The sequence below is a fragment of the Pedobacter sp. WC2501 genome (assembly GCF_052682415.1).
On the sequence record NZ_JBQZFI010000001.1, the window covers coordinates 5,014,848 to 5,072,518 of the forward strand.

Sequence of the window (57,671 nt, forward strand, 5' to 3'; positions counted from 1 at the left end):
GAGTGAAACGGTTTGAGATTTTAATTTTTAATTGCAGCAATCGCTTTCTGAATACCCTCTCCGGCAGATGTAAAAATATCGCCTTCAGTGTATTCAAAAACGCAGGCAATTTGCAAATCGCTTACTTGCGCAGATGGACCCTGAACTACACCTTCGATGGCGATTCCATCTACCGTACCCCAGGCTTTTGCCTTTCCTATTGCGGTGGTGCTTTGTGCAAATGCAGTTCCTGTAACAAATACAGAAAATAGGATAATGGCCAGCCTGAAGTTTTGGATAACAGCTTTTGATTGTTTAGTGAAGTTATTTCTCATTTTCTTATTGTTTAAAATTTGTATGATATCTGAGCATTAAAAAACTTTGAATTGTCCCAGAGTGGTACGATATCTTTTATAAAATCACCTACCTTGAAATATTGCCCTCCGCAACTAAATGAAAGGTTGTTATTGAATCTATAATCTGCACTGAGGAGATAAGTGGTACCGATAAACCGGTGACTGGAAAGGGAACCCGCAGTGTTAAAATTCCCACTCGGCCGATAGATGCCGTCGCTGGTGGAATACCTCCAGTTGAAAACAACATCTGCCTGAACACCTAAATTATCGGTTAAGCTTAGTGTTAAATAGGGATGCAGATCAATTAAATTTGATGGCCCGATGAGTGGGTTAAAGCCAAAATACCCGCCTTTCGGATATAGTGGATTAAAAGTTTGTAATTTCCCATCGCCTGCTTTCTCGTCTCCTGAGATATAGTCATTCCGAAGATTAATGGACGGCTTAAACCTGGTTTTTTCGAAAGTGTAACCAAGTTCAAAAGCCATTGTCCAGGCATTGATATTACCACTTCCAAATTCCCCAAACTGGTAGGCAGCTTCCAGATTGTAGATAAACCCTCCGCCACTTTTCCAATACCGGGTAGCCAGCGTATGACGTACTTCTTTTGCTATGCCTTCCTCAAATTCGGCATTATCGCGCCTGATACCTAAATAATAGAAATCGAAGTTGCCACTTTTCCGGATATTGAGATTGGAGTAAGCGCCCCAAAGATTGGCCTGATGGCTTGGACGATTGTCAAATACCCCAAAATTAACTTCATCAACTTCTAAAACAAACGCATCAAGCGAAAATCGCGGGGAGGCATACATCAGCTTGGCTCCTGTAAAGTATTGTCGCACTGTGGTGCCTTCCCGCACCGAAATTAACCTTCCAGAGCCGTAATTAATTTCCTGTCTACCGATACGAACAGCTAATTTATTTAATGAGTCTTTAAGTATCCTGTATTCCGCGAAAAGATTCTGAACCGCAAGCCGGTCTTCGTCAACAGGGGCTGGACCATACTTACTGCCATTTTCCAGGGCACTGTTTAACTGAGCAAAAAGCCTTAGTTTTTCTCCAATATTTAAATCGGCATAAAGCACGTAGCGTTGTAAAAAAGAATGATTAAAACCTTGATCTTTGATCCAATCTTCATTGATTTTGCCAGCATATTCTTCTCTAATTTCGCCACCAAAACTGAAGTAAACTTTTTTATTTCCCGAAAGCGGCAGAAACTTTAAGGTATTATAGAAGTTCTTAACCGAATCTTTCAGGCTACTATAATCCTCATCATAGCGCATAAGCTTAATTCCCTGACCGTATGCACCTGCTATAGAAAAGCAGATGCAAAAAGTCAAAAGAATTGCCAAACGGGGATATTTAATGCTCATTTGTGTTAAATGACAATTAGTGCTTTATCATTTTGTGTGCATACTGAATGCCGATACCATAACCTGCACCGTATTTTTTCATTAAAGTGGTTACAGGCTCATAAGTTTCTGTTCTGGCCCAGTCTCTTTGCAATTCGAGAAGATACTGTACAGAAGTTACTGGTTTTACACCCGCATGCACCATTCGTTGAACAGCCCGTTCGTGTGCCTCAGCACTTACATCACCGCAGGCGTCTGTGATAACGAAAACATCAAAGCCCTCTGATAAGGCCGATAAAGCCGGACCAACAATACATACGCCAGTCCATAGGCCTGCTAAAACAATTTTCTTTTTTCCTGTTGCTGTAATTGCTTTGTAAGCAGGTTCATCTTCCCAGGTATTCATTGAAGTTCTATCAATATAATTTGAAGTAGCCTGAGGATAAAATTCTTCAACTTCAGGGAAAACAGGACCAGAAAACGATTCTTCCGCAACTGTAGTTACAATGGTAGGCACGTTGAAGATTTTGGATGCGCCACAGATGATCGCCACATTGGTACGAAGTTCAGTAATGGAGATACTTTTAGTTGCAAAAGCCATTTGTCCTTCAAAATCGATTAATACTAAAGCATGGTTTTCCGGTGAAAGTAAGTCTGGTGATGGTTTCATAATTAAATATTTTTGTTTTACTCCATGTTCCAAGAAACATACCACCAAATAAACAACTAATTATCAACAACTTACATCAAACACAGAAAATTACGTTAACTATATATCGTTGATTTACGAATTTTAAGTTGGCATTTACCGCAAAGCGCGCAAGTCAGTTCATGCGTTTATTAACCACAAAGAATACAAAGAAGGGCACAAAGGACACAGAATTAGGCGGCTAGCTAATCTTCCTTAAACAGCTATTTTGGTATCATCATTCGATAGTATAGGAAGCGAGAAGGCTTTTTAAGCCGGGGAAGCAATCTTTATGGAAGAAATCGCAATCATGAAAGATTGCTTCTTCGTTCCTCCTCGCAATGACGACCTATTTTGGATTGTGATTCCGTGCATTGGATCGTCATCCTGACCCGTAGCACTGCGGAAAGCTACGCAGTAAACCGAGCCTTAAGCAAGTTCACCGAAGGGTAATTTATTTCAGGATCTCTTCAATCACATCGTCATTCCCAACAAATGTTTCAAACATTAAGATTCCCGACTGCGCGGGAAAGACGACATTTATATTGAATTGCCATTAATGGTTTATTTTAACATTCAATCAACCAAACCATTTGCCTCTGCCTCTGCGAAATCTCCTAAATCAGCGGGATAAGTTAATTAATCAACCAAATAATAACGAAATAATAAAAAACATATCAACATTACAAACCTACATAACCTATTAAAAACCAACGCAAAATTAAATCACTAACGAAATTTCGCTATCAATTTAACGCATCAAAAATCATTATTTAATTTTACAAACCCTATCTTAGCTACATGAAAAGCAAGGGTAATCTGTCTGTAGTTAGAAACATGGCGAATACTCACCTAAAAACTGATGCGATCTCCGATCTTGAAAACGAGCATGTTTTACTACTTGAAAAGCTTAAACAAAAAGAAATAGAAGCCGAGGTACTGTTATCTTTAAGTAACTCAATCGCCTCTATACGCAACAAACCTAATCTCTTCGATGTCATCGATCAAAAGCTGAAAAAACTATTTGATTTTGATGATTTCGTCATCTGTTTAATCAATGATGATCAGGAAACGCATAGTGCATTTATCTACAACCAAAAAGAGGATTTCCTTAAAACCACTGGCATAGCACCAGAATCAACTAAAAAATATACGCTTGACGATGGCATGTGCAGGGCGATGATCTTATCGGAAAAACCAATTGTTTTTAATGTTAAAGAAGTTTTAACGTGGGATGATGCACCGGCCTGGCTGGAATTTTGGCACAATAAAGGCATTAAAGAAATGATCGGCCTGAAAATGGTCGGCCGATCGGGCTGTATCGGTTTCTTTTACCTATATACTAAAAATACAAACTCCTTATCGAACATTTATTTTGATTTACTTCAAGGCATTTCGCTGCAAATTTCAATAGCGATCTCGAACATCTTGGCAAATGAAAAAATTGAACAGCAACTTACAGAAATCAATGAATACAAACAAAAACTAGAAGATGAGAAAAGTTACCTGCAAGAAGAGATCCAACATAAATACAACCATACGGAGATTATCGGACAAAGCGAGTCATTAAAAAGCATTTTTCATCTGGTTGACGCTGTTGCCGCCACTGATAGCACTGTATTGATTATTGGAGAAACCGGAACAGGAAAGGAACTCATAGCCAGGGCATTACACAATTCATCACTCCGCAACAATGAATTGTTGGTTAGAGTTAATTGCGCCGCAATTCCCGCTAGCCTTGCCGAAAGTGAACTTTTTGGTCATGAAAAAGGCAGTTTTACGGGCGCAACAGAGCGGCGGATTGGCAAATTTGAATTGGCCCATAACGGCACGCTTTTCTTAGATGAAATTGGGGAACTCTCAATCGACCTTCAGGTGAAGTTGCTAAGGGCACTACAGGAAAAAGAAATTGAGCGCATTGGCGGTAAAGGTCTAATTAAAACAAATGTTAGAATTATAGCCGCAACTAACCGGAATTTATTAAAAGAGGTAGAAAAAGGGAATTTCAGGAGTGATCTTTATTACCGGTTAAACGTATTTCCGATTTCAATGCCGCCTTTGAGGGATAGACTGGATGACATCCCCCATCTAACAACATTTTTCATTGAACGCATTTCTAAGAAAACCGGGCGACAGGTGAATGCCATTTCAAAAAGTGCATTGAACAAACTGATGCTCTACCCCTGGCCAGGAAACGTGAGGGAGTTGGAGCACCTGATTGAGCGAAGCATACTATTAACATCGGGCAGCATATTAAAAGAGATCCACCTGCCTAAAATAGATAGAAATGAAGCTATAAACAATTCAGAGGAGCAAAAAATAAAAAGTATCCACGAGAACGAGCGCGACCATATCCTGTCAATATTAAAACTCTGTAAAGGCAAAATTTCTGGTATTGGTGGGGCTGCTGAAGTTTTAAACATCCCAGCTACGACCCTCAATTCAAAAATTAAAAAATTTAAAATTAAACGGGAGCACATCCTGAATAAGTAAAATTAAATGATCGAATTAAACAGATTGCTCAAAAAAACTGCAACATTAAGCTACATTAATAAAATGCTGGTTTTCTTTGTTGTACTTATTGCTTTCATTTTAATTCTTGTTAAGAGCTATAGCAGTTCAGCCAGAAATCAGGTAGACAACTTAAATCCTAAAGATTCACTCCAAAAGCTAAATACGCTTCTTTCTGAATCAAGACCCGATACGAACCGGGTAAAATACATGATAAGCATCGCCAATCATTTCATCAATCAGCAGGAAAACCAACAGGCAAATTTGGCAAAGGCGGGGCCTTACCTGGAAAAAGCATACTCATTGAGCAAGCAACTTAAATCTTTAAACTGGGAATTCCACACGCTAATCGCATATGCCCATTTTTTGAATAAGAAAAATTTAAGAGTGCAACAGGCAAATATGTATGAAAAAGCAATTGCTATTGCAAAAAGAATCGGCGATAAACATCTTGAGGCCAGCGCCTGGGATTCCTATTTTATAAATGTCCCGGATACCGTTTCAGATTATACGAACAGGACATTTTATGAGCGGGCAGCCACTGCACATGCCTTATATAAAGAAATCGGCACCTCCTTCCATGAAAAATACAGGGAGGCTACACTCTTGAAAACGATGGCAGATTTCCATTTAGAAGAAGAAAAATTTGATTTATCGATAAAAGAGTTGTTTGAGGTTATTGCACTGGATAAAAAATTTAAACTCCCCGATCTTCCTAAGGCCTACGATTTACTTTCGGCGGTCTATGAAAGAACAGGAGAACTCAGTAAGGCGCTGAACTATGCTTTGCTTAGCGTAAAAACAGCGCAAAGCAGCAATGAGGAAGTGCTTGATACTTATTTAAACAGAGTAGGTTCTGCTTACGAGGCTATGGGTAAAGCTAAAGAGAGTATTACATGGTATGGTAAAACCCTAAACGGTCAAGACAAAAAAACGCCATTCCGTTTCATTACGGCTTACGCCATTACGAGCCAAATGATTAAACTGGGTGAAGCTAAAAAGGCACTACCCATTCTCCAAAAAACATGGAGCGAGGTTGGCAATTCATCAAGCGGGCACCGATATTTTATGTTTCTGGCATTTGGTGAGTGTTATGCTGCGTTAAAAAAGTACGATCTGGCTAAAAAATATTTTGATAAACTACTGGAAGATGCTAAATTAAAAACATATTCCAACCCTTTTCAAACTTCAGTTTTCTTTTCTGTAAGCGAGTTTTACTTCGCCCAAAACAAATATGAGCTCGCTTCACAATTCGCCGAAAAAGCCAGAGAAAACCAGATCAGCATGACTTTACCAAGGCAGATCCGGTTAAATGAAATTCTTTATAGAATAGATCTATCTACCCATCGCCCGGCTGAGGCCATTGTTCACCTGCAAACCTTTCATACGCTTAGAGATTCTATGCTGAGCCAGGAGAATTTAAATACCATCGAGCGATTGAAGATTGAATTCCAGGCTTCACAAAAGGAGAATGAAAATGAAATCCTCAGGAAGAAATCACAATTACAAAGTCAGGAACTTAACCGCATTCAATGGATCAAAAATGCCACTATCGCCGGGCTGGCTTTTCTAACCATTGTGCTTGTTTTAATCTATGGACGGTTTCGGTTAAAAAAGAAACTTCATGATATTTTGGTCAGGAAAAAAGCAGAAATAGACCGCGCTTATGCTGAACTTGAAGTTAATATTCAACAAAAAAACAAGTTAATCGAAGAAAAAGAAGGCCTGATTAAGGAAGTGCACCATAGGGTCAAAAATAACCTGCAGCTAACCATGAGCCTTTTAAACAGCCAGAGTTATTACCTGGAAGATTCATCTGCAATTGAGGCCATAAAAGAAAGTCAGCACCGTCTGAAAAGTATTGCATTAATCCATCAAAAGCTTTATCAGACAGAAAATCTGGCTACCATCAACATTAAGCCTTATATAATTGAACTGGTTGAATATTTAAAGGAAAGCCTTAACGATGATAAAATAATCAGCTTTGAATTGAATATATTGAATCTCGAACTCGATATTTCGAAAGCTGTTCCGCTTGGCCTAATTATTAACGAGGCAATTACTAATATTTTTAAATACGCTTTTCCCGATATCCATGGCGGAAAAGTAATCATTACCCTAAAAGAATGTCAGGAAGATCATTATCAACTGTTAATAAAGGATAATGGTATCGGATTACCCGCCGACTTTGATTATGAACAGAGTAACACATTAGGCATTATTTTAATGAAAGGACTGAGTGCCCAAATTGACGGTGTTTTTACGATGGAAAGTAAAGACGGTGTCTCCTTACACTTGATTTTTATGAATAAAAATGAAGACTTATTCCTGTTGACTGATTAACTAGAGATGAAGATTGAAAAAATTCTAATTGTTGAAGATGAATTTATCGTTGCGCACGACCTACAGATGATTTTGCAGCGCGCAGGCTATCAGGTTGTTGGCATCGCCGATTCTGTTAAAAATGCACAGACCCTATTGGAAAAACACCAGGTAGGCCTGGTACTTTTAGACATTTACCTTAAAGGCAGGCTAACCGGTATTGACCTGGCGCATGACTTGATGAAAAGAGAGATTCCTTTTATTTATATCTCGGCCAATTCGAATGAGAGAGTACTTGAGGCTGCAAAGTCCACCTGTCCCTACGGCTTTATTGTTAAGCCTTACCGTGAGCGCGATATTTTATTAAGCATTGACATTGCAAGGTACCGTAAGGAAAACAGCAATAACATGAAAATGAGTAGCGAGCGCTTTATGCAGGATTTCATTGTAGATATCTCGATGAAATCCTTAAGCTGGCAAAAGAAAATCTTAGCCATTTCAGCTGCCTTTCAGCCATATATTCCTTTTGATTTTATTGCACTTTCTGGTATCGCAAGAGATAAAAGACGATATGGCGAAATTGGAATTACCAGAAAAAACTTTGACCAGTACGACTTATTTACAGCAAATGAGTTCTTAAAATACATGGGTTTAAGCAGGGCAGATTATGACACCATCAATCAACTGGTACCCGAAACAACAGCCGATGCTATTTATATCGGTGATGATTTCGAGGGGGTAAAAAGGGCTGCTCCAATGAAAAACTTAATCGCGACCACCTACCATCTTTATTCCAATCTGGTTAAAACGTTCTACCTGGAAAATGGCGATCAGATCAGCTTCTCATTTTACAGCAGAACCGAAAATATTTACCAACCCGCCCATATGGAACTGCTTAACTTTCTATCAGGTACCTTAGAGAAAAAATTGGCGCATATTATCGAACTTGAAAAAGCCGGAATTAAATCAGTTTTACATCAGGAAAGCGACTATCCGTTAGCTAAAAAAGATTTTGAAAATATTATCGGCAAAAGCACGGCTTTGCTTAGTGTTTTAGATAAGATAAAAATTGTTGCACCGACTGATACATCAGTATTGATTACCGGAGAAAGCGGAACAGGAAAAGAGGAAATCGCTAAAAGCATTCACCGTTTATCACATCGAAACACAAAACCGATTGTAGCTGTAAATTGTGCTGCCTTGCCAGCCGATTTAATTGAATCCATTTTATTTGGTCACGAAAAAGGTGCGTTTACAGGTGCGATTAATAGCCGGGTTGGAAAATTTGAAGAAGCAAATGGCGGCACTATATTTCTCGATGAGATAGGCGAAATGCCTTTCGACCTTCAGGCAAAGCTCCTCCGCGTTTTACAGGAGAAAGAAATTGAAAGGATTGGTGGTAAACAGCCTGTCAAAGTAGATTTAAGAATAATCGCTGCAACAAACCTCAATCTGGAAAAAGAAATTGCAAAAGGCAGGTTCAGGCTGGACCTTTTCTATCGCCTTAATGTTTTTCCGATACACGTGCCTAAACTTTGCATGCGAAAAACGGACATTCCTCTCTTGGCTGAATATTTTCTTCAGAAACATGCAAAGGCTGTAGGCAAAAACATTGCTGAAATCCCCACTGATTTTATGGATCGGCTGATGTTGTATGACTGGCCCGGCAATATCAGAGAGCTGGAACATGTAATGCTGAGGAGCATACTGCTTTCATCGAATGGAGTGCTTAATCCCGATCATCTGGAGCTTGGGATAAAAAAAGAAGATCCTCTTACTCAAAATGGAATAAAAACAATTATTGACAACGAAAGAGACCATATCATCAGGGTTTTAGAACTTTGCAAAGGCAAGGTAGCTGGCAGCGGTGGCGCAGCTGAATTATTAGGTATCCCAGCGACAACGTTGAATTCTAAAATTAAAAAGCTGGGTATAAAACGTTAGTGACATTTAGTAAATTGACGATATATCATAAACACAAAAAAAATTACATCTATTAAAATACTGATTAACAAAAGCTTAACTAATGGTATTTTTCTTGAACAAAAGAGCGTATAATCTGCTCAAACCGTAATGATTATTATTTTTGTCGGTTTTTTATATTACGCTCGCCTGAATAGAAGATGAAACAGAAGATCTTAATTGTAGAAGATGAATTTATTGTAGCCAACGATCTTAGGATTATGCTTGAAAAAGCAGGCTATAAAGTATGCGGAATTGCACCATCAGTGGTTAAGGCCCTGGAGTTAATTGCAACTAAAGAACCTAACTGGATATTGTTGGATATTTTTTTACGGGGCGATAAAACAGGAATTGATTTAGCCAGTCAGCTTACAGAAATGGGGATTCCATTTATTTATATATCCGCAAATACCAATCAGGGCATCTTAGAAGCCGCAAAAGCGACCTTACCTTATGGTTTTTTAGTAAAGCCTTTCCGGGAAAGAGACCTCATGGTAATGCTTGATATTGCGCGCTACAGGCACGAGCAGAATTTAAAATACAATCAACATACAGAACCATCAATACACAAACAGATTGAGTATATTGCCGGAAAGCAGGAATTGGTTGCAGAACGACTGAAACAGATCAGTGCCGTACTGCATCCTGTTGTTCCTTTTGATTTCTTTTGGATTACCAAATCAAATCCATGGACAAGTACAAAAGATACCTATGTAGTCCGCATGGCAGATGGCAGATTCAGCAAGCTGAATACTGAAAATTTACTAAAAGAAGTAAATATCTCAAATCGTGATTTTAAAGCATGGAATTCAACCGCTGTTGCTTATAATGGAAAACCGTTCTTTAACGGATATGATTTTAGAAAACTGAGGATGGAAAGCCCATGGATACAGCTACTTTCGGATCATTATAAGTTTGAATCTGCCCTGGTTACCGAAATTGAAAGAAATGGTGAGGAATTCCAATTTGTTTTCTTTAATCATCTTTCTGATCTATATTCCAAAGTTCATACAGGAATTATCAATCAGCTTAAGAAAAGCATGGAACTGATTTTAGAGCAAGTTATTTATGGGAAGGATATCGCGCCTGAAATCCCTGTACCGGTTTTACGTACAGCTGAAGACCCCATCACTATAAGAGAGCACCTTCAGATTCCAAAAGATTTTAACGGCATTATAGGCGATAGTATCTTGCTACATGCTGCTTTCAAAAAAGTCGAACTGGTTGCGCCAGATAATACTTCGGTACTCATTTTAGGCGAAAGTGGTACTGGTAAAGAAAAAATTGCGCAAACAATTCATAAACTATCTCCCCGAAAAACCAAACCACTGATTACGGTTAATTGTGCAGTTTTACCTTTAACATTGATTGAGTCGGAACTTTTCGGCCATGAAAAGGGCTCGTTTACGGGAGCAAACGATAAGCGGATCGGCAAATTCGAACAAGCTGACGGTGGTACTATTTTTTTAGATGAGATAGGCGAACTTCCTCTGGAGGCACAGGTAAAATTATTAAGGGTGCTTCAGGAAAAAGAAATTGAGCGGCTAGGTGGCAACCATACAAAAAAAATAAATGTCAGGATTATCACCGCTACCAACCGGAATCTTGAAAAAGAAGTATCTGAAGGCAGGTTCAGGTTGGATTTGTACTATCGGTTAAATGTTTTCCCTATCGAATTGCCCGCGTTGAGACAACGTAAGGAAGATATTCCTCTTCTGGCCGCACATTTTATTGATAAATATGGCAGCAAAGGCTTGTCTGCGGTAAACGGAATTTCCGCAGAAGCACTAAATGAATTACAGCAATACGACTGGCCTGGAAATATTCGGGAATTGGAACATTTGATTGAAAGATCGATGTTGTTAACTGAAGGGGAAACGATAACCAAAATTGATCTTCCAGAACCGCTGAACACGATAGGATTTACTGGCGATGAGCATCCAAACATCAAAACGATGGAAGAAATGGAAAGAGAACATATATTGAGAATATTAAATATATGTAAAGGTAAAATATTCGGTCCTGGCGGTGCTGCAGAAGTACTCAATATACCATCAACTACATTAAATTCAAAGATCAAAAAACTCGGTATAAAATTCGAGTTTGTGAAATAGGTTTTATGTAATCAAATTATTAATTCGTGCTGAAATAAAATATACGCTGAATACACCAACTTCCTTAACGGCTACTCTTAATAAATCTTGTATTTTAATTGCTGTTATTCAGATTTTTTTCAACTGTAAACTGGTAAACAAATAATAAATGGATAGTCAACTTTCTTTAGCGAAACACCTCGAAATGAATCGGTCGAAAGCAATGATTTCAAAGGAGCTTGAAGTATTAAATAAGATTTTTTCCGGGGACTTATCATATGGGCATTCCAGTGGATTGATTGATAACAAAACAGAAATGCTGGATAAAATTTCCAATGGCGTATATGTTTACTACAATATCGAAACAAAAGTACTTTCTGCCATGCTTTCCGGAAATAACTTATTGATTATAATGGGAAATGTGGAGATCGATGTTAGTCTTAGCGGAAAGCATAGAATAATGGATTCTGTATATGTTGGTGTATACAAAAAAAACGAAGATAACTGGGAATTTATAGCTCATCAAACCGGACTTATAAAGGACAAAATCTAAATTTCGACTTGAAATTATCTTACCTGTTTTAATCCCGGAATCGTCTTAATTTAAAACTGACATTAACACTTAGCCTACCTAAATCTAATTCAAATTCGCCCCTCAAGCTGCTGGCTTGTTCCCTATATTGACGAACACAAGAGAATTAAATTTGTAAATATCATAATTATGAGGAAGTTCGGGGGGCCTCGTCACCAATAATTAACTTTCTTTTAGAACCGTAAATGTTCTCATGAAATGCCATAGATATCAGGTAAGATAATTACCCTGTTTCACCGACAGTTTTGGCCTGTTGAACGATTAGAAAATCAAAAAAGCAATCCTGATTGATAGTTTTAGGTCAAAGGGATAGTTCATGAGTTAAGATAAAAGAGTTATCCCAATGGGATTATTTGCATTGTGCAGCTTTATCAGCTCAAACTTATCTTAAAAACACATTTACCCATTTAAGACACGAAACTATGAAAGAATCAACTTCAGGCCATCATCAGGATGCGGTGCTCATCGGAGCAGGAATTATGTCAGCCACACTAGCCGTAATTTTAAATCAATTAGACCCAAATCTTAAAATAAGGATTTATGAGGTTCTGGATAAGCCGGCACAAGAAAGCTCAAACGCATGGAATAATGCAGGAACCGGCCATGCTGCCCTCTGCGAGTTAAACTACACCCCTGAACTTGAAGACGGTACTATAGACATTTCTAAAGCTTTGCAAGTAAATACTGAATTTGATCTTTCCAGACAATTATGGGCTTATCTGGTCAAAAATGGAATTATAAAAAATCCTCAGGATTTTATAAATTCAGTTCCGCATATGAGTTTTGTCAGAGGTGCGGAAAATGTTGCTTTTCTTAAAAAACGTTTCGAAGCATTAACGGCCAACCCATGTTATCACGGAATGGAGTTTACCGATGATAAAAAAATCATACAGAAATGGATTCCACTTGTTATGGAAGGACGGGATGAGGGTGAGCTGGTAGCAGCTACGAGAATGCAAACCGGTACAGATGTTGATTATGGTTCTTTGACTAGGATACTCCTGGATTCGCTGCATGGAAAAGAGAACGTAGTTATTCATTATAATCATCGCGTTCAGGATCTGCAGCGTGAAGGCAGTAATTGGGAAGCTAAGATTAGGAACGAAAGTACGGGCGAGCACCATCTCGTTAATTCAAAATTTGTATTTATCGGTGCAGGCGGCGGGTCTCTTCCCTTGTTACAGAAATCTGGGATACCGGAGGCTCATGGCTATGCAGGTTTTCCGGTTAGCGGAGTTTGGTTGCGTTGCGACAGAGAGGACTTAGCCAGTCGCCATAATGCCAAGGTTTATGGCAAAGCTTCAGTTGGGTCACCGCCTATGTCTGTTCCGCATTTAGATCAGCGCCATATCGACGGAAAAGTCTCCCTTTTATTCGGACCGTACGCAGGTTTTTCAACAAAATTTTTAAAGCATGGTTCTTACCTCGATCTTTTCGGTTCGATAGATGTCGACAATATACTTCCTTTACTGGCGGTAGGCAGGGATAACATGGCACTGACAAAGTATCTGATTGGTCAGGTGTTGGAATCCAGCGAAGAGAAGTTTGCTGCCTTAAGGGAATTTTTTCCAGAGGTAAAAGAAGAAGACTGGAGACTTGAAGTTGCCGGACAGCGCGTGCAAATCATCAAAAAAGACCCTGTACACGGAGGAATTCTACAATTTGGTACTGAGTTGGTGGGTGCATCAGATAAAAGCATAATCGCGATGCTTGGTGCATCTCCGGGAGCATCTACTGCAGTAGCGATCATGGTCGATGTACTAGAAAAATGTTTTGATGACAAAGTGAAAAACGGTATCTGGACGGCTAAGCTTAAAGAAATGATTCCATCCTATGGACAATCCCTGGTAGATAATCCATCATTATGTCTTGATATCAGAAAAAAAACTGCAGAAGTTCTAAACATTAAAAATGTAACGTCATGATCAGAGCATATCTTCTTTATACAGGCGCCGACGGGCACTCACATTTCAAACGTGGTCGCATTAGTGAGGGTGCATTGGTTCAGGCAGATCACACGCTCTTTAAAGAAACTGCTGCCAATTCCTCTTTCGACTGGCACAATGACCCGATTCCGCAATATGTAATTACCCTGACCGGTATCCTGGAATTTAGCACAAAGACTGGGGAAACATTTATTATTGAACCTGGGGATATCTTATTGGCCACCGATCATACCGGAAGCGGACATAAATGGAGATTATTAAATGACCAACCCTGGAAACGTATATATGTAATCTATAAAGAGAATGAGGATACGCACTTTATTGCCGATGAGGACCAATAATCTGGATTGGAATCATGGAAGATAATATTTCACAACCAATCGGAACCGGCCAAACCGGCAACCGAAATGAAAGCGATTCAATGGGAACAATCGAGGTTCCCGCAGAACATTACTGGGGCGCACAGACCCAGCGCAGTCTTATACATTTTTCTATTGGAAATGATAAAATGCCAAAAGAGGTTTACCATGCTTATGGCTATGTTAAGAAGGCCGCAGCTTTGGTCAATCAAAGCGATGGCAGATTATCTTCCGAAATTGCTAATGCTATAGCCGCTGTAGCAGATGAGGTTATCAATAAAAAACTGGATTCGGAATTCCCGCTATATGTATGGCAGACTGGTTCAGGCACCCAATCAAATATGAATGTAAATGAAGTCATTTCAAACAGGGCCATTCAATTACTCGGCGGGGAACTAGGCAGTAAAAAACCCGTTCACCCCAATGATCATGTGAACATGGGTCAATCTTCAAACGACAGTTTTCCGACTGCAATGCACATCGCGGCCATATTGTTTATAGATAATAAACTGGTTCCGGTAATAGAGAAACTCAAAGAGGCCATAGTTGCTAAATCAAACCAATGGAGGGATGTTGTTAAAATTGGCCGTACACATTTGCAGGATGCAGTACCACTTACAGTTGGTCAGGAATGGTCTGGATACGCTACTCAACTTGATGCTGCTCTCGAACGTGTTAAAGAAAGCAGAATAAAGCTTCTTGAAATTGCGGCAGGCGGAACGGCTGTTGGTACAGGACTTAATGCCCCGGCAGGATTTGCAGAAAAAATAGCAGGCCAAATTGCGATGCTAACAGGAAAGCCCTTTATAACGGCTCCGAATAAATTTGCTGCCCAGGGATCTCTGGATGCGATGGTAGCCGCGATGTCGGGATTAAGGGGTTTAGCGGTGGCATTGATGAAGATAGCTAACGATATGAGGTGGCTGGCCTCAGGCCCCCGGTGCGGCATAGGAGAACTTATTCTCCCCCCGAACGAACCTGGGTCTAGCATCATGCCCGGAAAAGTAAATCCTACTCAATGTGAGGCAATGGTTATGATATGCATTCAGGTTATAGGAGAAGATAATGCCGTTGCTTTTGCAGGCAGCCAGGGCAATTTCGAACTCAATGCCATGAGACCCATCGTCATCAATAATTTCTTGCATGCTGCCGGCATACTTGCAGACGGAGCTGAAAAATTCCGGATGTTTTCCGTCGAAGGAACAGAACTTAACTTGCCAAGAATTGAAGAATTTTTAAATAGGTCACTCATGTTAGTTACTGCACTTAGTCCGGAGATTGGCTACGATAAAGCTTCTGCAATTGCACACGCTGCGATGGACAAAAATCTTACACTTAAGGAAGCAGCCCTTGCAAGTGGCTATATAGATGAGAAAAATTTTGACAGGATTGTAGATCCTAAAAAGATGGTATGATGTTGAATGGCAAGCTGAAGAAAATGATTCATCAAAGCAAGATTCGGAACAGTAATATATATAACAGAACCTTTAATCCCGGAATACAGGGATTAAAGGTCAATGCAGAAATTAAATAGCTGTTATAATGCTGTTCAAAAAAAGATCAATTTTAGAGAACATTCATTCTCTGATGAAGAATTTTCCGGTAATTATCAGCAACCGGGATGAAACGCTCCCCTATAATAAGCCCGCCGTCCTGAACACTATCAAGCCTATTAAGGGCTATAATGAATGAGCGGTGTACGCGTAAAAATTTATGTGCAGGCAAGCGAAGTTCAGCAGACTTTAACGTACAATGAATGGTATAAATCTTTTTGTCAGTATGAAATTTAACGTAGTCACCCATTGCCTCTAAATACAATATATCAGCTGTATTTAGTCTCCTGATGACGCTGTTGTCCCGTATAAAAATGCAGTCGTTATTTGACGGATGTGGCAAAGCAGTGTGCGATGCTTCTAAATATTTGTTGTGGGGTGAGTGTCCATAATATTGGGGGGAGGCAGGCACTTGAAAGCCTTGTGGATATTTTTTAATAGTGCTCACCATTTGTTGAGGTGTTATAAAAACAAAGACTTTATCAACCCGATTAAGATGTTGGCCTCGCTCTGCCTGATTTAACAGAGTTGTATTTATACTTATTGAGGAACCAATAGTCTGCTCAATATGATTGTATGCTTCGTTTGGACTACAGTGTTTACAGATTATCTGCAAATCGCTGACTTCACTTGTCAGCCTGCTGATGAGTGCACTAGCCATTGTATTATCGTCAGTTATCAAAGCTGTCATATGGATAATTTAATTTAAAACCATCCGGGGCATGGTAGGTAAAGTACCCTGTAGGTATTGTAGCTTATGCGCCGGAAAGGATTGATTCTCTAGGTGATATAAATTATTGTAAACTGTTAGATATTGATACCAGGCAAGAATAAACTTGCCTGAGTATGCAATGTTAGTCCGGATTAAGGGTGTGAGCAGATTCAGAGGCACGGTAGGATTGCTCCAGTATGTCTTTATCTGCCTGAACATTATTCTCTTGTACCGGCTCATAACCATTTGAGTGAATATCTTTTTGGCTTTCCTGATCGTCTGCCTCAGAAATTTCTCTGTCATCAATATTCTGCTCTTCTTCTGGATTTTTCATAATAATTGATTTTATTGTTTTATTTTAAGGTTAAAGCAATCTCTCATCGGTTATACGTTGATGATATCATTGACAACTAGCATATTCAAAAAGCTATCCAAAACACAAAAATTTGATTTACAAACACTTAAGAAATTTAATAAATAATTATCTAACGAAATAAAGTTAATTTATGAGCCATCTCTTAGGAAATGGGAATTAATGTAAGTAATTGTTGGAGTTCAAAGCTGTTGAATAACTAATCTTCAGGCAGAATTAAGCGAAAGCGATAATAACCGAAAATACAGTTAAGGATACGGTATGATATGATTTACCATTAACATCGTAAATAAACGAAATGCGGCCAGTCAGACAGACTTAAAATAGACAAATAATACTGTTTATCAAACAGTTAATGTTTAGCAAACAAATAGCAGTAGTTTAGAAGTTGTAACCACCAGCGTTTAAAAACTACTAAATTAAAACCATGAAGATTTCAAAAAAAAGGCAAATGTATTATTTGTAATATTAGTCTCTATAGGAACAACTGCCATATTAAGTTTCGGAATTCTTTGTACACATCACAAGATAGACAGAGAATTTTTCACGCTTTGGAGACCTGATTTTATCTCGGGTTGCTTAATATCAATCCCTACAGGGTTCATATTAAACCCGCAGATTAAAAAAACTGATTGACCGTTTTACAGTTGAGGATGAGAATTGATAAAACAATCAATTAAGTTAGTCTCCATTTTAGTATAACACGAAAAAAAATCGAAATATCCATTAAAAATCCTTTAGCTGTTTTTTAAAAAAATTTCTAAAAAGCTTAAAGAAGGTTCAATAGCATCTGGCATGTAGCCTTTAGCATGTAATGTTCCGGAAACAAGCTGAACAGTGGTTGGTATCCCCGAATCAAGTAACATTTTTTGAAGTTTTAATGCACCTTCCGCCGGAACAAACTCATCCATAGAATTTGCCATATAAATGGGGCCGCTTTTTGAACTTACCCTGTTTAGCGGAGTTGCCTCTTTCAATAAAGTTCTGTCATTACCAATCAACTCATAAATACACCACCTTAGAAATGCATCATTTCTTCCACCCTGGTTTATATTAGCACTTGGAATACTTCCAAAATCCAAATCATCTTTCTTCTCCGCTGCATTTCCATCTGTTTCCAATATAAACCCTTCCAAATCAATTATTCCTGACCAGCTTATTGCCGGGATTCCGGCGACCAAAGCTACCTCTACGGAAATATTACCTCCGGCTGAACTACCCCAGGCAGCTATTTTTGTACGGTCGAAGTCATAATCAGATTGACGAAGCCACTCAAGAGCGAAAAGAATGTCGTCTTTCCCCGCCGGGTACACACCAGCTGGTGTCAAACGGTAATTGGGAACTATAACCAGATACCCCTCCTGAGCCAGTCTGGTAGCCAGATCTTCATCCTTAGCTTTATCGCCATGAAACCAACCCCCTCCGTGGATATCAATAATTGCCCCTTTTAAATTCGTTCCGCTATAAAGATCAAGGGCTAAATTATCCTTATAAATAATGTCCCTGGTAATTTTTATCGTGTTTTCCATATTTGATTTATATTTATACTTTAAGCTACCAATGCCTATCCTAAACCGAACCAAACAGCAACTACCTATATATCATTATTTTATAAAAACAAAAACTTTCCTTATTGACGAAATGCCGTGTATTTACGAGCGCTAAACAAATCCGTTAATTTTGAAGTTATTTATCGGGCAATCTATATGAAGAGGGAATCCTTAAGTGCGCTTTATCGAAGCATATTCACTTTCCGACGATTCCATCTGTCTGTTCGACGATATTCATGAACAGAACGGCTATATCTGTCGGAAATTTAGGATTTGAATCATGATGGTGTGGTATGATTCCATATTTTCATAAGAATTAAACAAAGCCCCCGTATCATCAAAAATTGATAATTTAATATACATGAAAAACCGGATAGCCGTATTAATCACTCTTATGCTTGGAACAGCTATGGCTGCACTTGATAGCAGCATTGTCAACGTGTCGCTGCCTGTAATCCAGAAGCAGTTTGGAGCAAGTATTAATGGTATTGAATGGGTTATCCTGGGTTACATGATATCGTTTTGTCTTTTTATTCCTTTAACCAACTGGTTGAAAAACAGAATCGGATATTATAATCTTTTTATCGCAAGCGTTGTAATTTTCACTACCGGTTCATTGCTTTGTAGTTTATCCGGCAACTTATCTTTTTTAATTGCAGCCAGGATATTTCAGGCAATTGGAGGTGGGGCAATCACGCCAACATCACTGGCCATTCTAACCGATAGTTTTCCAAAAGAACAGCGGGGTTCTGCGATTGGCTGGTGGGGCATAGGAAATGTTATGGGCCCGGCAATTGGCCCAACGCTGGGTGGTGTACTTACCTATTACTTCGAATGGCCGTCGATATTCTACATAAATATTCCAATCGGAATTATTACCATAGTAATGAGCGTACTTTTTTTAGGCTTTCTGAAAAAGCGGCCTAAACTCAAACCTTCATTTGACCTGGGCGGCTATGTATATTTTGGTATATTTATCATATTGTTGCAGCTAAGCCTGACAATGATATCAGATCCCAATATAAAACCCTGGCAATATGGAGTCGGCCTGGCTCTTTCTCTGGTATTTTTAGTTTTTTTTATCCGTTCATCCAAAAAAGATAATCCCCTAATTGATCTCACCGTTTTCAAGTCCGCAACATTCATAAACTGTTCAATAATTATACTAATCCGCTCCCTTGCACTCTATGGTGGATTATTTTTTCTTCCATTTCTTTTACAGGGGCTAATGGGCTATTCTGAGATTGAGACAGGCCTGTTGTTGTTACCCAACGCATTGATGATGCTATTATTGAGACCATATGCTGGTAAACTTGCTGACAGAGGTGTGATAAGAAATCCATCCGTTGTGGGCATCGTAATGATCGCTATCTCCATGGCCGAATTTGCTTTTATGAATTCACAAAGCCACATTTGGTTTATTATACTGGCAATGGCGATACGTGGATTTGGCATGAGCCTGCTGGTTTCACCAGTTTCAACATCGCTGCTAAATGCCATAAGTGCCGGCCAAACGGCTACGGCGACATCAATAAATAGTCTTTTACAGCAAGTTGGAGGCTCTGTGGGGATAGCTATTAGTGGTATACTGCATACTTATATCAATAAGTACTATTTACAACTTGGCAGAACAACGGAAATTGCAGAGCATTTTGCATTGCAGGATGGATTTCTTATTTCTGCGGTAATAATTGCGTTCGCGATCATACCAGCCTTGAAATTACCGAATAGAAATAAAATAGATAAGCTTGCCGCAGTTAAGCTAACCAGTTTGAGGTAACTCCCCTTATACTATACTAATTTATAACAATTTAATTCCCTGTAAAATCTATAAGAAGAGTTGATTGATTGCCAAAGCTTTCTCTCCCTATAGATTCTGGAAACTAGAACTCCGGACATCCCTTATCGATCCATTCTGCGAGGTCTATAATCTCCTCATCAGAAAATGGTGTCTGACCCCCGGCAGGCATTCTGCCAAACGCTCCGCTATTCGGGTTGAAGAGTGGCCCCTCTCCTTTTAGCGCAAGAATAATTTTACTGTTGCCGGAATTACCTTTATCAAGAATCGGAATACCTTCATTGGTTACCGGATCCAAAACACCAGGAACGTTGCCGTTTGTAAATTCATCGTAGCTCATGGTCATCCAAAAAGCTTTATGGGGAGACTTCGGAGGCGGGGCATCCTTTTTTTTGTTTTCTTCCATTACCCTGGTAATAAAAGTTTGAACGTCGTGGAAATTGTTGATTGCCATATATTAGATTTAGAGGTTGATAAATTTTGTTTATTTTACTTTAAATGCTTTGATAAGACCTTTATATGCATACACTGCCTGAGCTTCACCAGCAAGCAAAAAAATCTCTTTCAGACTTACCTTATCACCAAGTTTTTTGTCTGCAAGCATTCCGGCTACCGATATTGCTTTGGCCATACCCCGGGGTAAAGCTGTTGATACTTCAAGACCGGGTTGCATTAAAATACCTGCATCTTTAAGGCTGGGCGCAAAACAGAATGATTCAACGCCAAGTTTCAGGGCTTCGAGCGCTGCGTAATATCCAACCTGCTCAAGAAGTTCAAATGATAGCGCAGAAGGATTGCCCAAACCGAAAAGCAGCAATTTTTCGGCGGGGATCTGTGCCTGTTTAGGAGTAATTAATAATGTTTCCAGGAAGTTTCCTTTAAATATCCCTTCCTTCCGGAGGTTATCTATTTCACCGTTAAAATGCTGATTTACCCCAGCGGTACCTCCCTGATAATTTTGATTCTCACTGAAATCAAAAAAGCATACAATTTGAAGTGGAGTTGTGGTTTGAGAGGGGCTTTCAACAAGAATCTTATACTTAATATCCTGGTCAATCAATGGATTTAGTCCGGTTTCAGTTATTTGTTTTTTCATCATATGCGGAATTTATTTAAGTAATTGCTAGCAGCATAAATAGTTTAACCATTACAAATCACGCGGGTCTGCTTTGGGAGGGAATATGGTTACGTGTGGGTTACTGTCCGGACCCATGGTAGCCTGAAATCTTCGGTTTCCATCTACATCGGTTAACACAAAACCAGAGGCCGCATTGCTTTTCAGAAAAATATAGCTTTCCTGTTTTCCTTCTCCAGCCAAATGAATATGCATGCCCTTCTCATCAAGACTTAGCTGTATTTTCTCTTTTGCAGAAGAATCAAAAAATGTTAATGATGAAAGTCCGGTATCTTCGACCGAAAGCTTAACGACTTGTTTTTCTCCGCCATCCATCAAGCTAAAAAACGTTCCTTTTTCTGTTCCGGAAAGTAATGCACGTAGTTGACCGTTTTGATCCTCTAACCGGAACTCGTTTGCAATTATTATTTTCTTTTTATCTTTCATTCTGATAGTAGTTTTGCATGATTAATACTTTTCAACTATATTTTCATTTTTGTCTGTTACTATAAACAGATAAGGCCTGTTCTACATCAGCTTCAATTTATACAAGCTTTTCCTTTATCCTTATACGATTACATTTGCTTATTTTTAGTTTTCTTATGCGGTATTTTAGTATCAGATAAATCAATCTGCATTTCCTGTTTTCGTATGAGCTCATCACTGAACTTTTTCTCCCCCCTCATCTTATGCAATTCTTGCCTCTGAAGGTGATAAATATCCTTTAAAATATGATTATAGACATCCTTTTCTACACTTTCGATTTCTTCGCACTCCATTGACTGAAGTCTTTTGGAGGCATGTGATAAATTATTTTCCAGTTGATCCTTAAGGCTTTTTACAAGATCGTTACCCTCCGTTTCCATGGAATACTTTTCATTTATTCTATCCAGAGAAATTTTCATCAGCCTAAGTTTAATGGAAGCCTCCTGCTGCCCTTCCGGCATTAAGGGATCTATCTCTGTTATTTTAATGGCCTTTATGATGAATGGCAGCGTAAGCCCCTGAAAAACAAGGGTCACCAGAATGACGGTAAAGGTTATGAAAATAATCAGATTCCGGTGAGGGAAGGCAATACCTGCCGCAGTAGTTATGGGCAGAGAAAGTGCGGCGGCAAGAGAAACTACGCCACGCATTCCAGCCCATCCGATTATTAACGGACCTTTCCAACCAGGAGGAACTTCTTTCTGCCTTACCTTTTTGGAAAACCATCTGGGTATAAAGGCAACTGGATAAATCCATGCGATGCGGATTAAAATAATAACTGCACTAATAATTAACCCGTAGGTGCATGCCTGCCAAACAGAATAGCCTTCCAATCCAGCCGTCACGGTCGGAAGCTCAAGACCTATAAGAATGAATACAAATGCATTGAGGATAATGGAAAGTGTTGACCAGACATTAATAGCCTGAAGCCTGCTTTGTCCGTCAGAAAAGATTTCATGCGATCGGTAAGATAGAAACAGGCCTCCCGTTACTACTGCCATTACACCTGAAAAGTGGAATTGTTCAGCGGCCAGATACATGAAATAAGGTGAAATCAGTGTTAATGCCGCATCTATGCTGGGCGAGGTAGGCAACAAGCGATGGATAAAATAAAGCACCTGCGCTATTGCCAGACCTATCAGGATGCCCATAAATGTACTTATGAAGAAGTCGGTTGTAGCCTGCGATAAGGAAAACTGGCCGGTAATAACCGCAGCCAATGCAAAGCGAAGGACGATAAGACTTGATGCATCATTCACCAGACTCTCTCCTTCCAATATCGATATAATCCGCTTTGGAACAGAAATGTTTTTAAGCACGGAGGTAGCTGCTATCGCATCCGGCGGAGATACGATACCGCCTAATAAAAAACCCATCGCGAGGGTGAATCCTGGTATCAGAGACGAGGTCAAGAAAGCAACAGCCACAGAGGTTATAATCACAAGGCCAAATGCCAGTAAACTAATTGGCCTGCGCCAACGCCAGAAGTCGTTCCAGGAGGTGTACCATGCTGCCTCGTACAGCAAAGGAGGTAAAAAGATCAGGAAAATAACTTCAGGATCAATTGACATTGCCGGTATTCCGGGGATATAACTTATGCCAAGACCTGCAATAACCAAGAAAATCGGATAGGATATCTTCACTTTTTGCGCAAGCATAATGAGTAGTAATGCAACAAATAGTAGAAGTAAAAACTGGAGAAGAGTATAATGCATTCTATAACTCTTCAAAGACCAAACCGAAAGGACAACAAACACAAAATCAAATATTTAAGTATTAAAATGTTTTAAAAACACGCAACAAAAATCACTTTATTTCGTAAATTAACGATTGAACAATCAAATTTTAGCTGTAGAAATGCTTCAGTTTTACAATATAATGAACGGCTGGATTCGATTGCAATATCATTAATTTTAATCCTTAAGGATAAACCAAATATAAAGGATCAACACGGCATTCAGGGCAAGGCCGATGACAGGTTCCATATCGACTCAAATACAAAAGCAATAACTTCCTTCATTGCCGCATTGCTGGTCGAACAGGGACAAATGACATGGGACACGAAGTTTCTTGCCCTGCATACGGAATTGAGCAAGGAAAGTAAAAATGCGTACCAAGCAAATACGGCGGCTAACATGCACAATTGGTGCACGACTTTTAATAAGCAAGGACAATATAATTAATATAGCTAATCACGTTGGCTACCAATCAGAGACCGCATTTAACAGGCTATTCAAGCATAAATTTAAAAAAACGCCTGCAAGTTTTAGAAGGTCACACGGTAGATAGAGTATTTCAAATGAGATATCACCAATATCAGCCTTAACCAGGTTCGAACCCCTTTCGGAATCGAACCATTCCCTCTGGATCAAACTTCAAATAAGTTGCAATTAAGCAATTTCAAATTTATCGTTCAAATTATTTCGAAATTTTCAAATCTGCGACACGTTTAAGATCCTCAATAAAAAGTTCGTTAATGGTCTTGCCAGGCGCACCCAATTTAAATTGCTGGGATGTGCTCTAAAAATCTCTCTAACTATGAGTCTGTAAGATCTTCAGAACACCATAAATTTACTTTTTCTTTAATTTATCTTCAATTATTTTTTGTAATGATTTTTCGACGAAATCCATTCCAGAATCTCTAAAAAGCCTGAAATACCCTCAAAATCACAATATACAATTGATATTAAGCAACTGTATATCTGGAATCTTATTTTAACAGTATCTGTTGCGCCATGAACAGATATTTCATCTCACTTGCAACTTTCTTCTGCTTTACTTTTGAATAAATTTGTGTGGTACGGATGCTCGAATGTCCAAGCATATGGGAAACACTCTCTATCGATATTCCTTTCTCTAGGGTTACTGTTGTTGCAAAGGTATGCCTGGCAATATGAGTCGTTAGTTTCTTTGCTATACCCGCCTTTTCCGCAATCAATTTTAAATTTTTGTTGGTATACTGGTTTGTAGGAGTGGGAAATATTGTTCCACGGCTTAAAGATTCTGGAGAAGTTTTATATTTCCGAATGAGTTCAAGTGCAATTGGCAACAATGGAACATGAAAGCTGCGTTCTGTACTATGAAAGGTCTTCTGACGCTGCATAATTAACCAGACACCACCTTCGCTATCAGTACTGATATGATGCGAAGTTAAAGTGCTAATTTCACCATAAGCCAGACCGGTAAAACAACTAAAGATGAACATATCTCTTACAACTAACTGAACAGGATCATAAAGTTCGACATCCCGAATAAGTTTAAGCTCATTATCGTCAAGACAATCTCTATCCTTAGTAATTATTTTTCTTGTAAAGTGAATAAAAGGATCTCGTTGAATCCACCCAAACCTTAATGCTAGTCCCATCATTTTTTGAAATCTCTCCATGTGCTTCATAACAGTATTATTAGTACACACCCTCTGCCCCTTATCTGGCGTTTTGGTCCGAAGATAGATACCAAAGTCAGTAAGAAACTTGAAATCGATTTTCGATAATTGAATGTCAGTGAACTTTTTTTTCTTAAGAAATTCTAATAAGAACCTTTCTGTTGAATAATAATTCTTGAGTGTCCCCGCCGCCAGTAGTTTACCAGGCTGATCAAAATGATACTTAATCAAATCCTTTAAACTTTTACCTTGATCTTCACCCTCTACCTTAGCCTTGATTTTTTCAACTGTAATAATCTCCCTCTGAAAGCGAAGCTCATCATAGGCAGTGCTAATCTCATTGGTGAGCTGCCTCATTCGGTCACGTGCCGAATTGTTTTCAATGGAATTTCCTTTTATTCGCTGCGCTTTCTGATCCCATTGCGAGAGCTCAACAGATTTCTTGGCAGCAAAACAAATAATCTTGCCATCAACAGTAATTCTTACATACAAAGGAACCTTGCCAAATGCCTCCCTATCGCGTCTAACGAAGAAATTGACGCTAAAACTGTGGTTAGATTTCATAAAATCTTCTCCTATTTTTTTTACCAAATCCACTACCAAAAAACAGTAAAAAGAGTGGTAGACCTGGTCGGTTTATCCAAAAAAATTATTTGCAATAAAATTTCAGTTTTGTGTTGAAAGACAATATTAAATAGAAAATCTGGTAGTGGATTTGGTAAAAAAATATTTGATATCCTTTGCCCTAAAGTATGCCAAATAAAAAAACAAAACCCCCTAAATGAACCATTTAGAGGGTTTTTGATACAGTTTGTATCTGTTTTTGTCGGGATGGCAGGATTCGAACCTACGACCTCCTGCTCCCAAAGCAGGCGCGATACCGGGCTACGCTACATCCCGAACTTGGTATCGATCTTTTTTTATCCTGTTTTAAAAGTGGATCAACTTTTTGTCGGGATGGCAGGATTCGAACCTACGACCTCCTGCTCCCAAAGCAGGCGCGATACCGGGCTACGCTACATCCCGAACTTGGTATCTTCTTTTTTTATTTCCCTTTTTCGAAGGGATTGCAAAGTAACGGATTTAAATTGACAATTCCATTTTTATTTGCAAATTTTTATTCTTTGCGGAGAGGGCGGGATTCGAACCCGCGGTACCGTTACCAGTACGACAGTTTAGCAAACTGTTCCTTTCGGCCACTCAGGCACCTCTCCTTCAAACCTCTCTTTTCTGCCCTACCGGCGTTGTTTTGAGGTCTGCAAATATAGTAAAACAAGTTATCCAACAAAAAAAAATTATAAAATTTGTTGATAATCTATACGCACATGATAGATGCTCATCAGCATCGTCTTGAATATCAATTTGATAGTCTCAATATCTTTTAGCGTCAAATCGCAGTCATCTAACTGATTTTGCTCTAATTTGTAGTTAATTATACGTTCAACGATGTCATTTATGTTCTGCGCATCGGGATTTTTCAGACTTCTTGAGGCAGCTTCGACCGAATCGGCGAGCATTAACACGCCGGTTTCTTTGCTAAAAGGTATAGGGCCGGGATAGCGAAAAATGTTTTCGTCGACAAATTTTTCGGGTGTATTTTTTAAAAACGATTGATAAAAATAATCAACACGTGTATTTCCATGGTGCGTTCTGATAAAATCAATTATCGCTTCAGGAATCTGGTTTTTTCTTAAAATCTCAATTCCTTTATGCACATGCTGAATAATGATCTGCGCACTTTGCTCATAAGGTAATTTATCATGTGGACTCACAGCCGTATTTTGGTTTTCAATAAAATACTGTGGATTGTCTACTTTACCAATATCATGGTATAAGGCCCCTGCCCTTACCAGCACAGAATTACCACCAATTTTAAATATCGCAGCTTCAGCAAGGTTGGCTACCTGTAAAGAGTGCTGAAAGGTTCCAGGCGCTTTAAAAGCAAGCTCTCTTAACAGTTTATTATTGGTATTGGTCAACTCAATTAAGGCCACATCCGAAGTGATGCCAAAAATACGTTCGAACAGGTAAATTAACGGATAAGCCAAAAGCGATAAAAGTACGCTAAAAACAAAAGGAATAAAATTCAACCATTCTATTTCACGGAAAGATCCTTCGCGGAGTAAGGCAATGCCTACAAAAGAAACAAAATAAGCCAGCAGAATAAATAAGGCTGAAACCAGGAATCTTTCGCGTTTGACAAAGTTTTTTATACTGAATATGGCAACCATACCCGCAGTAACCTGATAAAATACAAATTCAAAACTATTGGCAACAAAGAAACCGGCAATTAAAATCACCAGCATATGGAGGTAAAGTGCCAAACGCGTATCAAACAGGATCCTGATGATAATAGGCACCACACAGAACGGAATGTAGTATAAACTTGGGATTTCCATCTTAATGGCCCAGGTTAAAGCAAGCAGCATCCCTGTGGTTACAATGAGTATTAGGGAAAGCTGACGGTTATCGGCAAAAATATCCTTCCGGAAAAGAAAAAGGAACGACATTAAAATAGCCACTATAAAGGCAACCAATATCACCTGCCCCAGGTAAACCAATGCCCTGCTGCCGATAGTTTTGGTTTGTGCATCGTAAGTAGCTTTGTAAGATTCCAGTTTTTGATAAATTTCTTCATCAATCACATCATTCTTAGCCACAATAAGTTCGCCTTTTTGCACCATCCCTTTCGTAGTAGAAATATTGTTAACCGTATTATCCTGTATGGTTTGCGTCAATCGCTCATCAAATACGATATTCGGAGTGATGTGATCAATTGCGAGGTTTGCCACCAGATCGCCCATTACCTGGTTAGGGGCCTTAAAATTATCTTTAAAAAAAATCAGGGCCGATTCTGCCGTAAAAACATCCTGCGTATTTTTCTCCTGTGCTACATTATTTTCAAGCAAAGAAAAGTCGTAGTTTTTACCACCGGCCTGGTGTTTCACATTTAAGCCAATAATTCCTCTCTGGTAAATACGCTGCAACAATTTATAGGCAGCACTTTTATATATATCCTTATCTTTTTCGTTAAGCTGTTTTGATTTCCATTTCACATCAAATTCATTGGCAAACTCTTCCAATGCATTTGCAGTAATGCCCCTATCCAATTGGTAAACTGGCAAAATATCTTTTAAGGCATTTTTTTTATCTGCACTAACCTGCGGGTTGGTTTTTAAAATAGCAAAGCTGAAAGGCGAAATCAGATCCTTGTTTTTCCATACCGCATTTTTTTCGAACTCATATCTAAACCGGGGTTGTTTGGGCAGGAATAGCGTAATAATGAAAACGGTAAATATCATCATCACATATTTTAGGTTTGATGAATATTTCCGGTAAAGGATCTTGTGTGAATTTCTCTTGATTTTAGCCAAAACGATTTAATTATTATACTGTCAAAAATAGCATTTTTATCTAATATACATTTTACAGGTTTTGTTTGCAATTACCAGATTTTATATTTTACTTTATGATATCAAATTAATATCAATTATGTATCAAGAAAAAATTATTAATCCGCCATCTGGCTATTTAACATTTGCAGTAAGCATATTGTTGCTGGCTGCTTCCATTTTCTGTTTTGTTTCAGAAATTTTTCTCTGGGGAGGAATTTTATTAGCCATAGATATATTTTTACTATTTCCGGGCTTTTTAATCATTAACCCCAACCAATCGATGGTACTTACCCTGTTCGGAAAATATATTGGTACAGTAAAAGCCGACGGTTTCTTCTGGGTAAATCCCTTAACCGCAAAAAGACGCTTATCGTTAAAAGCCAACAATTTAAACGGGCAGCAGTTAAAGGTAAATGACAAACTGGGCAACCCGATAGAAATTGCTGCTGTGGTGGTTTGGAAAGTAAACGAAACTGCCAAAGCCGTTTTCTCTGTAGAAAACTACATGCAATATGTAAACATCCAGAGTGAAGCTGCTGTAAGGCATTTAGCCAATATTTTCCCATACGACCATGCTGAAGGTGAAGAAACCAGTATTACCTTAAAAGATGGCGCTGAAAAAGTAAGTGAACTTTTAGAAAACGAACTGAACGAACGTTTATCCCGCGCAGGCATCGAAGTTTTAGAGGCCAGGATTTCGCATTTGGCTTATGCGCCGGAAATTGCCAGCGCCATGTTACAGCGCCAACAGGCCACAGCAGTAATTGCAGCCCGTAAATTAATTGTAGAAGGCGCCGTAGGTATGGTAGAAATGGCATTAGAGAAATTATCACAAAAAGGGATTGTTGATCTGGATGAAGAGCGTAAAGCAGCTATGGTAAGTAATTTATTGGTGGTTTTATGCGGAGATCGCCATGTACAACCTGTAGTAAACACCGGAACCTTGTATAATTAAGCTAATGGAATTTGAAGAAAAACATGGATTGAAAATCTGGTGGCTTTATCTGGTTACGGCAGCCACTATATTTCCAACAGGGGCCATACTTATTTTTCAGAATAACGGCTTAAATTTCGCTGAACTTAAAGAGATGTACTTCGCCCCGGTTTTAGCGCTCTTATCTCCATTTTTAATCATTTTTTTAGTGCAACAGAATAAGCTCACCCTAAAGATAACAGATGAAGAGGTTTCTTTCCGGTATCCCCCTTTTCACTTTGCATCAAGTCGTTTCCGTTGGGAGCGTATTGAAAAAGCATACATCAGAAAGTACGATGCATTTTCTGAATACGGGGGCTATGGCGTAAAAAACCGGCTCTGGTTTAAATTTAAAGATAAGGCTTATTTATTAAACGATAAAAACAGAGGGCTGCAACTGGAATTTAAAAACGGCAAAAAGCTGTTGTTCAGTTCTAATAAAATAGAGGACCTGGAGATGTTTTTGATTAATTTAAAAACGAGGTATAATATACAAGCAATACAATAAGAATGGCGGAGAAAGATAAAAAAGCTTTTGTATTAAGAATTAGTCCTGCTTTATTAAAAGAAGTAGAAACCTGGGCTGCCGATGAGTTTAGAAGTACTAACGGGCAGATTGAGTTTCTACTCACGCAGGCATTAAAATCAAGAAAGAAAGGCAAGGCGAAAGAGGAATAACTGTAAATTGTTAACTGCCAATTGTTAACTTTTAACTGCTAAACTGATTTGGGCGTTACCCAAGCTACGCAAGGGTCGGGCTTTTCAGGGCTGCGCTTCGCTCCGGTACCGACGAAAAAATCGGTACTGAACCCTTACAATCCCTAACGCTAACCTACAGTTTAAATAAAACCTATCAGGTTTTCAAAACCTGATAGGTTTCTAACATCCCCCAAGCACCACCAAACCCAGGTAATTTAAACCTGATGGCAGCGGCAGCCCCGAAGCATGAGGGTTACAGCGAACAGCAGGACCGAATAAACCCAAGAAACACTACAGCACCTTTCCAAAACCTATTAAAAACTTATTAACCTGAGTTCGATTAATAATTTTTAGAAAAAAATTAGTCAATCAAAGCAATTATGTTTATATTTAAGTGTCTGAAATTCAAATATTTAAACACAAAAAACAGATGATTGACTACTCTAAAATTAGTGATATTTTTTGTCTTGTAGATGAGTTCTGCAAAGATTTTGATCAAACCACCAGTCCTTTTCTTTTGGGCAAGCCCTCCAAGCGTCCTGCGACCATGTCTAAAAGTGAAGTAATCTCTATCTGTCTGCTCTTCCATCTAAGCGGGTTCAGGTGCTTTAAACACTTCTATTTGTTTTATCTCCAAAAGCATATGCAAAGCGAATTCCCAAATACTGTGTCCTATAACCGCTTTGTTGAACTCAGCCAGAGCGTGCTCATGCCAATGACGATCTTCCTTAAAACCTGCTGTTTAGGCCGTTGTACGGGTATTTCATTTGTGGATTCCACCCCCATTCGGGTCTGCAACAATAAGCGTATAAAAAGAAACAAGGTATTTAAGGGGATAGCGGAGGTCGGGAAATCCACAATGGGCTGGTTCTATGGGTTTAAACTACACATCGTAATCAATGACAAGGGAGAGATATTAAATTTTGCCATCACCCAGGCCAATGTGGACGATAGAGAACCACTGAAGAACGAAAGCTTTTTAAAAGCTGTATTCGGAAAGCTTTTCGCCGACAAAGGGTATATATCCGAACATCTAGTCAAAATACTGTTTGTCAGTGATATACATCTGGTTACCAGTATCAGGAACAATATGAAAAATAGCCTGATGACCATGAACGACAAAATTATGCTCCGTAAAAGGTCTGTGATAGAAACCGTTAATGATGAGCTTAAAAACATATGCCAGATAGAACATTCAAGACATAGGTCATTCGCTAATTTTATCTCAAATATTATCGCTGGCCTAATCGCATACTCATTCTTTCCTAAAAAACCCGCTATTAATTATCAAACCAAACAATCATCACAGATTTTCGCGTTTTGATTAATCGAACTCAGGTTATTATTTAAATGTGCTAAAATCATTTCTTCAACGTTATTTTTAAACCGTATGGGTTTTGGAAACCTGCGGGGTTTGACTAACTTAGCGGCCTAACCAAAAATTCATAAAAATTAGTTTACATGAAAGAAGTTGTAATTGTATCAGCTGTGAGAACGCCTATAGGTAGTTTTGGAGGCTCATTAGCTCAATTTTCCGCTACTCAACTCGGTGGTTTTGCCATTAAAGCAGCCATTGAAAAAGCTGGACTAAAACCAGAGCAGATCCAGGAAGTATATATGGGCAATGTTTTATCGGCTAACGTTGGACAAGCACCTGCTACACAGGCTGCAAAATTTGCCGGATTGCCAGATTTACCTGCCACAACCATAAATAAAGTATGTGCTTCGGGCACAAAAGCAATCATGCTTGCCGCACAAAGTATTGCAAATGGCGATAATGAAATTATTATTGCCGGCGGCATGGAAAGCATGAGTAATGTTCCCTACTACCTGGATAAGGCAAGAAACGGTTATCGTCTGGGCCATGGACAGATTACAGACGGTTTGGTAAAAGATGGCCTCTGGGATGTTTACAATGACTATCACATGGGTTCTGCAGCCGAACTTTGCGCTACCGAATGCCACATTAGTCGCGAGGAACAGGATAATTTTGCTATCGAATCGTACAAAAGAGCACAAGCCGCACAAACCTCAGGTAAATTTGCTAATGAAATAGTAGCCATAGAGGTTAAAGACCGTAAAGGAGAGATTACTTTGGTTGATACTGACGATGAGCCCACAGCTGTTAAATTTGATAAAATACAGTCATTAAAACCTGTTTTCAAAAAAGATGGAACCGTAACAGCAGCAAATGCTTCAACTTTAAACGATGGTGCCGCGGCATTGGTTTTAATGAGCGCCGATAAAGCAAAAGAACTGGGTTTAACACCTTTAGCTAAGATTTTGGGGTATGCTGATGCGCAACAGGCACCAGAATGGTTTACCACTGCACCTTCAAAGGCAATTCCATTAGCATTACACAAAGCCAATATCAATATAAAAGACGTAGATTATTTTGAGATCAATGAGGCATTTTCTGTAGTTTCTATCGCAAATAATCAAATTTTAGAACTAAACGACAACCAGGTTAACGTTAATGGTGGTGCCGTTTCCTTAGGTCACCCACTTGGTGCATCGGGCGCCCGGATTGTAGTTACCTTACTTTCGGTTTTGGCACAAAATAACGGAAAAATCGGTGTAGCCGGAATATGTAATGGTGGTGGTGGCGCAAGTGCCCTCGTTATCAAGACATTATAATCCTTGGTTTTGCAGCGTATGGCTCATTTGATTGTATGAAAGTTATCAGATTTTACATCCTTTTAATCATTGGAATGCTAAGCTTTAGTGTAAAAGCTCAGCAATCACCGAATACTTTAAATGTTTTCCAGGATACACTGATTAAAATATCAGCAAGGGTTGTTGCTTCACAAAACGATGCTCAAAAATTAGAAATAAACGGTGGTTTTGTAAAAACATTGGTTGATGCTTTAAAAGTCTCCAATTCTTTTTCTTACCCTTTCGATTCACTTAAAAATGTATCTGTAATTAAATCACCAGATCAGGCTTTTAGGATTTTGAGCTGGTATATACTGCTCGAAAACGGTACATACCGCTATTATGGAGCCGTCCAGATGAATACAAAAAGCGGTCCGTTGAAACTTTACCCCTTAATCGATCAAACCGATAATCTTGGCGATGCCAACAGCATTACCAATAATCAGAAATGGCTCGGTGCCAGGTATTATGAAATTGTTCCGGTAACCAGTGGAAACCGATTGCCTTATTATGTACTTTTAGGCTGGAAGGGTAATACACAAATGACCACTAAAAAGGTAATCGATATTCTTTCTTTCAATAAGGATAACCTCACCTTTGGTGCGCCTGTTTTTGACGGCAAAGAACTAAAAGGGAAAAACAGGATCATATTTGAGTATGCCAAATCAAATGCGATGACTTTAAAAACGGATCTGAAAGCAGGCATGATTGTATTTGACCATCTTGCTTCATTTGATCCCGAAATTAAGGGAAAATTTGAATATTACGGATCAGACGGCACTTTTGATGGCTTTAAAATTATCGGTGGAAGGCTGAAATTGCAAGAAGATATTACGCTTAACAATGATCCAAATTCGAGTGATGAATTTTATGCAGACCCAAAGAAAAATGTTAAACCCATCAGAAAGTTTTAATTCTTAACAAACCATTTACCTTACTCCTTACTTAAAAATTTGTGAGTTTGGCAATCGCTCACTATATTGCGCCCTGCTAACTAGCTTAAACAACACACAAATTCTGAATTCATAAACTAAAACCAACAAATGTTTTATGCAAACATCTAATGAAACCATTAGTATTGACCATGATAAGGAACTAGACCTCCACTTAACCAGTCAAGAGGTTTCTCCAGAAAAATTATTTAGCCATCCCGTTGGCCTTTTTGTACTCTTTTTTACTGAAATGTGGGAGAGATTTAGTTATTACGGAATGCGGGCCATTTTGGTTTTATTCCTGATTAGCGACCTGAGCAAAAACGGTTGGGGTTGGCCACGACCTGAAGCCTTACAGCTTTATGCTATTTATACCGGTTTGGTATATTTTACACCAATCCTTGGTGGTTTAATTGCCGATAGATTTACAGGTTATAGAAAAGCGGTGATCATAGGTGCTTTTATTATGACCCTCGGTCACGCCGCAATGGCCCTTGAAGGGGTCAGCACCAACTTTTTCTATGTTGGTTTGCTTTTATTAATTATTGGCAACGGATTTTTTAAACCAAATATTTCTTCAATTGTAGGTAAACTTTACCCCCCAATCAGCGATAAAAAAGATAGTGCTTATGCCATATTTTACATGGGCATTAATTCTGGTGCATTTATCGGGATGTTAATGTGCGGTTATATCGGCGAAAAAGTAGGTTGGCATTATGGTTTCGGCTTAGCTGGTGTATTTATGCTTTTCGGAATGCTACAGTTCTATTTCGGACAAAAAATATTTGGTGTAATCGGTTCGGCAGTTGATAAAACTAAAGCAGTAGAAAAGGCAGATCCAACAGTGGAAGAAATTCCTAAAAAAGTTAGAAGTCAACGCTTATGGGTAATCGCCATTTTATCTATTTTTACCATTTTCTTCTGGATGGTATTCGAACAGGCAGGCGGATCGATGACAATTTTTGCCAAAGATTATACCTTAAGAAACTTAACAGGAGGAGCAGCTACAACCTTTAAATGGGTAGATGCCATACTGACCATATTTCCATTGGTAGCCGTAACTTTTGTGCTGTTTTCATTAGCGCGCAAAATTTTCAAGAAATATCCGGCAACTATTTTATTTACATTATTGAGTTTTGCCATTATCTGGGTATTGGCCATCTGGAAAGTAAGCAGAGAAATGGGCTCGGTAAGTACCGAAGTTCCGGCTTCCTGGTTTAGTGTATTAAACTCATTCTTTATCGTATCGCTGGCACCTATTGTTTCTAAAATATGGGAAACCAAATTTAACCCAAGCGGGCCTGTAAAATTTGGTTTCGGTTTAATTTTTGTAGGCATCGGTTTCGCAGGCTTAGCTTATGGTGGTTCGTCTATTCCACAAGGGGCCACTTCAGCAGAAGTAAGTTTATTCTGGTTAATTTTCGCCTATTTCTTCCATACTGTTGGTGAGTTATGTATCTCTCCTGTTGGACTATCCTATGTAAGTAAACTTGCACCTTCAAACCTTGTGGGTTTAATGTTTGGTGTATTTTTTACCTGTACTGCTATTGGTAACTACCTGGCCGGAGCTACAGGATCATTAATTGACAAAATAAGCGCCGCTTATTCAATTTCCACTTTCTTCCTAATATTCACCATAATACCAATTGTAGCAGGTTTAATTATGTTTGCCATAAGCCCTATTCTGCGCAAATGGATGCACGGTGTTCACTAATAAAAAAAATAACTTTTACCCAAAAGCCCGATATCCATCGGGCTTTTAATTTTTAAACCTATTTAATGGAAAAAACAGTTTCAATAGAAGAGATTCAGAATTTTGAAGGAAAATACCCGAAACAACTCTGGCATTTATCGCTGGTAGAAATGTGGGAGCGTTTCTGTTTTTATGGAATGCGCGGAGTATTGGCTTTCTTTATGGTAGAACAACTGGGTTTAAGCGACCAAAAATCGAACCTGCAGTATGGCGCTATTCAAGCCTTTGTTTATGCTTTCACTTTTATAGGTGGTATTTTTGCCGATAAGATTTTAGGCTTCAGAAAATCTCTTTTCTGGGGTGGGACTTTAATGATTATTGGAAACTTAATCCTGGCTTTCTCTCCGCACGATTTATTTTATATAGGTATTACCCTATCCATTATCGGAACCGGCTTTTTTAAACCCAATGTTTCATCAATGGTTGGCGAATTATACCACGAGAAAGATAATCGCAGAGATGCAGGATATGGACTTTTTTATGCGGGTATTAATGTAGGTGGCTTACTGGGTGGCGCCATGTGTATTTATCTGGGTAAATATTATAACTGGCATTTATGTTTCTTATCTGCCGCCCTGGTAATGATGTTTGGCTTAGGTACGTTCATTTTTACAAAAAAACACTTAGGTCCTATCGGGAGTTCACCATTACTGCACCTTAAAAAATCAAAACAGCAGCTATGGGAAATAACCGTTTATGCGGGTTCGATACTATGCATCCCATTGATTTATATCATGGTAAAAAACACGGCCTTTACCGATTATTTCATGTACACCATAGGCGTTGTTGCCCTGGTTTATTTCCTATACGAAACCTTTAAAATAAAAGATAAAAAAGCACAATATAAACTATTGGCAGCGTTCGTTTTTATCTTCTGTTACTTCATTTTTATGGCCATATCTGAACAGAGTGGCGGTTCGCTTTCATTATTTGCAAAAGATAACCTGGATCATAAAATCCTCTTTTTTAATATCGACCCCAATGTGGTAAACAATAGTGTCAATTCGTTTTTTGTTATTGTTTTTAGTCCGATTGTAGGCATTTTATGGCTTGGCTTATACAAACGTAAAATAGAGCCCAATACCGTGGTAAAATTTGGGATCGGTTTTCTTTTATTGGCTTTGAGTTTTTATGTTTTTTATGCCACCAGGTTCTTCGCCAATATACAGGGCATTAGCTCGCTAAATGTATTTACATTAGCTTATTTATTGTTAACCCTTGGCGAGCTTTGCTTGGGGCCAATTGGGATGTCGATTATTACGAAACTTTCGCCAAAGAAAATGTTCGGCATGATGATGGGACTTTGGTTTTTATCAAGTGCTTTTGGACAATTGGCTGCCGGAAAACTGGGTGCAGAAATGTCGAGTATCGACAATGCTTCACTACCAACTAAATTAATGGCTTATACCGAAGGTTACAAAGCATTGGCTTTATATTCTTTAATTGCAGGTTTGGCATTGATTATTTTTTCGCAGCTGGTTAAGAGATTGATGCAGGAAGTACGGTAATAGTTCTTTGTCATTCTGAACGTAGTGAAGAATCTTTTTATATCGTATAAAGTGTAAATAAAAGAGTCTTCGACTACGCTCAGACTGACATTGTTTAAGAAGCATATTCAATAAGATTTGGAAATGAACGGACTGGAGTTCTTAGCATCTTCAGTCCCGCCATTCGCTATAGTCCCTCTTTTCAATCGGGCACTGCCGCTGCTGTCGGGTTTAGGAACAACGGTTCAGTGACTTAAAATCTAATTCTGAGCAGATCTGCGAAATCAGCGGGAAACAATAAGATCTAAGATATACTGAGGAATAACGGCATTAAACAGATCCTGGAATAAGTTCAGGATGACGAACGCGGTGACAAATCACGTGGAATTCATGAAAATTCATAACGGTTTCATATTTAATATTTACTTTCGCAGTTTAAAAGCAATTGCCAACTAAAAATATCAAATACAAAGGCCAAAAGCTTATATTATTTAATAAACCACAACAAACGTGTCAGATAGTTTAGTCATCATTCCCACCTACAACGAGAAGGAAAACATCGAAAAAATCATTAGAAAGGTTTTTTCTTTAACACAGCCTTTTCATGTTTTAATTATTGATGATGGTTCTCCTGATGGAACTGCTGAAATTGTAAAATCGCTGCAAAAAGAATACGAAGGGCATTTATTTATTGAAGAGCGTGCGGGTAAACAAGGTTTGGGTACAGCATATATTTATGGCTTTAACTGGGCATTACAACGCGATTATGCCTACATATTTGAAATGGATGCCGATTTCTCCCACAACCCGGATGACCTGGCTCGCTTACGCGAAGCTTGTGTAAATGGTGCAGATGTAGCCATTGGTTCCAGATACGTTAAGGGTGTAAATGTAGTAAACTGGCCAATGGGCAGGGTTTTAATGTCGTATTTTGCTTCAATGTACGTGCGTATGATTACTGGAATCAATATTCAGGATGCTACGGCGGGTTTTAAATGTTACCGCAAAATTGTACTGGAAACCATTCCATTAAATAAAATTAAGTTTGTTGGTTATGCGTTTCAGATCGAAATGAAATTCACCGCCATTAAATTTGGCTTTAAAGTAGTCGAAGTTCCCATCATCTTCACCGATCGTACCGAAGGAACATCAAAAATGAGCACCCGTATTTTCAGAGAAGCTTTTTTAGGTGTAATCCAGATGAAAGTTTGGAGCTGGTTTAGAAGTTATAAAAGGGAGTCTTAAGTTTGGAGCGGGGAGCTTGGAGTTGAGAGCGCTAAGTGCATAGCTGTTCTAATCGCTCAAGGATATGGTTAGAAATTGGGGATTTGAGGCTATTGTAAGCCTGTTATTTTTTCAGAACAAAAAACTAACTTATTTCCCCAAGACCTTTGTGCTCTTTGTAAAACTCCAAACTAAAAACTCCGAACTCACAACTTACTCTCCCTGATCATTGCGCCGAAGTCCTGTCCTTTATCCATAGCTTTAACAGTCATTACAATTCTTTTGGTACGGGTAGGTTCAGTTCTAGCCTGGTTAATCCAGTTGATATAATAGTTTTGATGCGATTTAGGCTGTTTTAAAAAATTTTGGATTAAATGTTCTTCTTCTGACAAGCAGATTTCCAGGTCTTCAGGCATTTCAATTTTAAAATCCTTATCTTCTTCTAAATAAAGTTCGACACTTGCTCCGGCTTCTTTTCTTAATTTTTTACGGACTTCGCCCTTTAAGGCAATAATAAAATCGCCCTCTACCATTGGCATAGCTGCCATACCATTAATTTCCAACTGATCTATTTTCCCTTTTACCCTGAAACTCTTTTTACAATCGGGTTTTATTTCGTTGGCCAGTGCTGCCGGAATAAACACATAACTCCAGCCAGTTTTTTCGCCCATCGTTTCGAAACGCTCTATTTCTGCTTTAAAGTGGATCATGGTTTAAAGATAAAAATTATGTTTAAACAAGTAAACGATTAAATGATTAGGCTATTTGTGAACTCGCTAGAAATGAGTCTTAGTTTTTTTACCATATAAGGCATTTAAGTAACATATAAGCTTAAATGAACTTCTATTTCTCATGGTAAATGAGTTTTAAATATTGATGTAGAAAAGATTCTTCGCTGTGCTCAGAATGACAGATTTAAATAAAAAGGTTGTCATTCGACTACACTCGAAATGGCGATTCAGCACCTATTTCCATTGCCCTAGCAGTATATCTAAAAAGCAATCTTCAGAACAATAAAATCATAAAATAATTCCCTAAAACATTAACAGGCTCAAAAACAAGCCAAATTATGAGCCGATTAGCGAGATTAATCGGCTCATAACATTAAACCGCCACCGGGTTCATCTGGATATCTAACTTTGCAAACTTTAATACTTCAATACTCTGAAAGCCAAAATCTTCTACCACTTTACCTAAAATGAGGTAACAGCCCTTTCCTTTAAAAGGATACATGGGTGTGTTATTGGGAAAATGGGTCGTATCAAAAAAATCTCCGTTGGCATCTAAAAAAGTACCGAACCACATTTTGGTGTTTTTAATAGTGTGTACTGTTTTTTCACAAACATAGTTCCCTACCATCCTTACCGTTTTACCCAAATGTTTGTGCATATCGACTGCCATGGTATCGCCTCGATAAGGTGTTTTCAGAAAATCGAACATTTTATAATTGAGCGGATAACCCAATAACTCTAGTTCTGTGTAAGCATTTTCGAGTTCCGAATCGGCTAATGCCGGGAGTTGATAGGTTTTGTAACTTAACTTGAAAAGCTCCGCATGGTTTACCTTTTTCTGTTTAAAGCCAAGGTAATTGTGTACATCCCAAAGCAGGGTTTTACGGTCTTTTCCGGTAAAACATAACGCTCCTAACCGGATTAAAATAATGGCCTGTTCTAACGAGATACAGGTTCGCTTTACAAAATCTTCGAGATCAAGATATGGACCGTTTGTCCTGCGTTCGTGTGGGATGATTTTGATATTTTTTTCTTCCAATCCCTGAATGCCGATAAAACCCAGGTAGGCATCTTTGCCTGTTATGGTTACCACTTCATCGCTATGGTTAACACAAGGTAAATGCACCCTGGCGCCTGTTTTTTGCAGTTCGTGCACGTAAACCCATCGACTGTAAAAACCACCATAGTTATTGAGTACCGCTACCATAAATTCCATGGGGTAATAAGTTTTAAGGTAAAGGCTCTGATAACTTTCAACGGCAAAGGAAGCTGAATGCGCTTTTGAAAAACTGTAGCCGGCAAAAGAAGAAATCTGACGCCATACTTCGTTAACCAGTTCTTCTGAATGCCCCTGCTGTCGGGCCGAAACCTTAAATTTGTTCACCAATTCATCAAAAGCCAGTTTAGAACGGTATTTACCACTCATGGCCTTACGCAGCACATCGGCATCGGCCAGATCTAAGCCCGCAAAATAATGGCAAACTTTAATTACATCTTCCTGGTAAACCATTACGCCATACGTTTCGCTAAGCCGCTCTTTCATCACCTCGCAGAGGTACACCACTTTATCGGGCGCATGGTAACGCTCGATATACGATTTCATCATGCCAGAACTGGCCACGCCCGGACGGATGATCGAACTGGCGGCCACCAGGGTAAGGTAGTTATCGCATTTCAGCTTTTTAAGCAATTGCCGCATGGCTGGCGATTCGATGTAAAAGCACCCTATGGGCTGCCCTTCTTTAAGGATATCGTTTAGTTTTTGATCTTTTTTAAAAGCTGGAAAATCATGGATATCAATATCTCTTCCTTTATTCTTTTTGATCAATTGCACGGCCTCACGGATGTGTCCAATACCCCGCTGACTTAAAACATCGAATTTCTCATAACCTATGGCTTCTGCCTCATACATATCCCATTGCACTGTTGGAAAACCTTTTGGCGGCATATCCAGTGCGGTAAAGTAGGTAATCGGTTCTTCTGAAATCAAAATCCCACCGGCATGGATAGAACGCTGGTTGGGCATTCCTTTCATGTACTGGTACACGGCCTGCAATTTCTGATAAGTAGCATTAAGCAAATTTTCCCGCTCTTTAGTAGGATCGGTAAAACTGTCTATTTCTCCTTTGGGCAAACCTAAAACCTTACCAATCTCCCTGATGATTGCCCGGTCTTTGAAAGTGCTCATGGTACCCAAAAAAGCAACATGCCATTTAGGATAGCGTTCAAAAATATAACGCTGTATCACTTCTCTTTCATCCCATGAAAAATCGATATCAAAATCTGGTGGGCTTGTCCGTTTTTCGTGTAAAAACCGTTCGAAATACAGATCAAGATCAATCGGATCTACGTCAGTAATGCGCAAACAATAGGCTACAATGCTATTGGCGCCCGAACCACGACCCACGTGATAAAAACCCCGTTTATACATTGCATAATGTACTATATCATAGGTAATGAGGAAATAGGCACAGAAATTTTTAAGTTCGATAATCCGCAGTTCTTTTTCCAAACGCTTAAGGGCTTCTTCATTATTTTCGCCATAACGGTATTTAAGTCCTTCTTCGGCCAGCTCCCGAAGCATTTTTTTATCTCCTTCGAAACCTTCTTCAGTATAAAAAAACTTATTTTTTGAAGAAGGTGCGGCCCCATCCTCAAAATAAACACTTAAATCGCAGCTATTTATCAATTTCTGTGTATTTTGAACAATAAAAGGGTATTGTTCAAACTGCTGTGTAAGTTCGGCTTCAGGAATCAGAAATTCATCGGGATCGCATTTTTGTTCCTCAGCTACTTTACTTAAAAGCGTATTGAGTTCTATAGCCCTTAAATATTCGTGCAACCGATAAGTGATTTTGTCGCCCACCGTAACGGGATGCCACACTAGCAATTTTTCTTTCTGGCCCAAAAGCGGATGTTTGTACAAAAGATTCAGCTGTTTTCCACGCACACCTATATATTCGTTTGCTTTTAACGTTTGATTAAAAGCTTTATGAAAGGGATAAATAATGTACACATTTTCCATTTGGGGCGGAACCTCTGGCAACGGAAGGTTGTAGATGTTGTGGTGACTTAAAAATTCATTCAGCTCGCGCATGCCTTCCCTGTTTTTGGCAATACCTACATATAACAGCTTGTTATCGATTCGAAATTCGATTCCGGCAACAGGTTTAATCTGATAAGGAATATTGCCCCTGTGTATTTCGTCAGCTTCTTTGGCAATGCCTTGCTTATAACACTCGCGAATAAACTCTACTGCACCCGTTGAGTTGTTAATATCGGTAAGGACCATTTGATGGATCCCTAAACGCCGTGCAGTAGCAATCAGTTGATCAATGCGCTGCGTACCATATTTCAGGCTGTAAGAAGAATGAACATTCAAAAACATAACTACTCGTAAGATTTGGTACCCGTTATTCCTTTTTCGCTCATAAAACTCCTGATTTTCGAACGTTTCCTTACTTCCTGCTCTTCTTCTGTTTGGTTTTCGATTAAAATTTTCTTTTTACGGGGATTGTACTTAATTATTTTTCCTTTTTCATCGCGGGGTGGTTGGGTAACAATAGAGGCTTTTACCACGGCTTCTGCACCATAGCTATTACGCACCTTATCCATGGCCTGGTAAAGACTATATTCTTCTTCGGCGATATTATAAAGACCAATCTGCTCGTAACCACTTACCAGGTGCGAAAGTTTTACGCCCACCAGCCGGAGCAACATCCTTTTGGCATACACTTTTTCGAACAGGCTATGGGCTTTGCTGATCAAAAAAGAATCGAGCGAGGTATAAGGAATGCGTTCTTGCTGGGTAACGGTTTCGAAATTGGTATAACGCACGGTTACCGTAATGCAGGCGGTTAGTTTTTTCTGGTTACGCAGTTGAAAGGTTAGTCCGCTAACCATTCCGGTTATAATGGCTTTTAGTTTGGCCATATCCATGGTATCGCTTTCGAAAGTGGCCTGTGTACCGATTGATTTTCTTTCGCGATAAGGCACCACGGGCGAAAGATCGATCCCGTTTGCTTTTTGCCACAAACTTAAACCATGTTGCCCTAAAATTTTAAACATAAGCTGTTGTGGAATCTGCGTAAGCGTAAGGATTTCGCGAACCCCCATTTCGCTTAATTTTTTATAGGTAGCATGACCAATACCCGGAATTTTATGAATAGCCAGGGGATCAAGAAAGGGCCGCAACTCGGGAAAAGTAACCTGCCGTTCGCCACCAGGTTTAGATTCGTTGGTGGCTATTTTGGCTACGGTTTTATTGATCGACAAACCAAAGGAAATGGGCAATTTCATCTCTTTAATAAGGGTTTGCCTGAGTTCTGACGCGAATTTCATACAGCCAAAAAAGCGATCCATACCCGTCATATCGATATAATGTTCATCAATACTGGCTTTTTCGAAAAGAGGAACTTTATCGGCAATAATTTCGGTAATCTCGTGCGATGCCTTGGAATATTCCTCCATATCGCCTTTTAAAAATATAGCCTGGGGGCACAATAATTTTGCCGTCCTGCCGGGCATCGCAGAATGTATGCCATACTGGCGTGCTTCATAACTGCAAGAAGCTACCACCCCCCTATCGCCGCCACCCCCAATAATTACGGGCTTACCCAACAATTTAGGATTTTTTCTGATTTCTACAGATACAAAAAATGCATCCTGATCCATATGAATAATCTGCCTTTCTTTATCCATTCTAGTATTATAAGGGGATGATTAAAACCAAAATTACTAATAATTTTAGCTAAATAAAGATTTAAAGCGGATTAATTCTTAACAAAATACTAACAATTTTAGTTTTAAGCTTGATGCTACAGCGAGCTAGAAATGTTATAAGACTACTAAAATTTTTAATATTCGCGAGAAAACCATCACGATCCGTTGGTTAATAAGTACCCAGACTCACGGACACATAAGAAGCACTAAAATAACACAGTGGAACGTGGGAATGCAATCAACTCAAAGCGTTAATCAAAACTTTGTCTGTTTTAAAATGTTTAGCTAGTAATAAACATTTATCCTATGAAAACTAAAGACAATAAAAACACCGCTAAAGAAGAGCATAAAAATGAAGGAAGCTCAAAAGAAAAGGCCTCCTTCGATCAAAATGGGAAGGGTTCTTCAGAAAAATTTGGTCAGGCTGGCTCTACACCTAATGAATCAGGAGAGAGTGGCCCTGGTACTGTAGATAAAAGTAAAAAAGCTTAGAAAGATAAAAGAGTATTATACTCTTTTATCTTTCATAAATACTCATCTTTTCAGCTAGTTCTATAATGCTTTTTATTTTCAGCTTTTGAAAAAGTCTCAATTTATATGTACTTACGGTACCCATTTGAAGCTTTAACTGATTAGAAATTTCCAATACACCAATACCTTTTGTTAAAAGTTCTGCCACTTCAAGTTCTCTGCCCGAAAGTTTAGTAAAAGGATTATCGGCATCGTTACCTAATATGCTGTTGAACATATTCTCTTTAACGTTTCTGCTTGAATAACGGCTGCCAGCTAAAATTGTAGTAATTGCAGTTACAATTTCCGATTCTTCAGCATTTTTGGTTAGGTAGCCAGAAGCACCCGATTTTAAATAAGGTACAGCATAAATATTTTCATTTAAAGAAGAAAATACGAGGATTTTAGCATTAGGCTGAACCAACTTAATTTGATCGATTACCTTAAGGTTGTTACCTCCGGGCAAGTTTACATCAATTATGATTAAACTTGGTGATTTTTTTACTTCCACAAGCGCCTGCTCTAGAGTGGATGCATGAATGATGTCAACACCAGGCCAAAAGTCTGATATTAAACCTTTTAATCCACGGCGGATGATTTCATGATCATCAGCGATGAGTACGGTGAAAGTACTTACGGCATTTTTTGTTTTCATTATAATTAAGGATATCGTGCAAGTTAGTAAAAAGTTATTTTTTTTACGCAATTGTAGCTAATTTTTCTGCAAAAAATGTAAATATTATTATACACAATTCAACAATTTTGTTGAAAAAAATGAGAGTTGCCAATATTATTGGCATCAAAAATCTATGGCATATACACTATATTTCCCAATTGCCTGACTATGCCCACAACACTAATCGTTTTAATATTGGCATTGGTTGGGATATTTGGTAACCAAATAAGTAAAATAAGGTGAGTCGGTTAAATTACCAGATTTAAATTGGCCGTATCAGCCTTTAATGAGCGCCCGCACGAATTTGCGTACCATCACTTTTCTTTACCGCTGCCAAAACCTACAGTATCCTAGATAAGATGACCCGTTTGCACTACTCCAATACTGATTGCAGACGCAAAAAAAGGAACTTGATGGGTTACAATCCCTATTCGATTGGTAGTGATTCCTGAAAATTTGTAAAAGAATGATTAGATCTTAGCCCGGATACGACTGAGTGTTTCCATCCTGATAGCCAGAAAGGATGCAATGTGTTTTAAAGAAACGCGGTTTATCAGGTCAGGGAAAGAAACCAGGAATCGTTTATATCTTTTTTCGGCAGAAGAAATTCTACAAAGATAAGCACGCTCCTCTGCCGAGCGGTAATATAACTCCATCATTTTTCTGCCCACAATATTGGCTTCAGTGAAGTTTTCAAACAGGTAATCTGATAATACATGCGGAAGGGCAATTAAATCTACATCTTCCAATGCCTGCAAATACTCCCCCGAATCGCCTTCCACCCATAAATTACGTATCGTTCCCACCACTTCGTTTTCTTTTGAAATCCAGGTAGTAATTTCCGTACTTCCATCTTTTATAAATCCCCTTACCACCCCTTTTACAATCAAAAACAAAAATTTATTGCGGTCAACTGGCGAAAGCAGGTATTTATTCTTCTTATAACTAATCGGAAATGTATGCTGGTTAATGCGTCTTTCTATTTCATTATTCAGTGGATGAAACTTTTTAAAAACATCAATTAAAGGCGAAATATTATTATATTTCTTCCACCTCTCCTCATCGGACAAGTTAACTGCGATCATATAAATTACTGTTTGGCTAGGCGATTCTCTCTTTAAATAAGAGAATCCCTATGTAATAATAAGAACATTGATTTTAAAAAAGAAGTTTTTATTTATTTATAATTTAAAAATGCCTTAAAACTCCTTTTCAACGCCAAGACCAAATAAAGCAAAATCATATTTAACCGGATCTAAAGGATCAAACTCCCTTAAATGAGTGGTTAGTTCTACAGCGGTTAACCAATCGGTTTGCTTCCGGCTAATGAGACCGAGCAAGCGCCCTACCCTGTCTACGTGCACATCGCATGGGCAAATCAGATCTTTAGACTTTAGCGTATTCCAGATCCCAAAATCAACGCCTTTATTATCAGCTCTTACCATCCACCTTAAAAACATGTTCAAGCGCTTACAAGTCGATTTTTGTTGCGGCGAAGAGATATGTTTCCTGGTGCGGTGGGGGAAATCTTCCAATGAGAAGAAATAGGCCCTGAAATGGTTCAATGCCTGCTCTATTGAAAAATGAAGATGGGCGGTAGAACAAACTTCGGAAGAAAGCGCTACGCTCTGCTCTGTTGAAGAAATCTCCAGGTATTCCGTTCTATAAATATCCTGCTGAGGAATAAAAGCCTGTTCCAGGCTTTCGAAATTTTCATAATGCTGCTTAAAAAACGAAATAAAATAAAGCAGATCCGTATCGTTAAAGGTGCGGTGTTTAAAATTCAGCAAACGCTTTAAATCATCATCACTGTGGTTTAACACAAAATCGTATGGTGCATTATCCATCCTGTCAAGCAACTCCCGGCATTTATTGATAATTGTTTTCCGTTGCCCCCAGGCCAAAACCGCAGCAAAAAAACCCGAAATTTCAATATCTTGTTTTTTCTCAAAAAGATGCGGAATACAAACCGGATCGTTTGCTATAAAATTAGGCTGGTTATATTGTTCAACTTTGCTATCAAGAAAATTCTTAAGCTCCAGAAATTGCATATAAGTAATTATTTAAACGAAAATAGCAGCACAACAGCGGCCATCCTAAACCGGATTGAAACGGTATCCTTTTTTGTTTTGTAGATTTTAATGAAGCAGGCACTTCAACAAAAAAGATTTAGTGTAAAGCCGGGACAAACATTAAATTATAGAATAGAACCGGCTTTACAAAAAATAAAAAACCGGGCAAATGCTAATCATAATACCCGATTGAAATTTTATGCCAATGCCCTTTCGAGGTCTTGCAAAAGATCGTCGATATCTTCTACTCCAACACTTAAACGAAGTAAGTTATCGGTAACACCAACTTTTTCTCTTTCCTCTTTCGGAATAGAACCATGTGTCATGGTAGCCGGGTGATTGATCAGTGATTCTACCCCGCCTAAAGATTCAGCAAGGGTAAACACTTTAAAATTAGAGGAGATCCTAAATGTTTCTTTCAGGTCAGCCCCTTTCAAGGTAATCGAAATCATACCTCCAAAGCCACGCATCTGTTTTTTAGCTACATCATGGTTAGGATGATCTTCGAAACCCGGCCAATAAATTTTATCAACTTTTGGATGTGTTTTTAAATAGCGCGCAATACGTTCGCCGTTTTCGCAATGTGCTTTCATCCTTAAATGAAGTGTTTTAATCCCTCTCAAAACCAAAAAAGCATCTTGCGGACCTGGCGTTGCACCGCAAGCATTGTAAATAAACCAAAGGTCTTTATACAATTGCTCATTATTGGTTACCAAAGCGCCCATTACCACATCGGAGTGACCGCCAATATATTTGGTTACCGAGTGCATCACAATATCAGCGCCTAAATCGATAGGGTTTTGCAGATATGGCGAAGCAAAAGTATTGTCAACCGTCAGGATTAAATTTTTCTCTCTGGTAATTTTCGCTACCCCTTCAATATCGATAATCTGCATGGTTGGGTTGGTTGGCGTTTCAATCCATACCAGTTTCGTTTTATCGTTAATGTACGGCAGCATATTCTCTGGCTTAGAAAGATCCAGAAAATGAAATTTGATTCCGTATTTGGTATAGATTTTAGTAAAAATACGGTAAGAACCACCATAAAGGTCATTTCCGGTAATTACTTCATCGCCTGGCTGCAATAATTTTAGTACAGCATCTGTAGCACCCATTCCACTCGAAAATGCCAAACCATATTTGGCATTTTCCAAAGCAGCCAAACAATCTTCCAAAGCTTTACGCGTTGGGTTGGTCCCTCTCGAATACTCGTACCCTTTGTTATCTCCAGGAGATTTTTGCCAATAGGTAGAGGTTTGATATATCGGTGTCATGACTGCACCTGTTGTTGGATCAGGCTCCTGGCCTGCATGGATGGCTTTAGTTGCGAATTTCATTTTTTTTTAAGATTTGAGAAACTAGATATGAGACAGGAGATATGAGACAGGAGATTTATTTTACTCTCAAATCTCACATCTCAAACCTACCTAATAAGCTCTTGCGAACAATACTCTCTGGATTGATGGTTTGCCTGAATAAATACAAACCCCATCTTCCAGTTTATTATCTAAAGGAATACAACGTATAGTTGCTTTCGTTTCTTCTTTTATTTTTTGTTCCGTTTCTGGCGTTCCGTCCCAATGTGCTGAAATAAAACCAGCTTTGGTATCTAACAATTCCTGAAACTCTTCGTAACTGTTGGCTTCAGTAATATGCTCATCACGGTAAGCTAATGCTTTGTTGAACATACTTTGCTGAATATCTTCCAACAGTTTTACGATGTAAATATCCAACCCTTCCTGAGGTATGGTCTGCTTTAATTTGGTATCCCTGCGGGCAACTTCTACCGTTTTATTCTCCAGATCACGGCCACCGATTGCAATACGGATCGGCACACCTTTTAGTTCATAGTCAGCAAATTTAAATCCTGGGCGTTGCGTATCCCTATCATCATATTTCACCGAAACGCCTAATCCTTTTAAACGCATGGTCAATTCATTTACATACGAAGAAATTCTGGCCAGATCCTCATCACCTTTATAAATCGGAACAATAACCACCTGAATTGGTGCCAGTTTTGGCGGAATAATCAATCCGGAATCATCACTATGGGCCATAATTAATGCACCCATTAAACGTGTAGAAACGCCCCATGAAGTAGCCCAAACATGATCTAATTTTCCATCTTTACCTGTAAACTTAACATCAAAAGCTTTTGCAAAATTCTGACCTAAAAAGTGAGATGTTCCTGCTTGTAAAGCTTTACCATCCTGCATCAAGGCCTCAATACAATAAGTATCTAAAGCCCCTGCAAAGCGTTCATTAGGCGATTTACGACCTCTGATTACCGGAACGGCTAACCAATTTTCGGCAAAATCGGCGTAGATATGCAACATACGTTCTGTTTCCTCAATTGCCTCTTCAGCTGTAGCATGTGCAGTATGTCCTTCTTGCCACAAAAATTCGGCTGTACGCAGAAACAATCTGGTGCGCATTTCCCATCTTACCACATTCGCCCATTGATTAATCAGTATGGGTAAATCACGGTATGATTGGATCCAGCCTTTATAAGTATTCCAAATGATGGTTTCAGATGTAGGGCGAACAATTAATTCCTCCTCTAATTTAGCTGTTTCATCTACAACAATATTTCCATTACCGTCATTTTTCAATCGGTAATGTGTTACAACTGCACATTCTGTCGCAAAACCCTCAACGTGAGAAGCTTCCTTAGAGAAAAATGACTTTGGGATGAATAATGGAAAGTAGGCATTTTGATGCCCTGTATCCTTAAACATTTTATCCAATATTGCCTGCATTTTTTCCCATATAGCATAGCCATTTGGCTTTATAACCATACAACCACGCACAGCAGAGTGCTCTGCTAAATCTGCTTTTAACACAATATCATTATACCACTGGGAATAATCGGCTTCTCTACTTGTAATTTCTTTGCTCATCTTATGTATTTGGAACGTAATTTGTAAGTTAAAAAGTATAAAATTCGATGGCAAATTTATAAATTTATGCCTACAAACGATCAACAATTAATATCAATTGTGATTTAACATTTTTAGAATAAGTAAATAGTTAGGAATTAACTACTTTTGGAACTTGTTTATTAAATTCGTGAACACACACAACTAAATATAAACACAATGAAACCAATTAAATTTTTACCCATTGTCATGATTGCCGCTGCAGGGTTGGTGGCCTCATGCTCTACATCAAAACTGGCTCAAACTAAGCCTGCTGATGATGTTTATAATTCTGTGGCAAAAGCCAGGGAGGTGGAAATAGCACCTCAACCTCAGAACCGACAAGGCCAGCAATATCAGGCCCAGGGTCAGGAAGAATATGATGAATATTATGGAACAAGTAATCCATATTACGACATGGATTATTCTTCGAGGATCAACCGTTTTTATAATGGATACAGCTTTCAAGGCTACTATGATCCATATTTCGACAATTATTATTACGGTAGCAGCTATGGACCATCCAATTATTTAGGGATTGGATTAGGTTGGGGCAACGGTTACGGTTTAGGTGGCTGGGGCGGTGGATTCGGTGTCGGTTATGGCTACGGAAGCATTTGGAATAACCCGTTCTATTATGGCAATTATGGTTACGGATGGAACAATCCTTACGGTTGGAACTCATGGGGACCTAATTCTTACTACGACCGTTATGGTTGGGGTGGCGGTGGATACTACGGCGGAGGCTGGGGTATTGGCGGTGGCTACTATGGTGGTGGCGTTTATACCAACAGAGGAAGTTACAGACCTAGACCTGGAAGTAATGACAGGGGCGTGCCAAGATATGGAAACGGTAATGCAGGAAACGTAGGCAGACCAAGCAGATCTGGCGTAAGCAATCCAAATGGTGTATCTTATGCGCCAAACAATAATGCAGGCAGACCATCAAGAAACCAAGGTGGGTATACTCAAAACCAAGGCAACCAAAGTGGCAGACCTTCCAGGAATGATGGTTACGCACCTCAAGGTACACAAAGCAGCAGACCTACCAGAAACGAGAGCTATACTCCTCCTGCAAGAACTGAGAGCAGACCAAGTTATTCACCTCCACCATCAAATGGCGGAGGCGGCGGTTCTAATGGCGGCGGAGGCGGTGGTGGTTCAAGACCATCAAGAGCTGGAAGAGGTTAATTATAAAATCTAAACACACAAATGAAAAAAATCATCCTGGCTTCTCTAGTAGCTACAGTAGCTGCTATGGGAACAACATACGCCCAAAGTTATGCACCCGATGCGTTCCGTTTTTCGCAAACCAATTATGGAAGCTCGGCAAGGTTTAAAGGAATGGGCGGCGCGCAAATTGGTGTTGGTGGCGATATTGGTTCAATTAATGCCAACCCTGCGGGTTTAGGTTTATTTACCAAATCAGAATTTAGCATTACTCCGGAATTTAATTCAGTATCTAATAATAGTGGATATTTAGGGAACAATACGAAAGCTAATAAAAGTCAGATTAATCTGAACAATATTGGCGTGGTGTTTTACAGTCCGGCTGCTAAAATGAAAGGATCTGATGTAGATAAAGGTTTAGTGAGTACTGTATTTGGTTTAAGCTACACTAGGAATAATGACTTTCTAAATAATATCGATTATGGTGGTGTTAATAGAAATAATTCGATAAGAAATTCTTATGTTGATCAAGCAAATGATAATGGAATTGAAAACTCAATAGCTGGGGATGCTTACAATAGCTTTTTGATCAATAGGAATACACCTGCTGCTCCTAATCAATTTTCGATAGATCCATCTGGCAATCAGAATTACAATCAAAACTGGAACGAAGCAAGATTAGGTTCTACCTCAGAATTTAACATAGCAGGGGCGTTAAATTTTGGCAACAAAGTATATATTGGTGCAACAGCAAGTTTTGTAAATGTAAAATATACCAGCGATGCTACTTTTACAGAGTCAGGTGTGGTTGACTCCTATAATGATGGTGATATCCCGCCTACATACAATGGAAATGAAAATTACAGTCTTAATCACTTCAGAAACCAGGAAACTAAAGGTGGTGGATTCAATTTAAAACTAGGCGCTATTTTCAGACCGGTTAGTGAGTTAAGGATTGGTTTGAATTTCCAAACACCAACTTGGATGAACATTGAAGACAATACCAGCGAGACTTTACAGGCTACTACTGCTGGAAATGCTAATACCGGACCAACTAAGTCGAACAATCCAACTCAATATTATCCATTTACTTACAATTTGCGCACGCCATTAAAAGCTTCGGCAGGTATCAGTTATGTGATTGCAGGTACTGCATTAATATCGGCTGATGTTGATTATGTAGATTATTCTTCAATGCGTTTTTCAGCTTCTAATGGCTCTGATCCATCAACTATAAGCGACAATAACGCTTTTATCAAAACCTCATATAAAGAAGCTGTTAACTATAGAGTTGGTGCAGAAGTAAAAGTAACCAACGAATTGAGTTTACGTGCAGGTTACGGTGTAAATGGAAACGGCGTTAAAGGTGGCGACAATAAATTTTACCAGGGCCAGTATTATACTGGTGGGCTGGGTTATCGTATCGATAACTATTATTTCGACGTAGCTTATCAAAACTATCAAACGAATTTCAGTTCAAGTCCATATTTGCTAGACGATTATACAGAACCTGTTGCAGATGTTAAAAGCAATAGAAACAACGTATTCTTAACTTTTGGGGTAAGATTTTAATAATAAATTTTCTTAAATAATTAAAAAGCGCCAGTTTTCGACAAAGGAACTGGCGCTTTTTTTTACAACCGAAAAAGGATACCCAATCGGGTATCCTCAACATCATTAACTAACTAACATCTATTTAATTAACATCCCACCATAACCTATCGGTAATTTTAGCCTTTTGTTGCGGTTGTGGGTTTGCTGTAATTTCGCTATTTGGGTAAAGTACCCTTCTCGGAATTTCAGAGAGTGCATTTTTAACTTTGGTTAAAACCGGGAATCCGGTACGGCGCCAATCTGTATAATTTTCAGCATTAAGAAAGTTGGCAACCGACTTTTCTTCCATAATTAAACGAAGTGCATTTGTACTGCTGAGTGTCCCTCGCGAAGCAATGTAGGTATCCATATCAGTTGTGCTCACCCCTAACTTAGTCATGTGCTGTTTGATACCATCCTGATAAACAGGTTGTGCAGCTGCAAAACCCGATACCACGAGTGTGGCTTCGGCTTTTATGAATAATGCCTCGGTGTAATTTACCAGGTAATTATTGGCATTTGCACCCGCGTAAAAATCGGCAGGGATTGAGTAAGCTTCCAGATTTCCAATTTCGTCTAAACCAATTTGCCGACCCGTATATAAACCGGTTTGTTTGGCGGGTTTAACCATTTTGCTTAATCTTGGATCGTTTCTGGTAGTAAAAGCATCAACAAAGGTATTGGCAAGCACAAATGTAGTGCCTGGCAGAAAATTCTGCTGCCATGGATTTTCTGCTCCTGCTGCACCACTAAAAGCAATTTTAGCATCATCATCGTTGCTTTGCATACCATTAGTTAGTGCAGTCAAAGCCAGCTGTGCCTGCGCAGAAGCTGTATTTCCAGGTGCTTTACTCAGGTGCATGTAATAACGTGCTTTTAAGGTATAAGCCAATTTTTTCCACTTTGCCATATCGCCAGCGTACATCAGATCGTCACTGCCAGGCGCTAAACCAGCATTGCGGCCAATATCTGCAATCCCATCATCTAACAAGCGCTGTAGCTGGGTATATATTTGTTGCTGGGTATCGTAAGTAGGATTGGCTACATCAATTCCCTTGAAAGCCTGACTGTAGGGGATATCTCCCCATGCATCGGTTGCGTAGCCCAAAGTATACGCAGTGAGTATTTTAGAAATCGCAGTATAATTATAATTGCCGTTTGCAGCTGCTTTTACATTTAAGAGGCTTAGGTTGTTCAGCGTACGCGCATATACACTGTTCCAGTCACCGTTCATATCAATATTATACATCTGATAAGTACCGAAGTTTGGTGCCACCTGGTTTAGTGCCATTACCTGCAAATATTGTTGTAGCACTACACTTAAATTTCCATCGCCTGATGCATTGATGTTCTGGGAGATCAGAATCTGAATAGGCGGTAACATGAGCGATTCTTTAACATCTATCGGTCTGTTGGGGTCATAGTTAACATCTATGTATTTTTTGCACCCGGCAAAAGCCATCATAAATGCAAAACTTAAAATGAAATATATCTTTTTCATGTTGATTCTTTTTTATGTATTGGACCTATAATGTTAATCTTAAACTGAAATCTACGGAGCGGGATGTTGGGGTTGAGAAGGAATAGATGCCCTGAGATCCGTTTGAAGAACCAAAAGAACTTACTTCCGGGTCCCCACCTGTAAAGTGTGGTGCATATATCCACAAATTTCTACCCGTAACCTGCAAGCCAATAGTTTTGAAAGGTGTTTTTTGCAGCCATGTTGGTTTTAGGTTATAACCCATGCTAACATTTCTCAATTTTACATAAGTACCGTCCTGGATAACCGATTCCAATACACCATTAGCCCTCTGGTAATAGGCCTGTCCTGAAACAGAAACTGTATTCGGCAAACCTGTAGTCGCATTTACACCCTCAACAACACGTGGGCCACGGTCTTCGGTAACTTTTGGTGTGCCATAGAAATAGCCGTAACCATCCACATTGTTTTGGATATCGCCTCCCTTTTTCATATCAAAAGAGAAACTAAGCGTAAACTGTTTATACTTGAAATTATTAACAATACCGCCCATCCAATCTGGATTAATATCACCGATTATACCCTGTTCATCTGCAGCAAATGGTAACCCATCATTACCGGTTAACAATTTTCCTTCACTGTTTCTGGCATAACGGGTACCATAGATTACCCCATAAGGCTGGTTTGGAAAAATAACGGTAAAGCCATTGTCGAGGCGCTCCAGATTATTCTTGATCGAAAGGACCTTATTTCTGATCCTGCTATAATTCAGGGTCAGGTCCCAGCTGAAATTCTCCGTTTTTATAGGTTTTGCATTTAAAAGCAGCTCGATACCTCTGTTGCGCATTACAGCTGTATTTACACTCGTAGCGTTAAACCCGGTTGACGGTGCCAGTGCTACATTAGGAATGATCCCGTTTTTTGTCTTTTTATCGAAATAGGTAACCTCCAGGCTTAAACGGTTTTTAAAGAAACCTGTTTCTAAACCGATCTCAAATTCGTTGATCCGTTCATTTTTTAAGTTCGGATTGCCTAGAGTTTGACTGATCAAAAAGCCAGCCTGTTGCTGATAGGGAAAAGTAATGTTTCTTATCGGCAATGATTCGTACGGCGTAAGCAGGTTATATGGGCCAATGCTGGCATTCCCTACTGTGCTGTAGGATAATCTTAATTTCCCAAAGCTCATGATATCCGATAGTTCTTTCGAAAAGAAATTGGAAAAGATAAAACTTGTAGCAGCAGAACCATAAGGGTAAAAACTGTTGTTTTTGGCCAGTACAGAAGTACCATCGTACCTTCCGGTAAGGGAGAGGATTAAGAACTTTTTATAATCGATATTCGACTGTAAATAGAATCCTATTTTTCTGGTCAGATAACTTGTTTCCTTAAAATTTATATTTGATGTAGATCCAATGTTCTCAAACCCTGGAACGGTTATACCCAGGCCGTTGGCATAGGCAGTTTCACTATAGGTTGATAATATGTTGTTGCCCAATATCGCATCGATGGTAAAATCACCAAAACTTTTGTTGGCACCGATGATCAGGTCATTATTATATTGCCTGAAATTGGTGTTGTTGTTTACGATCCGGCCATTAAGGTTTGAAACCGAGAGTAACGATTCATGATATTTACCCTGTTCAACATAAACATCAGCACCAAAACGTTCCGTTATAGTTAACCAGTTCAATACTTTGTAATCGGCATTAAAAGTTGGCAAAAACCTGTTAACTACCGAAGTATTGCTGATGTTATCCAATACCCAATATGGGTTGTTCCTGGAAAAACGGAACAGCCTCTGCGTGCCGTCCGGGTTGAGGGCAGGCTGTAGATTATAGGAAACTGGGGCTGTAAAAACAGTCCATAAAGGGCTTTCAAGGGCATATCCTTCAGGCAACCTGGTGTTTTTGGTATTGGCGTAATTTAAGGAGAAAGTAACATTCAAATCCTTAATAATTTGTGTGGTGAATTTCCCAAAAACGGTATTCCGGTCGAACGAAGTGGTAGGTACCGTTCCATCTTGAGCAAAATTGCTATACGATATAAAATAAGAGTTGTACGCTCCACCCCCATTTACGGCTACCGTGTTGGTATATGTTTTTCCGGTTTTGAAAAATAGGTCAGACTGATCATATACCTGTGCAGGCTGACCATTAATTTTTAGGGTATCCATCCTTGCCCCCCACGAAGTACTTGTTTTCTGGTTCACACCATCAAAATATACGCCGTTAGATCCTAATGAATATTTATTCTGGATTTCGGGCAAAAGTGGTTTCTCCATAGAAAACGATGACGAAAAACTCAATGAAGGCTTTTTGTTAAGGCTTCCTGCTTTGGTTGTAATGATAATTACTCCTTTTGCACCATCAGATCCATATAGCGCTGTTGCAGCACCACCTTTTAACACATTAATACTTTCAATAATATTAGGATCAAGATCGGCAATACGGTTGGTACCTGGCCCCATGTTGAGAGTACCTGTTTCATCATTGTTAACCGGAATACCATCAATAACCATCAAAGCTTCGTTGTTTCCGAACATGGAATTGGCTCCTCTGATTACAATACGCGATGAACTACCCGGAGTGCCAGAAGAACTTGTAATCTGAACACCCGAAACTTTACCGGCCAGGGCATTTACCAAATTAGGTTCTTTGGTCTGGGTCAATTGCTCACCTTTTACCTCTTGAGAACTATAGGTAAGGTTACGTTTTTCCCGCTTTACACCTAGTGCAGTCACTACAATCTCATTCAGGCTTTGCTGGTCTTCGCTTAAAGTGATGGTTATGTTGCTTTGCCCGCTATAAGCAAATTCTTTGGTGGTATAACCAATGCCACTAAAAACCAGTGTAGCCGGGCTTCCGCTTTTAATTGAGAATAGCCCTTTTGCATCAGAAGAGGTGCCAACAGTGGTTCCTTTAACTTTTACCGATATGCCTGGGATTGGCTGTCCTGATGCATCGGTAATTTTGCCACTAATCAGCGGCGTTTGACCATAAATCTGCACGCAACAGAGCATAGTCAAAATGAACAAAGTAATCTTTAATCTGGTCATTGTATTCAGTTTAGTTAGTAGTATGACCAAAATTAGGCTTATAAAAAGCCAGATAGAATGCCGATTTTAACACGTATTGACCAGAAATTAACGCAAATGTTACAACAACTGAACTGATGTTGTAACATTTATGTGGATATTTTGGCTTTCCGCCTACTGATTGTTGTTCGCATCAACCAGATTTTCAGCACTGATTTCTGTTAGTTAAAAAACCAGGCGATTCGCAGATACACAAAGTAGTATCAATAAAAAAGTAGTTAATCAGGAAGATGAAAGTATAACCTGTTTATGTTAAATTATTATTTACGCTTCACCATAATCTCTTTCTCTCCATAAACCACTCCCTTATCCGTTACGCCCTGTACAATAACTTTAAACGGTCCGGTTAGATCGCCCATATTAAAACTAATGGATGTGTCACCTTTTATCTTCATCTGATAGTTCCAATAAACAGTTGAAAAATTGATAGGTTCATTTTTGTTATTGATATCAGACACG

The 57,671-nt window shown here is 39.0% G+C and carries 45 protein-coding genes and 3 tRNA genes (1 of these 48 only partly in view); 22 read left to right on the top strand and 26 right to left on the bottom strand.

Annotated features, from left to right (window positions below; genetic code table 11):
• Positions 1-20: 20 nt before the first annotated feature.
• The 3 genes from ACUN24_RS21145 to ACUN24_RS21155 are packed head-to-tail and all read right to left on the bottom strand — an operon-like array spanning position 21 to position 2,354.
• The gene (locus tag ACUN24_RS21145; RefSeq protein WP_445564322.1) at positions 21-314 is read right to left on the bottom strand and encodes a hypothetical protein; all 294 of its coding nucleotides are present in this window, start codon (positions 312-314) and stop codon (positions 21-23) included.
• Positions 315-325: 11 nt separating this feature from the next.
• Complete coding sequence (locus ACUN24_RS21150; RefSeq protein ID WP_445564323.1) at positions 326-1,705, bottom strand: alginate export family protein; 1,380 nt, start codon at positions 1,703-1,705, stop codon at positions 326-328.
• 16 nt (positions 1,706-1,721) lie between these two features.
• A complete protein-coding gene (locus tag ACUN24_RS21155) occupies positions 1,722-2,354 on the bottom strand; it encodes a hydrolase (RefSeq protein WP_132396385.1) in 633 nt (210 codons plus the stop codon).
• A gap of 819 nt (positions 2,355-3,173) precedes the next feature.
• Between ACUN24_RS21155 and ACUN24_RS21160 the strand changes: the two genes are divergently transcribed.
• From ACUN24_RS21160 to fumC, 8 genes are all read left to right on the top strand, one after another.
• On the top strand, positions 3,174-4,865 hold the full coding sequence (locus ACUN24_RS21160) for a sigma-54 interaction domain-containing protein (RefSeq protein ID WP_445564324.1): 1,692 nt from the start codon (positions 3,174-3,176) through the stop codon (positions 4,863-4,865).
• Between the two features lie 6 nt (positions 4,866-4,871).
• Positions 4,872-7,226, top strand: coding sequence for a tetratricopeptide repeat-containing sensor histidine kinase (locus ACUN24_RS21165; protein ID WP_445564325.1), 2,355 nt, complete (start codon positions 4,872-4,874; stop codon positions 7,224-7,226).
• 6 nt (positions 7,227-7,232) lie between these two features.
• Entirely contained in the window at positions 7,233-9,149 is a 1,917-nt protein-coding gene (locus ACUN24_RS21170; protein WP_445564326.1) for a sigma 54-interacting transcriptional regulator, read from the top strand.
• Between the two features lie 179 nt (positions 9,150-9,328).
• Entirely contained in the window at positions 9,329-11,281 is a 1,953-nt protein-coding gene (locus tag ACUN24_RS21175; protein WP_445564327.1) for a sigma 54-interacting transcriptional regulator, read from the top strand.
• Between the two features lie 148 nt (positions 11,282-11,429).
• Positions 11,430-11,813 (top strand): nuclear transport factor 2 family protein, encoded by a 384-nt coding sequence (locus tag ACUN24_RS21180; protein ID WP_445564328.1) that lies wholly within the window; start codon positions 11,430-11,432, stop codon positions 11,811-11,813.
• Positions 11,814-12,205: 392 nt separating this feature from the next.
• Entirely contained in the window at positions 12,206-13,777 is a 1,572-nt protein-coding gene (gene mqo / locus ACUN24_RS21185; RefSeq protein ID WP_445564329.1) for a malate dehydrogenase (quinone), read from the top strand.
• A complete protein-coding gene (locus ACUN24_RS21190) occupies positions 13,774-14,139 on the top strand; it encodes a hypothetical protein (RefSeq protein WP_445564330.1) in 366 nt (121 codons plus the stop codon). Before mqo ends, ACUN24_RS21190 begins: the two co-directional genes overlap by 4 nt.
• Before the next feature lie 14 nt (positions 14,140-14,153).
• The gene (fumC, locus tag ACUN24_RS21195) at positions 14,154-15,572 is read left to right on the top strand and encodes a class II fumarate hydratase (RefSeq protein ID WP_445564331.1); all 1,419 of its coding nucleotides are present in this window, start codon (positions 14,154-14,156) and stop codon (positions 15,570-15,572) included.
• Between the two features lie 151 nt (positions 15,573-15,723).
• Here fumC and ACUN24_RS21200 read toward each other — a convergent pair whose 3' ends face one another.
• From ACUN24_RS21200 to ACUN24_RS21210, 3 genes are all read right to left on the bottom strand, one after another.
• On the bottom strand, positions 15,724-16,401 hold the full coding sequence (locus ACUN24_RS21200; protein ID WP_445564332.1) for a LytR/AlgR family response regulator transcription factor: 678 nt from the start codon (positions 16,399-16,401) through the stop codon (positions 15,724-15,726).
• Between the two features lie 163 nt (positions 16,402-16,564).
• A complete protein-coding gene (locus tag ACUN24_RS21205; protein WP_132396397.1) occupies positions 16,565-16,756 on the bottom strand; it encodes a hypothetical protein in 192 nt (63 codons plus the stop codon).
• Between the two features lie 776 nt (positions 16,757-17,532).
• Positions 17,533-18,324, bottom strand: coding sequence for an alpha/beta hydrolase (locus ACUN24_RS21210; protein ID WP_445564333.1), 792 nt, complete (start codon positions 18,322-18,324; stop codon positions 17,533-17,535).
• 382 nt (positions 18,325-18,706) lie between these two features.
• Here ACUN24_RS21210 and ACUN24_RS21215 point away from each other — a divergent pair, with 382 nt between their 5' ends.
• A complete protein-coding gene (locus tag ACUN24_RS21215) occupies positions 18,707-20,125 on the top strand; it encodes an MDR family MFS transporter (RefSeq protein WP_445564334.1) in 1,419 nt (472 codons plus the stop codon).
• A gap of 103 nt (positions 20,126-20,228) precedes the next feature.
• Here ACUN24_RS21215 and ACUN24_RS21220 read toward each other — a convergent pair whose 3' ends face one another.
• The 4 genes from ACUN24_RS21220 to ACUN24_RS21235 all read right to left on the bottom strand — a co-directional run bounded on the left by ACUN24_RS21220 (position 20,229) and on the right by ACUN24_RS21235 (position 23,458).
• Positions 20,229-20,597, bottom strand: coding sequence for a hypothetical protein (locus ACUN24_RS21220; RefSeq protein WP_445564335.1), 369 nt, complete (start codon positions 20,595-20,597; stop codon positions 20,229-20,231).
• Positions 20,598-20,627: 30 nt separating this feature from the next.
• Entirely contained in the window at positions 20,628-21,242 is a 615-nt protein-coding gene (locus tag ACUN24_RS21225; protein WP_445564336.1) for a M17 family peptidase N-terminal domain-containing protein, read from the bottom strand.
• A 48-nt stretch (positions 21,243-21,290) separates the two neighbouring features.
• Positions 21,291-21,704 (bottom strand): hypothetical protein, encoded by a 414-nt coding sequence (locus tag ACUN24_RS21230; protein WP_445564337.1) that lies wholly within the window; start codon positions 21,702-21,704, stop codon positions 21,291-21,293.
• A gap of 128 nt (positions 21,705-21,832) precedes the next feature.
• Positions 21,833-23,458: a Na+/H+ antiporter gene (locus tag ACUN24_RS21235; protein WP_445564338.1), complete on the bottom strand. Its 1,626-nt coding sequence runs from the start codon at positions 23,456-23,458 to the stop codon at positions 21,833-21,835.
• A 391-nt stretch (positions 23,459-23,849) separates the two neighbouring features.
• Between ACUN24_RS21235 and ACUN24_RS21240 the strand changes: the two genes are divergently transcribed.
• On the top strand, positions 23,850-24,032 hold the full coding sequence (locus tag ACUN24_RS21240) for a helix-turn-helix domain-containing protein (RefSeq protein WP_445564339.1): 183 nt from the start codon (positions 23,850-23,852) through the stop codon (positions 24,030-24,032).
• 421 nt (positions 24,033-24,453) lie between these two features.
• Here ACUN24_RS21240 and ACUN24_RS21245 read toward each other — a convergent pair whose 3' ends face one another.
• The 5 genes from ACUN24_RS21245 to ACUN24_RS21265 all read right to left on the bottom strand — a co-directional run bounded on the left by ACUN24_RS21245 (position 24,454) and on the right by ACUN24_RS21265 (position 28,430).
• The gene (locus tag ACUN24_RS21245; RefSeq protein ID WP_445564340.1) at positions 24,454-25,725 is read right to left on the bottom strand and encodes a site-specific integrase; all 1,272 of its coding nucleotides are present in this window, start codon (positions 25,723-25,725) and stop codon (positions 24,454-24,456) included.
• Between the two features lie 229 nt (positions 25,726-25,954).
• A tRNA-Pro gene (locus ACUN24_RS21250) sits at positions 25,955-26,028 on the bottom strand.
• Positions 26,029-26,080: 52 nt separating this feature from the next.
• Positions 26,081-26,154, bottom strand: a tRNA-Pro gene (locus ACUN24_RS21255).
• A gap of 101 nt (positions 26,155-26,255) precedes the next feature.
• Positions 26,256-26,342 (bottom strand) — tRNA-Ser (locus tag ACUN24_RS21260).
• Positions 26,343-26,423: 81 nt separating this feature from the next.
• Complete coding sequence (locus tag ACUN24_RS21265) at positions 26,424-28,430, bottom strand: HD family phosphohydrolase (RefSeq protein ID WP_445565153.1); 2,007 nt, start codon at positions 28,428-28,430, stop codon at positions 26,424-26,426.
• Positions 28,431-28,620: 190 nt separating this feature from the next.
• Between ACUN24_RS21265 and ACUN24_RS21270 the strand changes: the two genes are divergently transcribed.
• From ACUN24_RS21270 to ACUN24_RS21310, 9 genes are all read left to right on the top strand, one after another.
• Positions 28,621-29,478 carry an SPFH domain-containing protein gene (locus ACUN24_RS21270; protein ID WP_445564341.1) on the top strand — a complete coding sequence of 286 codons (858 nt, stop codon included), beginning with the start codon at positions 28,621-28,623 and terminating at the stop codon, positions 29,476-29,478.
• 4 nt (positions 29,479-29,482) lie between these two features.
• The gene (locus ACUN24_RS21275; RefSeq protein WP_445564342.1) at positions 29,483-30,004 is read left to right on the top strand and encodes a hypothetical protein; all 522 of its coding nucleotides are present in this window, start codon (positions 29,483-29,485) and stop codon (positions 30,002-30,004) included.
• A gap of 2 nt (positions 30,005-30,006) precedes the next feature.
• The gene (locus ACUN24_RS21280) at positions 30,007-30,174 is read left to right on the top strand and encodes an Arc family DNA binding domain-containing protein (RefSeq protein ID WP_083488688.1); all 168 of its coding nucleotides are present in this window, start codon (positions 30,007-30,009) and stop codon (positions 30,172-30,174) included.
• 451 nt (positions 30,175-30,625) lie between these two features.
• A complete protein-coding gene (locus ACUN24_RS21285) occupies positions 30,626-31,519 on the top strand; it encodes an IS982 family transposase (protein ID WP_445561200.1) in 894 nt (297 codons plus the stop codon).
• A 137-nt stretch (positions 31,520-31,656) separates the two neighbouring features.
• Positions 31,657-32,832: an acetyl-CoA C-acyltransferase gene (locus tag ACUN24_RS21290; RefSeq protein ID WP_445564343.1), complete on the top strand. Its 1,176-nt coding sequence runs from the start codon at positions 31,657-31,659 to the stop codon at positions 32,830-32,832.
• Between the two features lie 35 nt (positions 32,833-32,867).
• Entirely contained in the window at positions 32,868-33,764 is an 897-nt protein-coding gene (locus ACUN24_RS21295; protein ID WP_445564344.1) for a hypothetical protein, read from the top strand.
• 136 nt (positions 33,765-33,900) lie between these two features.
• The gene (locus ACUN24_RS21300) at positions 33,901-35,496 is read left to right on the top strand and encodes a peptide MFS transporter (RefSeq protein WP_445564345.1); all 1,596 of its coding nucleotides are present in this window, start codon (positions 33,901-33,903) and stop codon (positions 35,494-35,496) included.
• A gap of 65 nt (positions 35,497-35,561) precedes the next feature.
• Positions 35,562-37,043 (top strand): peptide MFS transporter, encoded by a 1,482-nt coding sequence (locus ACUN24_RS21305; protein WP_445564346.1) that lies wholly within the window; start codon positions 35,562-35,564, stop codon positions 37,041-37,043.
• A 489-nt stretch (positions 37,044-37,532) separates the two neighbouring features.
• Positions 37,533-38,267 (top strand): polyprenol monophosphomannose synthase, encoded by a 735-nt coding sequence (locus ACUN24_RS21310; protein ID WP_445564347.1) that lies wholly within the window; start codon positions 37,533-37,535, stop codon positions 38,265-38,267.
• Positions 38,268-38,452: 185 nt separating this feature from the next.
• Here the strand turns inward: ACUN24_RS21310 and ACUN24_RS21315 are convergent, their stop codons facing one another.
• The 3 genes from ACUN24_RS21315 to dinB all read right to left on the bottom strand — a co-directional run bounded on the left by ACUN24_RS21315 (position 38,453) and on the right by dinB (position 43,678).
• Positions 38,453-38,956, bottom strand: coding sequence for a YdeI/OmpD-associated family protein (locus ACUN24_RS21315; protein ID WP_445564348.1), 504 nt, complete (start codon positions 38,954-38,956; stop codon positions 38,453-38,455).
• A 394-nt stretch (positions 38,957-39,350) separates the two neighbouring features.
• The gene (locus ACUN24_RS21320; RefSeq protein ID WP_445564349.1) at positions 39,351-42,365 is read right to left on the bottom strand and encodes a DNA polymerase III subunit alpha; all 3,015 of its coding nucleotides are present in this window, start codon (positions 42,363-42,365) and stop codon (positions 39,351-39,353) included.
• A gap of 2 nt (positions 42,366-42,367) precedes the next feature.
• The gene (gene dinB, locus ACUN24_RS21325) at positions 42,368-43,678 is read right to left on the bottom strand and encodes a DNA polymerase IV (protein ID WP_445564350.1); all 1,311 of its coding nucleotides are present in this window, start codon (positions 43,676-43,678) and stop codon (positions 42,368-42,370) included.
• 327 nt (positions 43,679-44,005) lie between these two features.
• On the opposite strand from dinB, the gene ACUN24_RS21330 reads away from it, so the two are divergent.
• Positions 44,006-44,191 carry a hypothetical protein gene (locus ACUN24_RS21330; RefSeq protein WP_445564351.1) on the top strand — a complete coding sequence of 62 codons (186 nt, stop codon included), beginning with the start codon at positions 44,006-44,008 and terminating at the stop codon, positions 44,189-44,191.
• A gap of 25 nt (positions 44,192-44,216) precedes the next feature.
• Here the strand turns inward: ACUN24_RS21330 and ACUN24_RS21335 are convergent, their stop codons facing one another.
• From ACUN24_RS21335 to proS, 5 genes are all read right to left on the bottom strand, one after another.
• Positions 44,217-44,864: a response regulator gene (locus ACUN24_RS21335; RefSeq protein ID WP_445564352.1), complete on the bottom strand. Its 648-nt coding sequence runs from the start codon at positions 44,862-44,864 to the stop codon at positions 44,217-44,219.
• Between the two features lie 491 nt (positions 44,865-45,355).
• The gene (locus ACUN24_RS21340) at positions 45,356-45,970 is read right to left on the bottom strand and encodes a Crp/Fnr family transcriptional regulator (RefSeq protein ID WP_445564353.1); all 615 of its coding nucleotides are present in this window, start codon (positions 45,968-45,970) and stop codon (positions 45,356-45,358) included.
• A 114-nt stretch (positions 45,971-46,084) separates the two neighbouring features.
• Positions 46,085-46,936 (bottom strand): TIGR02757 family protein, encoded by an 852-nt coding sequence (locus ACUN24_RS21345; RefSeq protein ID WP_445564354.1) that lies wholly within the window; start codon positions 46,934-46,936, stop codon positions 46,085-46,087.
• A 218-nt stretch (positions 46,937-47,154) separates the two neighbouring features.
• On the bottom strand, positions 47,155-48,294 hold the full coding sequence (locus ACUN24_RS21350; RefSeq protein WP_445564355.1) for a cystathionine gamma-synthase: 1,140 nt from the start codon (positions 48,292-48,294) through the stop codon (positions 47,155-47,157).
• Between the two features lie 90 nt (positions 48,295-48,384).
• Positions 48,385-49,857: a proline--tRNA ligase gene (gene proS / locus ACUN24_RS21355; RefSeq protein WP_121283182.1), complete on the bottom strand. Its 1,473-nt coding sequence runs from the start codon at positions 49,855-49,857 to the stop codon at positions 48,385-48,387.
• A gap of 198 nt (positions 49,858-50,055) precedes the next feature.
• Here proS and ACUN24_RS21360 point away from each other — a divergent pair, with 198 nt between their 5' ends.
• Complete coding sequence (locus tag ACUN24_RS21360; protein WP_445564356.1) at positions 50,056-51,066, top strand: hypothetical protein; 1,011 nt, start codon at positions 50,056-50,058, stop codon at positions 51,064-51,066.
• A gap of 21 nt (positions 51,067-51,087) precedes the next feature.
• Positions 51,088-52,617, top strand: coding sequence for an OmpP1/FadL family transporter (locus ACUN24_RS21365; protein WP_445564357.1), 1,530 nt, complete (start codon positions 51,088-51,090; stop codon positions 52,615-52,617).
• A 124-nt stretch (positions 52,618-52,741) separates the two neighbouring features.
• Here ACUN24_RS21365 and ACUN24_RS21370 read toward each other — a convergent pair whose 3' ends face one another.
• The 3 genes from ACUN24_RS21370 to ACUN24_RS21380 all read right to left on the bottom strand — a co-directional run.
• A complete protein-coding gene (locus ACUN24_RS21370) occupies positions 52,742-54,139 on the bottom strand; it encodes a SusD/RagB family nutrient-binding outer membrane lipoprotein (protein WP_445564358.1) in 1,398 nt (465 codons plus the stop codon).
• Positions 54,140-54,164: 25 nt separating this feature from the next.
• Positions 54,165-57,173: a SusC/RagA family TonB-linked outer membrane protein gene (locus ACUN24_RS21375; protein ID WP_445564359.1), complete on the bottom strand. Its 3,009-nt coding sequence runs from the start codon at positions 57,171-57,173 to the stop codon at positions 54,165-54,167.
• A 299-nt stretch (positions 57,174-57,472) separates the two neighbouring features.
• Positions 57,473-57,671: the end of a hypothetical protein gene (locus ACUN24_RS21380; protein WP_445564360.1), read on the bottom strand. It continues 2,216 nt past the right edge of the window; only the last 199 of its 2,415 coding nucleotides appear in the window; its start codon lies beyond the right edge, outside the window — the gene reads right to left on this strand; the stop codon is at positions 57,473-57,475.

Bases quoted from the DNA above. Each gene is read 5' to 3' on its own strand.
- ACUN24_RS21240 (WP_445564339.1), top strand. From the start codon at position 23,850: ATGCGTACCAAGCAAATACGGCGGCTAACATGCACAATTGGTGCACGA.
- ACUN24_RS21315 (WP_445564348.1), bottom strand. From the start codon at position 38,956: ATGATCCACTTTAAAGCAGAAATAGAGCGTTTCGAAACGATGGGCGAA.
- ACUN24_RS21235 (WP_445564338.1), bottom strand. From the start codon at position 23,458: ATGCATTATACTCTTCTCCAGTTTTTACTTCTACTATTTGTTGCATTA.
- ACUN24_RS21345 (WP_445564354.1), bottom strand. From the start codon at position 46,936: ATGCAATTTCTGGAGCTTAAGAATTTTCTTGATAGCAAAGTTGAACAA.
- ACUN24_RS21175 (WP_445564327.1), top strand. From the start codon at position 9,329: ATGAAACAGAAGATCTTAATTGTAGAAGATGAATTTATTGTAGCCAAC.
- ACUN24_RS21210 (WP_445564333.1), bottom strand. From the start codon at position 18,324: ATGGAAAACACGATAAAAATTACCAGGGACATTATTTATAAGGATAAT.
- ACUN24_RS21160 (WP_445564324.1), top strand. From the start codon at position 3,174: ATGAAAAGCAAGGGTAATCTGTCTGTAGTTAGAAACATGGCGAATACT.
- dinB (WP_445564350.1), bottom strand. From the start codon at position 43,678: ATGGATAAAGAAAGGCAGATTATTCATATGGATCAGGATGCATTTTTT.
- ACUN24_RS21225 (WP_445564336.1), bottom strand. From the start codon at position 21,242: ATGATGAAAAAACAAATAACTGAAACCGGACTAAATCCATTGATTGAC.
- ACUN24_RS21285 (WP_445561200.1), top strand. From the start codon at position 30,626: ATGATTGACTACTCTAAAATTAGTGATATTTTTTGTCTTGTAGATGAG.
- ACUN24_RS21365 (WP_445564357.1), top strand. From the start codon at position 51,088: ATGAAAAAAATCATCCTGGCTTCTCTAGTAGCTACAGTAGCTGCTATG.
- ACUN24_RS21300 (WP_445564345.1), top strand. From the start codon at position 33,901: ATGCAAACATCTAATGAAACCATTAGTATTGACCATGATAAGGAACTA.
- ACUN24_RS21290 (WP_445564343.1), top strand. From the start codon at position 31,657: ATGAAAGAAGTTGTAATTGTATCAGCTGTGAGAACGCCTATAGGTAGT.
- ACUN24_RS21270 (WP_445564341.1), top strand. From the start codon at position 28,621: ATGTATCAAGAAAAAATTATTAATCCGCCATCTGGCTATTTAACATTT.
- ACUN24_RS21340 (WP_445564353.1), bottom strand. From the start codon at position 45,970: ATGATCGCAGTTAACTTGTCCGATGAGGAGAGGTGGAAGAAATATAAT.
- ACUN24_RS21280 (WP_083488688.1), top strand. From the start codon at position 30,007: ATGGCGGAGAAAGATAAAAAAGCTTTTGTATTAAGAATTAGTCCTGCT.
- ACUN24_RS21150 (WP_445564323.1), bottom strand. From the start codon at position 1,705: ATGAGCATTAAATATCCCCGTTTGGCAATTCTTTTGACTTTTTGCATC.
- ACUN24_RS21155 (WP_132396385.1), bottom strand. From the start codon at position 2,354: ATGAAACCATCACCAGACTTACTTTCACCGGAAAACCATGCTTTAGTA.
- ACUN24_RS21335 (WP_445564352.1), bottom strand. From the start codon at position 44,864: ATGAAAACAAAAAATGCCGTAAGTACTTTCACCGTACTCATCGCTGAT.
- proS (WP_121283182.1), bottom strand. From the start codon at position 49,857: ATGAGCAAAGAAATTACAAGTAGAGAAGCCGATTATTCCCAGTGGTAT.
- ACUN24_RS21220 (WP_445564335.1), bottom strand. From the start codon at position 20,597: ATGGCAATCAACAATTTCCACGACGTTCAAACTTTTATTACCAGGGTA.
- ACUN24_RS21375 (WP_445564359.1), bottom strand. From the start codon at position 57,173: ATGACCAGATTAAAGATTACTTTGTTCATTTTGACTATGCTCTGTTGC.
- ACUN24_RS21190 (WP_445564330.1), top strand. From the start codon at position 13,774: ATGATCAGAGCATATCTTCTTTATACAGGCGCCGACGGGCACTCACAT.
- ACUN24_RS21370 (WP_445564358.1), bottom strand. From the start codon at position 54,139: ATGAAAAAGATATATTTCATTTTAAGTTTTGCATTTATGATGGCTTTT.
- ACUN24_RS21180 (WP_445564328.1), top strand. From the start codon at position 11,430: ATGGATAGTCAACTTTCTTTAGCGAAACACCTCGAAATGAATCGGTCG.
- ACUN24_RS21145 (WP_445564322.1), bottom strand. From the start codon at position 314: ATGAGAAATAACTTCACTAAACAATCAAAAGCTGTTATCCAAAACTTC.
- ACUN24_RS21350 (WP_445564355.1), bottom strand. From the start codon at position 48,294: ATGAAATTCGCAACTAAAGCCATCCATGCAGGCCAGGAGCCTGATCCA.
- ACUN24_RS21215 (WP_445564334.1), top strand. From the start codon at position 18,707: ATGAAAAACCGGATAGCCGTATTAATCACTCTTATGCTTGGAACAGCT.
- ACUN24_RS21295 (WP_445564344.1), top strand. From the start codon at position 32,868: ATGAAAGTTATCAGATTTTACATCCTTTTAATCATTGGAATGCTAAGC.
- ACUN24_RS21305 (WP_445564346.1), top strand. From the start codon at position 35,562: ATGGAAAAAACAGTTTCAATAGAAGAGATTCAGAATTTTGAAGGAAAA.
- ACUN24_RS21230 (WP_445564337.1), bottom strand. From the start codon at position 21,704: ATGAAAGATAAAAAGAAAATAATAATTGCAAACGAGTTCCGGTTAGAG.
- ACUN24_RS21170 (WP_445564326.1), top strand. From the start codon at position 7,233: ATGAAGATTGAAAAAATTCTAATTGTTGAAGATGAATTTATCGTTGCG.
- ACUN24_RS21165 (WP_445564325.1), top strand. From the start codon at position 4,872: ATGATCGAATTAAACAGATTGCTCAAAAAAACTGCAACATTAAGCTAC.
- ACUN24_RS21320 (WP_445564349.1), bottom strand. From the start codon at position 42,365: ATGTTTTTGAATGTTCATTCTTCTTACAGCCTGAAATATGGTACGCAG.
- ACUN24_RS21275 (WP_445564342.1), top strand. From the start codon at position 29,483: ATGGAATTTGAAGAAAAACATGGATTGAAAATCTGGTGGCTTTATCTG.
- ACUN24_RS21200 (WP_445564332.1), bottom strand. From the start codon at position 16,401: ATGACAGCTTTGATAACTGACGATAATACAATGGCTAGTGCACTCATC.
- fumC (WP_445564331.1), top strand. From the start codon at position 14,154: ATGGAAGATAATATTTCACAACCAATCGGAACCGGCCAAACCGGCAAC.
- ACUN24_RS21205 (WP_132396397.1), bottom strand. From the start codon at position 16,756: ATGAAAAATCCAGAAGAAGAGCAGAATATTGATGACAGAGAAATTTCT.
- ACUN24_RS21265 (WP_445565153.1), bottom strand. From the start codon at position 28,430: ATGATATTTACCGTTTTCATTATTACGCTATTCCTGCCCAAACAACCC.
- ACUN24_RS21360 (WP_445564356.1), top strand. From the start codon at position 50,056: ATGAAACCAATTAAATTTTTACCCATTGTCATGATTGCCGCTGCAGGG.
- ACUN24_RS21330 (WP_445564351.1), top strand. From the start codon at position 44,006: ATGAAAACTAAAGACAATAAAAACACCGCTAAAGAAGAGCATAAAAAT.